This is a genomic window from Aeromonas sp. FDAARGOS 1415 (assembly GCF_019048365.1).
GTDB lineage: Bacteria > Pseudomonadota > Gammaproteobacteria > Enterobacterales > Aeromonadaceae > Aeromonas > Aeromonas taiwanensis.
This window is the reverse complement of sequence record NZ_CP077363.1, coordinates 1,727,501-1,782,760: the sequence shown is the minus strand read 5'-3', so window position 1 is coordinate 1,782,760 and position 55,260 is coordinate 1,727,501. Positions and strand designations below refer to the sequence as shown.

Annotated in this window: 61 protein-coding genes, 2 rRNA genes, 1 other RNA gene and 1 riboswitch (2 of these 65 only partly in view); of the genes, 26 read left to right on the top strand and 38 right to left on the bottom strand. The window is 59.4% G+C overall.

Going from position 1 to position 55,260, the window contains the following annotated elements; all coding sequences use genetic code 11:
• The 11 genes from fliFL to I6L45_RS08450 form a co-directional block, all read right to left on the bottom strand.
• Positions 1-255, bottom strand: the start of a protein-coding gene (gene fliFL, locus I6L45_RS08500; RefSeq protein WP_216983948.1) for a lateral flagellar M-ring protein FliFL. Its footprint begins 1,491 nt before the window's first position; only the first 255 of its 1,746 coding nucleotides appear in the window; it begins with the start codon at positions 253-255; its stop codon lies off the left edge, out of view.
• An 8-nt stretch (positions 256-263) separates the two neighbouring features.
• Positions 264-590: a lateral flagellar hook-basal body complex protein LfiE gene (gene lfiE / locus I6L45_RS08495; RefSeq protein WP_081843845.1), complete on the bottom strand. Its 327-nt coding sequence runs from the start codon at positions 588-590 to the stop codon at positions 264-266.
• Between the two features lie 11 nt (positions 591-601).
• Positions 602-1,978 carry a sigma-54 dependent transcriptional regulator gene (locus I6L45_RS08490; protein ID WP_216983947.1) on the bottom strand — a complete coding sequence of 459 codons (1,377 nt, stop codon included), beginning with the start codon at positions 1,976-1,978 and terminating at the stop codon, positions 602-604.
• A gap of 138 nt (positions 1,979-2,116) precedes the next feature.
• Positions 2,117-2,204, bottom strand: a riboswitch (cyclic di-GMP riboswitch).
• Positions 2,205-2,398: 194 nt separating this feature from the next.
• Positions 2,399-4,474 carry a lateral flagellar biosynthesis protein LfhA gene (gene lfhA / locus I6L45_RS08485; RefSeq protein WP_216983946.1) on the bottom strand — a complete coding sequence of 692 codons (2,076 nt, stop codon included), beginning with the start codon at positions 4,472-4,474 and terminating at the stop codon, positions 2,399-2,401.
• A 3-nt stretch (positions 4,475-4,477) separates the two neighbouring features.
• Entirely contained in the window at positions 4,478-5,614 is a 1,137-nt protein-coding gene (gene flhB / locus I6L45_RS08480) for a flagellar biosynthesis protein FlhB (RefSeq protein WP_216983945.1), read from the bottom strand.
• Positions 5,611-6,393 (bottom strand): lateral flagellar biosynthetic protein LfiR, encoded by a 783-nt coding sequence (lfiR, locus tag I6L45_RS08475; protein WP_216983944.1) that lies wholly within the window; start codon positions 6,391-6,393, stop codon positions 5,611-5,613. The genes flhB and lfiR overlap by 4 nt, the downstream gene beginning before the upstream one ends.
• A complete protein-coding gene (fliQ, locus tag I6L45_RS08470) occupies positions 6,390-6,659 on the bottom strand; it encodes a flagellar biosynthesis protein FliQ (RefSeq protein WP_041211832.1) in 270 nt (89 codons plus the stop codon). The genes lfiR and fliQ overlap by 4 nt, the downstream gene beginning before the upstream one ends.
• A gap of 1 nt (position 6,660) precedes the next feature.
• Positions 6,661-7,395 (bottom strand): flagellar type III secretion system pore protein FliP, encoded by a 735-nt coding sequence (gene fliP / locus I6L45_RS08465; RefSeq protein WP_043809097.1) that lies wholly within the window; start codon positions 7,393-7,395, stop codon positions 6,661-6,663.
• Complete coding sequence (gene lfiN / locus I6L45_RS08460; RefSeq protein ID WP_043762679.1) at positions 7,395-7,772, bottom strand: lateral flagellar motor switch protein LfiN; 378 nt, start codon at positions 7,770-7,772, stop codon at positions 7,395-7,397. Before lfiN ends, fliP begins: the two co-directional genes overlap by 1 nt.
• 7 nt (positions 7,773-7,779) lie before the next feature.
• On the bottom strand, positions 7,780-8,652 hold the full coding sequence (gene lfiM / locus I6L45_RS08455; RefSeq protein ID WP_216983943.1) for a lateral flagellar motor switch protein LfiM: 873 nt from the start codon (positions 8,650-8,652) through the stop codon (positions 7,780-7,782).
• Between the two features lie 387 nt (positions 8,653-9,039).
• Positions 9,040-9,249, bottom strand: coding sequence for a hypothetical protein (locus tag I6L45_RS08450; RefSeq protein ID WP_210555972.1), 210 nt, complete (start codon positions 9,247-9,249; stop codon positions 9,040-9,042).
• 259 nt (positions 9,250-9,508) lie between these two features.
• Here I6L45_RS08450 and I6L45_RS08445 point away from each other — a divergent pair, with 259 nt between their 5' ends.
• Both I6L45_RS08445 and I6L45_RS08440 read left to right on the top strand, forming a co-directional pair.
• Positions 9,509-10,138: a recombinase family protein gene (locus tag I6L45_RS08445; protein WP_216983942.1), complete on the top strand. Its 630-nt coding sequence runs from the start codon at positions 9,509-9,511 to the stop codon at positions 10,136-10,138.
• Positions 10,078-11,010 carry a hypothetical protein gene (locus tag I6L45_RS08440; protein WP_216983941.1) on the top strand — a complete coding sequence of 311 codons (933 nt, stop codon included), beginning with the start codon at positions 10,078-10,080 and terminating at the stop codon, positions 11,008-11,010. The genes I6L45_RS08445 and I6L45_RS08440 overlap by 61 nt, the downstream gene beginning before the upstream one ends.
• Positions 11,011-11,135: 125 nt before the next feature.
• Here I6L45_RS08440 and I6L45_RS08435 read toward each other — a convergent pair whose 3' ends face one another.
• From I6L45_RS08435 to rsmI, 4 genes are all read right to left on the bottom strand, one after another.
• Positions 11,136-11,708 carry an inovirus-type Gp2 protein gene (locus tag I6L45_RS08435; protein ID WP_216983940.1) on the bottom strand — a complete coding sequence of 191 codons (573 nt, stop codon included), beginning with the start codon at positions 11,706-11,708 and terminating at the stop codon, positions 11,136-11,138.
• 343 nt (positions 11,709-12,051) lie between these two features.
• Complete coding sequence (locus I6L45_RS08430; protein ID WP_216983939.1) at positions 12,052-13,761, bottom strand: tyrosine-type recombinase/integrase; 1,710 nt, start codon at positions 13,759-13,761, stop codon at positions 12,052-12,054.
• Positions 13,762-13,807: 46 nt separating this feature from the next.
• Positions 13,808-14,193, bottom strand: an RNA gene (gene rnpB / locus I6L45_RS08425) — RNase P RNA component class A.
• Between the two features lie 243 nt (positions 14,194-14,436).
• Positions 14,437-15,270, bottom strand: a complete 834-nt coding sequence (gene rsmI, locus I6L45_RS08420; RefSeq protein ID WP_043762678.1) for a 16S rRNA (cytidine(1402)-2'-O)-methyltransferase — start codon at positions 15,268-15,270, stop codon at positions 14,437-14,439.
• Positions 15,271-15,349: 79 nt separating this feature from the next.
• On the opposite strand from rsmI, the gene I6L45_RS08415 reads away from it, so the two are divergent.
• The 4 genes from I6L45_RS08415 to dolP are packed head-to-tail and all read left to right on the top strand — an operon-like array spanning position 15,350 to position 18,756.
• Positions 15,350-17,260: a penicillin-binding protein activator gene (locus I6L45_RS08415; RefSeq protein ID WP_216983938.1), complete on the top strand. Its 1,911-nt coding sequence runs from the start codon at positions 15,350-15,352 to the stop codon at positions 17,258-17,260.
• Positions 17,178-17,573, top strand: a complete 396-nt coding sequence (locus I6L45_RS08410) for a YraN family protein (RefSeq protein ID WP_134694732.1) — start codon at positions 17,178-17,180, stop codon at positions 17,571-17,573. Before I6L45_RS08415 ends, I6L45_RS08410 begins: the two co-directional genes overlap by 83 nt.
• A gap of 9 nt (positions 17,574-17,582) precedes the next feature.
• On the top strand, positions 17,583-18,173 hold the full coding sequence (locus I6L45_RS08405; RefSeq protein WP_010675848.1) for an SIS domain-containing protein: 591 nt from the start codon (positions 17,583-17,585) through the stop codon (positions 18,171-18,173).
• A 4-nt stretch (positions 18,174-18,177) separates the two neighbouring features.
• Positions 18,178-18,756 carry a division/outer membrane stress-associated lipid-binding lipoprotein gene (dolP, locus tag I6L45_RS08400; RefSeq protein ID WP_043762671.1) on the top strand — a complete coding sequence of 193 codons (579 nt, stop codon included), beginning with the start codon at positions 18,178-18,180 and terminating at the stop codon, positions 18,754-18,756.
• Positions 18,757-18,799: 43 nt separating this feature from the next.
• Here dolP and I6L45_RS08395 read toward each other — a convergent pair whose 3' ends face one another.
• The 8 genes from I6L45_RS08395 to zapE form a co-directional block, all read right to left on the bottom strand.
• The gene (locus I6L45_RS08395; protein WP_167576546.1) at positions 18,800-19,231 is read right to left on the bottom strand and encodes a ClpXP protease specificity-enhancing factor; all 432 of its coding nucleotides are present in this window, start codon (positions 19,229-19,231) and stop codon (positions 18,800-18,802) included.
• Entirely contained in the window at positions 19,228-19,857 is a 630-nt protein-coding gene (gene sspA / locus I6L45_RS08390) for a stringent starvation protein SspA (RefSeq protein WP_039040485.1), read from the bottom strand. Before sspA ends, I6L45_RS08395 begins: the two co-directional genes overlap by 4 nt.
• A gap of 87 nt (positions 19,858-19,944) precedes the next feature.
• Complete coding sequence (locus I6L45_RS08385) at positions 19,945-20,679, bottom strand: cytochrome c1 (RefSeq protein ID WP_210547755.1); 735 nt, start codon at positions 20,677-20,679, stop codon at positions 19,945-19,947.
• The gene (locus I6L45_RS08380) at positions 20,676-21,893 is read right to left on the bottom strand and encodes a cytochrome bc complex cytochrome b subunit (protein ID WP_043762664.1); all 1,218 of its coding nucleotides are present in this window, start codon (positions 21,891-21,893) and stop codon (positions 20,676-20,678) included. Before I6L45_RS08380 ends, I6L45_RS08385 begins: the two co-directional genes overlap by 4 nt.
• 2 nt (positions 21,894-21,895) lie before the next feature.
• Positions 21,896-22,486, bottom strand: a complete 591-nt coding sequence (gene petA, locus I6L45_RS08375; protein WP_010675854.1) for a ubiquinol-cytochrome c reductase iron-sulfur subunit — start codon at positions 22,484-22,486, stop codon at positions 21,896-21,898.
• Between the two features lie 298 nt (positions 22,487-22,784).
• Positions 22,785-23,177, bottom strand: coding sequence for a 30S ribosomal protein S9 (gene rpsI, locus I6L45_RS08370; RefSeq protein WP_005336286.1), 393 nt, complete (start codon positions 23,175-23,177; stop codon positions 22,785-22,787).
• 14 nt (positions 23,178-23,191) lie between these two features.
• Positions 23,192-23,620: a 50S ribosomal protein L13 gene (rplM, locus tag I6L45_RS08365; protein WP_005336289.1), complete on the bottom strand. Its 429-nt coding sequence runs from the start codon at positions 23,618-23,620 to the stop codon at positions 23,192-23,194.
• A 266-nt stretch (positions 23,621-23,886) separates the two neighbouring features.
• Entirely contained in the window at positions 23,887-24,981 is a 1,095-nt protein-coding gene (gene zapE, locus I6L45_RS08360; RefSeq protein WP_216983937.1) for a cell division protein ZapE, read from the bottom strand.
• A 139-nt stretch (positions 24,982-25,120) separates the two neighbouring features.
• Between zapE and I6L45_RS08355 the strand changes: the two genes are divergently transcribed.
• From I6L45_RS08355 to I6L45_RS08300, 12 genes are all read left to right on the top strand, one after another.
• On the top strand, positions 25,121-25,501 hold the full coding sequence (locus tag I6L45_RS08355) for a YhcB family protein (RefSeq protein WP_216983936.1): 381 nt from the start codon (positions 25,121-25,123) through the stop codon (positions 25,499-25,501).
• Positions 25,502-25,582: 81 nt separating this feature from the next.
• Positions 25,583-26,941 (top strand): Do family serine endopeptidase, encoded by a 1,359-nt coding sequence (locus I6L45_RS08350; RefSeq protein ID WP_043762658.1) that lies wholly within the window; start codon positions 25,583-25,585, stop codon positions 26,939-26,941.
• Between the two features lie 89 nt (positions 26,942-27,030).
• Positions 27,031-28,158 (top strand): outer membrane-stress sensor serine endopeptidase DegS, encoded by a 1,128-nt coding sequence (gene degS, locus I6L45_RS08345; protein WP_134694725.1) that lies wholly within the window; start codon positions 27,031-27,033, stop codon positions 28,156-28,158.
• A gap of 312 nt (positions 28,159-28,470) precedes the next feature.
• Entirely contained in the window at positions 28,471-28,833 is a 363-nt protein-coding gene (locus I6L45_RS08340) for a PRD domain-containing protein (RefSeq protein ID WP_043762655.1), read from the top strand.
• A complete protein-coding gene (locus I6L45_RS08335; RefSeq protein ID WP_216983935.1) occupies positions 28,834-29,199 on the top strand; it encodes a glycine-rich SFCGS family protein in 366 nt (121 codons plus the stop codon).
• Complete coding sequence (locus I6L45_RS08330; RefSeq protein WP_043809095.1) at positions 29,199-29,495, top strand: DUF4312 family protein; 297 nt, start codon at positions 29,199-29,201, stop codon at positions 29,493-29,495. Before I6L45_RS08335 ends, I6L45_RS08330 begins: the two co-directional genes overlap by 1 nt.
• Before the next feature lie 25 nt (positions 29,496-29,520).
• On the top strand, positions 29,521-30,297 hold the full coding sequence (locus I6L45_RS08325) for a DUF4311 domain-containing protein (protein WP_134694721.1): 777 nt from the start codon (positions 29,521-29,523) through the stop codon (positions 30,295-30,297).
• A gap of 11 nt (positions 30,298-30,308) precedes the next feature.
• Positions 30,309-30,959, top strand: coding sequence for a DUF4310 family protein (locus I6L45_RS08320; protein ID WP_134694720.1), 651 nt, complete (start codon positions 30,309-30,311; stop codon positions 30,957-30,959).
• Between the two features lie 51 nt (positions 30,960-31,010).
• The gene (locus I6L45_RS08315; RefSeq protein WP_216983934.1) at positions 31,011-32,150 is read left to right on the top strand and encodes an amidohydrolase/deacetylase family metallohydrolase; all 1,140 of its coding nucleotides are present in this window, start codon (positions 31,011-31,013) and stop codon (positions 32,148-32,150) included.
• Positions 32,134-33,249, top strand: a complete 1,116-nt coding sequence (locus tag I6L45_RS08310; RefSeq protein WP_216983933.1) for a DgaE family pyridoxal phosphate-dependent ammonia lyase — start codon at positions 32,134-32,136, stop codon at positions 33,247-33,249. Before I6L45_RS08315 ends, I6L45_RS08310 begins: the two co-directional genes overlap by 17 nt.
• 108 nt (positions 33,250-33,357) lie before the next feature.
• On the top strand, positions 33,358-34,098 hold the full coding sequence (locus I6L45_RS08305) for a KDGP aldolase family protein (RefSeq protein ID WP_216983932.1): 741 nt from the start codon (positions 33,358-33,360) through the stop codon (positions 34,096-34,098).
• 102 nt (positions 34,099-34,200) lie between these two features.
• Positions 34,201-36,105: a transcription antiterminator gene (locus I6L45_RS08300; protein WP_216983931.1), complete on the top strand. Its 1,905-nt coding sequence runs from the start codon at positions 34,201-34,203 to the stop codon at positions 36,103-36,105.
• A 16-nt stretch (positions 36,106-36,121) separates the two neighbouring features.
• Here I6L45_RS08300 and npr read toward each other — a convergent pair whose 3' ends face one another.
• The 10 genes from npr to I6L45_RS08250 all read right to left on the bottom strand — a co-directional run bounded on the left by npr (position 36,122) and on the right by I6L45_RS08250 (position 42,932).
• The gene (gene npr, locus I6L45_RS08295) at positions 36,122-36,394 is read right to left on the bottom strand and encodes a PTS phosphocarrier protein NPr (protein ID WP_010675868.1); all 273 of its coding nucleotides are present in this window, start codon (positions 36,392-36,394) and stop codon (positions 36,122-36,124) included.
• 19 nt (positions 36,395-36,413) lie between these two features.
• Positions 36,414-37,280 (bottom strand): RNase adapter RapZ, encoded by an 867-nt coding sequence (rapZ, locus tag I6L45_RS08290; RefSeq protein WP_216983930.1) that lies wholly within the window; start codon positions 37,278-37,280, stop codon positions 36,414-36,416.
• A 40-nt stretch (positions 37,281-37,320) separates the two neighbouring features.
• Entirely contained in the window at positions 37,321-37,767 is a 447-nt protein-coding gene (gene ptsN, locus I6L45_RS08285) for a PTS IIA-like nitrogen regulatory protein PtsN (RefSeq protein ID WP_010675870.1), read from the bottom strand.
• A 2-nt stretch (positions 37,768-37,769) separates the two neighbouring features.
• A complete protein-coding gene (hpf, locus tag I6L45_RS08280; RefSeq protein WP_005305957.1) occupies positions 37,770-38,057 on the bottom strand; it encodes a ribosome hibernation promoting factor in 288 nt (95 codons plus the stop codon).
• Between the two features lie 20 nt (positions 38,058-38,077).
• The gene (locus tag I6L45_RS08275) at positions 38,078-39,517 is read right to left on the bottom strand and encodes an RNA polymerase factor sigma-54 (RefSeq protein WP_216983929.1); all 1,440 of its coding nucleotides are present in this window, start codon (positions 39,515-39,517) and stop codon (positions 38,078-38,080) included.
• A 65-nt stretch (positions 39,518-39,582) separates the two neighbouring features.
• Complete coding sequence (gene lptB, locus I6L45_RS08270; protein ID WP_010675872.1) at positions 39,583-40,308, bottom strand: LPS export ABC transporter ATP-binding protein; 726 nt, start codon at positions 40,306-40,308, stop codon at positions 39,583-39,585.
• Positions 40,309-40,320: 12 nt separating this feature from the next.
• On the bottom strand, positions 40,321-40,839 hold the full coding sequence (lptA, locus tag I6L45_RS08265; RefSeq protein ID WP_043762680.1) for a lipopolysaccharide transport periplasmic protein LptA: 519 nt from the start codon (positions 40,837-40,839) through the stop codon (positions 40,321-40,323).
• On the bottom strand, positions 40,826-41,386 hold the full coding sequence (gene lptC, locus I6L45_RS08260) for an LPS export ABC transporter periplasmic protein LptC (protein WP_216983928.1): 561 nt from the start codon (positions 41,384-41,386) through the stop codon (positions 40,826-40,828). The genes lptA and lptC overlap by 14 nt, the downstream gene beginning before the upstream one ends.
• Positions 41,383-41,937 (bottom strand): 3-deoxy-manno-octulosonate-8-phosphatase KdsC, encoded by a 555-nt coding sequence (gene kdsC / locus I6L45_RS08255; RefSeq protein WP_216983927.1) that lies wholly within the window; start codon positions 41,935-41,937, stop codon positions 41,383-41,385. Before kdsC ends, lptC begins: the two co-directional genes overlap by 4 nt.
• Positions 41,937-42,932 (bottom strand): KpsF/GutQ family sugar-phosphate isomerase, encoded by a 996-nt coding sequence (locus I6L45_RS08250; protein WP_043762637.1) that lies wholly within the window; start codon positions 42,930-42,932, stop codon positions 41,937-41,939. Before I6L45_RS08250 ends, kdsC begins: the two co-directional genes overlap by 1 nt.
• 206 nt (positions 42,933-43,138) lie before the next feature.
• On the opposite strand from I6L45_RS08250, the gene mlaF reads away from it, so the two are divergent.
• Genes mlaF through murA form a run of 7 tightly spaced genes read left to right on the top strand, consistent with a single transcriptional unit; the run spans position 43,139 to position 47,662 of the window.
• Positions 43,139-43,939: a phospholipid ABC transporter ATP-binding protein MlaF gene (gene mlaF, locus I6L45_RS08245; RefSeq protein ID WP_043762636.1), complete on the top strand. Its 801-nt coding sequence runs from the start codon at positions 43,139-43,141 to the stop codon at positions 43,937-43,939.
• Positions 43,939-44,718, top strand: coding sequence for a lipid asymmetry maintenance ABC transporter permease subunit MlaE (mlaE, locus tag I6L45_RS08240; protein ID WP_043762635.1), 780 nt, complete (start codon positions 43,939-43,941; stop codon positions 44,716-44,718). The genes mlaF and mlaE overlap by 1 nt, the downstream gene beginning before the upstream one ends.
• A 7-nt stretch (positions 44,719-44,725) precedes the next feature.
• Positions 44,726-45,226: an outer membrane lipid asymmetry maintenance protein MlaD gene (mlaD, locus tag I6L45_RS08235; protein ID WP_043762634.1), complete on the top strand. Its 501-nt coding sequence runs from the start codon at positions 44,726-44,728 to the stop codon at positions 45,224-45,226.
• A gap of 2 nt (positions 45,227-45,228) precedes the next feature.
• Positions 45,229-45,861 (top strand): phospholipid-binding protein MlaC, encoded by a 633-nt coding sequence (gene mlaC / locus I6L45_RS08230; RefSeq protein WP_216983926.1) that lies wholly within the window; start codon positions 45,229-45,231, stop codon positions 45,859-45,861.
• Entirely contained in the window at positions 45,858-46,130 is a 273-nt protein-coding gene (locus I6L45_RS08225; protein ID WP_043762632.1) for a lipid asymmetry maintenance protein MlaB, read from the top strand. Before mlaC ends, I6L45_RS08225 begins: the two co-directional genes overlap by 4 nt.
• Positions 46,130-46,387: a BolA family iron metabolism protein IbaG gene (ibaG, locus tag I6L45_RS08220; protein WP_043762631.1), complete on the top strand. Its 258-nt coding sequence runs from the start codon at positions 46,130-46,132 to the stop codon at positions 46,385-46,387. The genes I6L45_RS08225 and ibaG overlap by 1 nt, the downstream gene beginning before the upstream one ends.
• A gap of 18 nt (positions 46,388-46,405) precedes the next feature.
• Positions 46,406-47,662: a UDP-N-acetylglucosamine 1-carboxyvinyltransferase gene (gene murA, locus I6L45_RS08215; protein ID WP_210547765.1), complete on the top strand. Its 1,257-nt coding sequence runs from the start codon at positions 46,406-46,408 to the stop codon at positions 47,660-47,662.
• 61 nt (positions 47,663-47,723) lie between these two features.
• On the opposite strand, the gene pmbA is transcribed toward murA, so the two are convergent.
• Positions 47,724-49,067, bottom strand: coding sequence for a metalloprotease PmbA (gene pmbA, locus I6L45_RS08210; protein WP_216983925.1), 1,344 nt, complete (start codon positions 49,065-49,067; stop codon positions 47,724-47,726).
• Positions 49,068-49,181: 114 nt separating this feature from the next.
• Here pmbA and yjgA point away from each other — a divergent pair, with 114 nt between their 5' ends.
• The gene (gene yjgA / locus I6L45_RS08205; RefSeq protein WP_042074394.1) at positions 49,182-49,706 is read left to right on the top strand and encodes a ribosome biogenesis factor YjgA; all 525 of its coding nucleotides are present in this window, start codon (positions 49,182-49,184) and stop codon (positions 49,704-49,706) included.
• 79 nt (positions 49,707-49,785) lie between these two features.
• On the opposite strand, the gene I6L45_RS08200 is transcribed toward yjgA, so the two are convergent.
• The 4 genes from I6L45_RS08200 to I6L45_RS08185 all read right to left on the bottom strand — a co-directional run.
• Positions 49,786-52,869: a transglycosylase domain-containing protein gene (locus tag I6L45_RS08200; RefSeq protein ID WP_216983924.1), complete on the bottom strand. Its 3,084-nt coding sequence runs from the start codon at positions 52,867-52,869 to the stop codon at positions 49,786-49,788.
• 214 nt (positions 52,870-53,083) lie between these two features.
• Positions 53,084-53,401 carry a PTS system regulator TmaR gene (gene tmaR, locus I6L45_RS08195; protein ID WP_010672687.1) on the bottom strand — a complete coding sequence of 106 codons (318 nt, stop codon included), beginning with the start codon at positions 53,399-53,401 and terminating at the stop codon, positions 53,084-53,086.
• A 372-nt stretch (positions 53,402-53,773) separates the two neighbouring features.
• Positions 53,774-53,888 (bottom strand): 5S ribosomal RNA (gene rrf, locus I6L45_RS08190).
• A gap of 78 nt (positions 53,889-53,966) precedes the next feature.
• Positions 53,967-55,260, bottom strand: a 23S ribosomal RNA gene (locus I6L45_RS08185) (it continues 1,595 nt past the right edge of the window).

Here is a 55,260-nt window from a genome sequence, read left to right as displayed (position 1 = left end):
CGGCACCTGCTCTTTCTCCAGCATCTCCATGATGTTGGCGGTGTCGTAGAGTTCCTGCTTGCCGTAGAGCGGCACGTAGTTCTTGCTGGAGGTCCAGAGGATCACCACTATGGTGGCGGCGACCACCGCAGCCAGCAGCGCTATGGTCAGAATGGATTTGTTGTCCCGGGAGAGGGTGCGCCAGTTGCGCATCCCTTCCTGTACGCGGGCGATCAGGGAGCCTGACGCTGGTGAAGAGGATACCAATTCAGTCATCACCAACCTCAGAGCGGCATGCGCATGATGTCATCGAAGCCGGTCATCAGTTTGTTGCGCACCTGCATCAGGGCGGAAAAACTGAGGCCTGCCTTCTGGCTGGCCACCATGGCCCCCACCAGATCGTCGCTCTGCCCCGCATCGACGGCGGTCATCAGGCTGGAGGCGATGTTCTGCTGTTCGTTGACCCGGCCGACGACGTCACGCATGGCGTCGCCGAACGAGACGGCAGACGCCTCGTTTGGCTCGATGGCAGGGGGTTGACTGGCGACTCGCTGCATTTCCTGCATCTGCTGCAGGAGTGTCACCTGTGATGACATGATCTCAATCTTCACTCGGTTATCCCTTAGTTTTGTATCTGCTGCTCGACATCGATGCCCTGCTCGCGCATGGCAGCCAGCTTGTATCTAAGTGCCCGGGTCGTCATCCCGAGGGCTTCTGCCGTGCGTGTCCGGTGGCCACGGAAACGGCGCAACGTCTCAAGAACGAATTGAAATTCGGCATGCCGCTTGGTCTCGTTGAGCCCCTCCGGGGCCGTGAGTGTCTGCGGTAGCGGAGTGTCGGCTTCCGCTGCGTAATGGGGCAGCATCAAATCGACGGCCTGAATATGCAATCCGCGAGCCATAATTAGCGCCCGCTGGATGACGTTATCCAGTTCGCGCACATTGCCTGGCCAGTCATAGGAGAGCAGCTGCTGGCGGGCACTCTCGCTGAGGCGATAACCCTGCTGTGCGGCATAACGCTCGATGAAGTACTCCGCCAGGGGCAGGATGTCGTCCTGCCGTTCTCTCAAGGCGGGCCAGCTCATGGGCAGCACGTCCAGCCGGTAGAAGAGGTCCTCGCGAAATTCGCCCCGCACCACCAGCTCCCGCAGATCCCGGTTGCTGGCAGCGATGATGCGCACGTCCAGCGCGATCACCTGATGGCTGCCCAGCCGTTCGACCTCCTTCTCCTGCAGCACCCGCAGCAGCTTGGCCTGCAATGCCAGCGGCAGCTCGGAGATCTCGTCGAGCAGCAGGGTGCCCCCCTGAGCCAGCTCGAACTTGCCCTGCTGGCTGGCCGTCGCGCCAGTGAAGGCGCCCTTGCTGTGACCGAAGAGGATGGACTCGAGCATGGCCTCCGGGATGGCCGCACAGTTGATGGCCACGAAGGGCTTGGCCGCCCGGCTGGACATTTCGTGGATGTAGCGGGCAAGCCGCTCCTTGCCCGTCCCCGACTCGCCACCGATGAGGATGGTGGCCGAGGTCTTGGCAGCCCGGCGGGCGAGCTGCAGCACCTGCAGGCTCTGGGGGGAGGTGGCGATCAGGTTGGGGATGGCCTGGCGCAGGCGCAGGGCGCCCCTGACGACGTCGAGGATCTGTCGCTGGCTGAAGGGTTTGATGATGTAGTCGATGGCGCCGGCCCGCATGGCCTCGGCCGCCAGATAGGCCTGATGTTCATTGACCAGGATGACGCAGTCGGTTCCCGCCAGCGTCTGCACCATGGCAGGGCCGGCTTCTGTCATGACGGCCATATCGAGCAGAATAAGATCGACGCAGTGGTTCGAAATAAAATGTTTGGCCTGCGTCACAGAATCCTGATGGGTAATTCGATAACCGGCATTCAATAATATTTGCCCAACATGGTTTCCATTTGGTGACAATGAGGAGACCAATAATAAATGAGCATGGGTTCCAATATCGACCGATACTGAATTTTCCTTGATAGAAATATCAGAAAACATATTATCCCGAACCTGTGATTGTACATGAATCAATCAACAGAACCGACAGCTGAAAAATTAAGACATACAAAGACAGAGCAGCGCTTCTAATTGAGCGCTTGCCCTATATCTTCATAAAAACAAGGCGAGAATCATGGCCTTGGCAACCCCGCTATCATTAGCATCAATGCTGTTAGACCGGAGGCTTTGCGTCCTGACTTTTCAGTTCAGTTTGCCTTTATCATGCGACGACCCGTATTTGGATGGCATGGCTTGGTGATCCTTCAAGCCATGAGACACACCTGATTGTTTGTATTTTGTTATTTAATCGTCAGTATGTGTCGCGTCAAAAACCGTCACATCATAACGGCTTTATATGACAATTCAAGCAGATATGCGGAATAGTCACTTCCTGCCGGCAGAGAATAAGGCAATTCAACTTCAGCCCAACGTGCCAATTACTTCGACCCGCAGCTCTTCCGGTATTTCATTATATGAGATCACTTTGAGACCCTTCGAGAAGGAGCGGGCATAGCGGGCGATCAGGGGCCTGAGCTGGGGCATCACCACCAGCACAGGGGGGTATCCCTGCTGCTGCAACTGCTCCTTCACCAGCGGCATGTTTTGCTGCAGCTGTGCCAGCAGCTGGGGATCCACCGGGAAGCTGTCCAGCTGGATCTTCCCCTGCTGCTGGGATTGGCTCATCGCCGTCAGCAGGGTCTGCTCCAGCCGATCATCCAGGGTGAAGGCCCCCAGTACGTCGCGGGAACCTATCGCCTGTCTGACGATCTGCCGTTTCAGTGCGCAGCGCACATCGGATGCCAGCAGGACGGGATCCTTGGTCAGCTCGCTCGCATCCAGCAAGGTGGTGGCGATGGTGCGGATGTCGGTGAGGCTGATCTGCTCCTTGAGCAGCTGGCGGAAGACCCGCAGCTGCTGCATCTGGGTCAGGGCCAGATTGAGCTCTTCCGCCAGACGGGGAGACTGGGTGGCCAGATGCTGGCCCAGCTTGCCCACCTCGTCATGACCGAACAGGTTGTCGAGCTGCTCCCTGAGCAGCTTGCTGGCATGGGTCGCGATGACGGTGGCGGAATCCACCACCGAATAGCCCAGGTTGAGGGCCTTGGCCTTGTTGTCCGGCGAAATCCAGACCGCGTTCATGCCGTAGGCGGGATCCTGGGTCAGCTCGCCGTCCAGGGCGCCGTAGGTCTCCCCGCTGCTGATGGCCATCAGCCGCTGGCAGTCCACGTTGCCCGAGGCCAGGGCGATGCCGGAGAGCTTGATGCGATACTGATCCGGCTGCAGTTGCAGGTTGTCGCGCACCCGGATCTCGGGTAGCAGGAAGCCGTACTGCTCGGAGAGCGTCTTGCGGATGCCGCGCACCCGGGCGAGCAACTCGGCCCCCTTGTCCGCCTCCGCTAGGGGGACCAGCCGATAGCCGAGCTCGATGGCAACAGTGTCCACCGGCGGCAAGTCCTGCCACTCCAGCCCCTGGGGCTCCGGCTGTACCATCTGGCGTGTCAGCGCCTCTGCCGCATCCAGCGCCGGATCCTGGGCACGGCGCTGGCTGACGCTCCAACCGGTCCAGGCCAGTACGGCCGCGAAGCTGAGGAAGGCCAGCATGGGCATGCCGGGAACCAGGCCCAGGATCAGCATGATGGTCGCCGCCGTGTAGATCACACGAGGGGAGGCGAGGATTTGCTGGCCGACCTGATCCGACATCTCCCCCTCGTCGCTCACCCGGGTGACGATGATGGCTGCGGCGGTGGACATCAGCAGGGAGGGGATCTGGGCGACCAGGCCGTCACCTATGGTGAGCAGGGCATAGATACGAAACGCATCGGAAACCGGCAGGGAGTGCTGGAAGATACCGATGGCCAGCCCCCCCACCAGGTTGATGATGAGCACCAGCAGTCCGGCGATGGCGTCGCCACGAACGAACTTGGATGCCCCGTCCATGGCGCCGTAGAAATCCGCCTCCCTGGCGATCTCCTCCCGCCTTGCCCGGGCCTGGTGCTGATCCAGGGTCCCCGCATTGAGGTCGGCGTCGATGGCCATCTGCTTGCCCGGCATGGCGTCCAGGGTGAAGCGAGCGGAGACTTCGGAGATACGCTCCCCCCCCTTGGTGATCACCACGAAGTTGATGATCATCAGGATCACGAAGACCACCAGACCCACCACGTAGTTGCCCCCGATGACCACCTCGCCGAAGGCCTGGATCACCTTGCCGGCGGCCTCGTTGCCCTCATGACCGTGCAGCAGCACGACCCGGGTGGAGGCAACGTTGAGGGACAGCCGCATCAGGGTGGCGACCAGGAGCACGGTCGGGAATACGGAGAAGTCCAGCGGACGGCGGGCCGAGACGGAAACCAGCAGCACCAGCACCGCCAGCACGATGTTGAAGGTAAACAGGGCGTCCAGCAGCCAGCCCGGCAGAGGCAATATCATCATTGCCAGGATGGCCAGCAGCATCATGGGGATTGCGGTATAGGATTGGGTCAATACACGCCAGTTCACAACTTACCTCTCAGGTTGACGTAACTCGGGCGGCACGTGCAAGGGGGCAAGGGGGTTGGGTCTCTTGCCCTTGCCAGCCTCATAGGCCCGTAGCTGCAATACATGATTCAATACATAGGCGACTGCGGTGTAGAGACCCGCCGGCACTTCCTGATCCACCCGGGTGGAGTAGTAGATGGCCCGGGTCAGCTCGGGCAGGCTCATCACCATCTTGCCGTGCTGCCCGGCCACCTCGCGGATCCGCTCCGCCATGCTGTCCACCCCCTTGGCAATCACATAGGGAGCGTTGGCACGCTCGGGATCGTACTTGATGGCCACCGCGTAATGGGTCGGGTTCACGATGATGACATCGGCCTGGGGCACCCGCTGCTCGATGCGGGCTCGTGCCAGCATGCCCTGCACCTGGCGGATCCTCGCCTTGATCTCCGGACGCCCCTCGCTGTTCTTGTGCTCGTCCTTGACCTCTTGCTTGGTCATCTTCAGTTGCTTGCTCAGGGACCAGCGCTGATAGGGCACATCCAGCACGGCGATCAGCATCTGCACACTGCCTAGCAAGATAAATGCCTGGGAGAGGATCCGCAGCGCCTGTTCCATGGCGGCCTGGGGCGGCATGCGGTTCATCATCATCAGGGTGGGCCACTGGTGCTCCAGCATCAGGGCCAGGGTGCCGCCGATCAGCAGCACCTTGAGGAGGGATTTCAGCAGCTCCATCAGGCTGTGGGTCGAGAACATCCGCTTGAGGCCCTTGAGCGGATTGAGCTTCTCCCCGCTCGGCATCAGCTTCTTCCAGACCAGCACCATGCCGCCGGGGACGGCGCCGAGGAGGACCAGCAGCAGGGCGAGCAGACCGAACAGCGGCAGCAGCACCCACAACATGCCGATCAGCGCATCCGCGGTCCAGTGGATCATCATCTGGGGATCCCGGGGCCCCTGCCAGTTGAAGCGCTGGGGCTGCTTCATCAGCTCGGCAAAGAAGAGGCCGAAGCTTGGCACCATCCACTGCATGGCGAGACCGCCGATCAGCAGCAGACCGGCGGAGCTCAGCTCCCTGGAGCGTGCTATCTGGCCCTCTTCCCGCGCCTTGCGCAGCTTCTGGGAAGAGGCCTCTTCGGTCTTGTCCTGGGCGCTGTGCTGGCTCATGTCGGCGTCAGGGCCCTGAGCTGGGCCAGCACGTGGGCGACCAGATCCAGATAGCGAGCCGGCACCCCGCTGATGGAGATGGCCATGGTGAGCAGCCCCAGCAACAGCGTCATGGGGAAGCCCAGGGAGAAGATGTTCAGGGAGGGGGCCGTGCGATTCAGCACCCCGAAGGTGAGGTTGACCATCAGCATGGCGACCACGGCGGGCAGGGTCAGGATGAGGGCAGCCCCTATGCTCCAGCCAAAGAGCCCGACGACGCCTTTCATGTCGAGGGCATAGAGCGAGGTGCCCGGCGGCCAGGTGTGCAGGCTCTGCACCAGCACGTCCAGGGTCACCAGATGGCCGTTGAGCCCAAGGAACAGCAGGGAGCAGAAGATCAGCATGATCTGGCTGACGATGGGGGCCGTGTCCCCGTTGGAGGGGTCATTCATCACCGCCATCCCCAACCCCATCTGCATGGAGAGGATCTGGCCCGCCATGGTCATCACCATGAACAGCATCTGGATGCAGAGCCCGAACAGCAGGCCGAACAGCAACTGCTCCAGGGTCAGCACCAGCATACCGACGCTGAAGGGATCCAGTACCGGCATGCCTTTCATCATGGGGGCGATCATGAGACTGATGACGAACGCCAGCAGGAGGCGGACCTGGGCCGGCACCCGCCCGTCGCCGAAGACCGGCATCACCCAGAAGGCCGCCGCGATGCGAGCGAAGGGCCACCACCACTGTCCCAGCCAGGCGGACAGCTCGGCCGCACTGAACGACAGCAGGGAGTTCATCCTATGAGCCCGGGAATCTTCTGGAACAGGTCGGCAAACAGGGTGGTGATCTGCGACAGCAGCCAGTTTCCCGTGAAGATGAGCGTCAGCAGGGTCACGATGAAACGGGGCAGGAAGCTCAGGGTCTGCTCCTGGATCTGGGTCGCCGCCTGAAAGATGCTGACCACCAGACCGACGATGAGGCCGGGCACGATCAGCACGGAGACCATGATGACCACCAGATTCACGGCGCCCCCCACCAGGGCCACACTCTGCTCGGGGGTCACGTCAGCCTCCCCCGCCGAAACTGGCAGCCAGGGTCCCGACCGTCATGGACCAGCCATCCACCAGCACGAAGACCATCAGCTTGAACGGCAGCGAGATGATGAGGGGCGAAAGCATCATCATCCCCATGGCCATCAGCACGCTCGCGACCACGAGATCGATGACCAGGAAGGGGATGAACAGCATGAAGCCAATCTGGAAGGCGGTGTTCAGCTCGCTCAGCACGAAGGCGGGCAGCAGCACGCCGAAGGGGACCTCGCTCTTGGCGAGGGTGGTCGGCTCGCCGGAGATGCGCAGCATCTGCTCCAGATCCGGCTCCCGGGTCTGTGCCAGCATGAACTGGCGCAGCGGTTTCTCGGCCCGGGCCACCCCCTCCGTCAGGGTGATCTCGTCCTGGTCATAGGGCACGAAGGCGTGCTGGTACATGTCGGTCCAGACCGGCCTCATGATCACCAAGGTCAGGATCAGGCTGATGCCGATAAGCACCCGGTTCGGCGGGCTCTGCTGCAACCCCAGAGCCTGGCGCAGTATGGCCAGCACTATGATGATCCGGGTGAAACTGGTCATCATCAGCAGCAGGGTCGGCAGCAGACCCAGCAGGGTCATGAAGAAGAGGATCTGCAGCTTGATGCTGTAATCCTCTCCCCCGGTCTCGCTGGGCGAGACCGAGAACAGCGTCATGTCCGCGCCCCAACCCGGCAGCGCGAACAGCAGCAGGACAACCGCCAGATAGCGCATCAGTCGTTCATGCCACCCAGCAGCTTGGTGTCGACCACGTCCACCAGACGCAGGCCGTATTTGCCGTTGACTACCACTACCTCGCCCCTCGCCAGCAGGCGGCCGTTGACGCGCACATCCAGCGGCTCGCCCGCCAGCTTGTCCAGCTCGATGACGGCGCCCTCTTCCACCTTCATCAGCTCGCCCAGAGCGACTTCGGTGCTGGCCACTTCCAGTGTCACCTTGACCGGGATCTGGTGGAAGAAGGAGAGATCCCGCTGCTTGGTGCTGCTGGTCGGTGCCATGTAGTCGGCCGCGCTCGGCATGCTGATATCGTCCCCAAACAGCTGATCCAGGCCATCCAGATCCAGCGGGTCATTCATGTTGTGCTCGTTCACGATTCGACTACTCCTCTACCACTGCTGCAACCTGATACACCAGGCTGCCTTTATGTTCAGCAATGCGTCCATTGAAACAGGGGCGGTGGCCGATCAGGGCCGGCACCACCTCGGGTAAATCCAGCGAGAGCACGTCTCCCACCTTGAGGCACTCCAGGTCGGCCAGGGTCATGGACATCTGCCCCATGACCACCCTCAGCCGTACCGGCACCTGAGTCAGTACCTGCTCCAGCTGCGCTGGCTGCACGCTCTGACCCCCGATGCTGAGGGTCTCCTCGGGGGGCGCCAGCCAGAACTGCCAATCATGCTGGCGGCCCCCCGCCAACATGCCGGCCTGCGCCACCCAGAGCCGGCTGGCCGGCAGCGCATCCCGGGTAGTCAGGGCCAGTTGCCAGGCGAGATCCCCCTGACCCTGGCAGGCGGACCAGATCTCCACCTGGTACTGGCAGAGTCGCAGCAGCAGGCGCTGCTCGGTATCGGTCAATCCCCTGCCATGGGCGGCCACGGTTCCCTCGTGTTGCAGGGAGCCGCCGAAGAACAGCACGGCGAGCCGATAGATGACGGCGGGATCGATGGCAAAGTAGGTGATTCGCTGGGCATCCAGGGGGGTGCGAGCCTCGACCCAGATCAGGTGATCGTCCTGCTCCTGCGGGAATGCGGAGGCAAAATCCTGGTAACCCAGATCGCAATCCGCCGCATTGAACAACTGGGCCATACAGCCCGAGGCCTGCTGGGAAAACGCGCTGAGTTGGGCATTGAGCTGTTTGAGACGTGCCTGATTGGCACGCTCGACGCCCAGCAGATCATATTGGGGAAGAGCTCTGCCCCGCTCGGCGCTGAGCAACCGGGAAGGTGTGGGCATTACGCCGTGTGATGACATTACAAAACCACCTTTGCCATTTTTATCTCGTCCTGCTGCCATATCGCGACTCTCATCAGGCCGGCCGCGTGACTGATACCACGTGACTGATACCAATAGTTCAGCCGATACAGAGCGACCGAAACGGGCGAGAACTTTATTACAAAACCCCAAAAGGCGCCACGCGGGGGTCTGACAAGCCGAAAATAAAAATCCCGGCACCAGAGGTGCCGGGATTTTAAGGTAATTGCTTACCTGAAGTAGGTCGGAGTCGGCCTGTAAGCCGTCCTCTACATCAACAGAGCAATAGCGGATTGTTGTTTAAAATCAGCAAGTTATAGATTTATGCTCTCTATCGTCTGCTGGCAAGAATCCACATTGTTGCACACCTTGAACCACAGTTCATCCCTACAAGCGGTCGGTGTTTATGTACTTGGCGCACCGCTTTGCCTTGGGTTTGGTAATCACATGAAGCTCACCGCGCTTGTTCTCATAGGTACAGACGCGCTGTTGCTTCACCACTTCATCGCGGATCAGGTTGTACTGACTGTATGCAGTTGAATGGCTCACCTGCGATACCGTAGCCATGACCAACATGATAATAATTCTCAATAACATCGCTTCCGCTCCCCCTCACTGAAATCTTGATGTCATCATAACTGTTCAGAAAGCGCTCAACACCAATTAACAAAACCAAACGAACCCCTTTATTAAATTTTTTTTAAATTTTGAAATATCGTACAGGTTTTCATCAGTTTCATTGGGTATACCTAAAGGAAACTGGTTTTTCATCTCGATTTTCTCTGTTTTCTCATTTACTAAACCATTCAAAACAAACTATAGTTACGAAACCATATAAAGGAAACCAGAGGGCATTATGAGCAACCGGATCTATGGATACCTGCGAGCCAGTACCGACGAACAAGACGCAAGCCGCGCAAAAGAACAGTTGATCGAGTTTGCCCAAAGCCAAGGGCAACAGATTGCCGGATGGTTTGTGGAAAATGAATCAGGGGCCAGTCTCAAACGTCCCGAGTTGTTCCGCCTACTCGATATCGCCCAGCAAGGAGATTGCCTGCTGGTGGAACAAGTAGACCGTATCAGCCGCCTTAACGGTGAAGACTGGGAAAGCCTGAAAGCCATTATCAAGGCTAAAGGTGTGCGGATCGTGGCACTGGATTTGCCCACCAGCCACCAGCTAATGACGACAGGGGACGAGTTCACCAGCCGGATGTTGGACGCATTGAACAGCATGATGCTTGATATGCTCGCCGCCATTGCTCGCAAAGACTACACCGACCGTCGCCGCCGTCAGGCTCAAGGCATCGCCAAAGCCAAAGCCGAAGGACGCTATAAAGGGCGCCCAATTGATGCGGCACTTCACGAAAAGATTCAATTGGCCTTGTCTGCTGGATGGTCTTATAGCAAGATTGAGGATATGTATAAATGCAGTCGAGCTACGATTGCAAAAATAGCCAAGCATTGCCGAACAAATATAAAGGATTAACTATTGTGCCAAACACTGTAAAAATTATACTTTTTCTTTTGTTTTCATTTGGCCTCTATAACTATATTTTAGAAAAAAAAGTAGACAATGATAATGTTGCGCCTGTTCCTGAGACCGCCCAAAATAACTCACAGAATTTACATGACAGTGACTACAATGCTCTTTGTGTAGGTGTTTATAGCGTGGAGGAAAAAACAGACAAAGATGACATTATATTCCATAGATTTCATACTCCATCGGTCAAGTCAGTGATCGTCTCTAACAATAAAAAATATTACGAATGTAGCTTTCACGAAGAGAGTATCTCATTTAGAGTGTCCAAAGATGGTGGCGTTACATACTCAGAATGGATGAGAAAAGGTAAAGATGGCAATGAATATAGCTTTAGAAAATCTCTATCGCCGCAGCTAGTAAACATGCTTATAGCAACACCATCAGGGAAGGATGAAATTATGAGCTTGGATAAGATTAAAAGTACCAACATGGCTATCAATGCCTCTCAAGTGTCAGAAAAAGAATTCAATAATATTTGCCAACATGCAATTGCGCTAGAATTTGGAAAAGAACCGCATACAATAAAAGTAAAAGAGCCCTACAAGGAGGGTTATAATAAAGTTATTGTTGGCTATATCAGACCAGCAGACAACACCACATGGAATTATGAGTGCCAAATCAATAAGTATGACAATAAGATCATATGGAGAGTATTGCCCGGTTCAGAAATAAATGAGGTGGGTCGCTGGCGCGATGGCTCCAATGGTTTTCAAAATGATGATGCTACGATTACTTATAAAGTTCAACCAGATACAATTGAAATACAACTAAAATATCCTGATGGTTCAACAAGTAAATCAAATTTCCGCAGAAAATAATTAATTTATAATAGGGGGGTAAGGTCGCTGTTAAACAATTGCACTTAAAACGCTCTAATTTCAATTTATCTCCCAACCCAATACCACCCTACAGGGGGGGGTTGTGAATGCGATTACAGGGCGTTTTAGGCGGCTATTTGACTGGTTTTTAGTGGCAGTTTAGGTAAACGAGAGAATCCGTATAACCTTTGCCCCTTTTCAAGACGCTTCTTGCCTCGTTTCTTGCAGAGATAAGAAAGGGCGTAAATGGTATCCGCTCTTTTTTGCTGATCGCCATGCAATAACATCCCTGTGCCAGTGCCCTTGGTGCGGTGTATCGTTCCACCGCTGACAACTCGCTGCCAACAGCCCTCAATCATATCCTGTGCGGCCCATTCACTGCGCCGCTGCTGACCATCAAAGAAGAACACCATATGATAATGCCCTTTCTTCTTCTTCTCTCGTTCCAATACCCAAAAGTAGCCGAATAAGTGATCTTTGTATTTTGTTTTTCTTATATTTTTCAGTAATTTATCTATCAATTTTGAATCATTTAACCACACATCATCCAGCACATGTAGATCAACCCTGACCACTAATAATTTGCTGTATTTATTCGATAAGGTCTCAACCTGCTGGATCATTTTAGCTTTGATTGTATTATCAAGATTGCCATCCTCTCCCATATCATTCAGTTTGTATTGAATTTTGTTATTCATATTCCTCCTGTATCTATATTGTCATTCCTTATATTTATTCAATTTCAATATTTAAATAGATAATACTAAAAACCTACGTTTAGAATGCAGCAAAGCCCACCTACGAAAAGGCCAATGAGCATATTTTAATGGGGGTGAATTGTTTTTGCTGATTCAGTTATAGAGCTTAACTAATAAAATTAAAAAATTCAAGATGTCGACAGAAGTTTTCCATACACCTAAAAAAGAAAATATACGCGCTAATTTTGATTTTGTTGTGGTTCTGTGTGGGTAGGTATTACCCTACCCCACAAAATGCAACACAGCTCATCCTGCGCGTTTTTACTACGATTTTGCCCGCCTATTAAACCCACCAAGCACCATCGGCGATATCACTATAATCGGTGATCATATGAGCGTGGGTATAGCGTGTGGTGATACTCCTTGTGCCTTCATGACCGATAAAGCGTTGTAAACGCGGAAAATCGACCTGTTGCGCTTGTTTAAAGGTGACAAAAGAGTGGCGGAAACTATGAAACACCAAGCGCCCTTTGCCATTTTCTTCTGTCTCACCAATCACAAGCAACTGGCGCACTTTGTTTGCTCTCTCGGTAATGTCGTTCAGCCTTTCCGCCGGATAGAGTACACCATCAAGTGACCGTAGATATTCGACAAACCCCAGTGCCTCAAGCTCTTTCGCTATCGTTACCGGACGGGTTGCTGCAGCGGTTTTCCCCTCTTGGATCCACAGGTAATAGCGGCCAGAATCCTGATCCTTTTTTAATGAGTCACGAGAAACATTGGCAATTTCGCTACGGCGCATTCCCGTAAATAGTACCAGCAGAAACACCCAGCGCATGGGGCTATCAGGTTGTGCCAGCCAATACTCGTATATCTGGCGCCCCTGAGCCTTGGTATAGGCCCCCCAGGTCACATCTTCCGATGGTGGCTTTTTCAATCCGGTTGTGGGGGATGTAGTGAACATATCCTTTTCATCTGTTAAGAAAGCACTAAAGAAACTTTGATAAAATTTGAGTAACTCTCCTGCGGTTTTAGCAGCTATCAAATGATCTTTTTCAATTTCTCCTGCTTTTGCCAAATCCACCTTGTCAGCCATGCTCATGGTGTTATAGGGCGAAAGATTACCTTTCGGCATCTGCTGATAGACCTCAAGACATTCACGCAATGCCTGCTTGGTGACGTTGTGGGTTTCAATATCCCCCAACATCGCCAGCGTAAAATCGAGATAACGGTCATAATCCTTAATCATTTTTCCCGTTAGATTTTTTTTGAATTTGATAAATTTCTTATACGATTCAGACAGTAACAGGGATGTTTCGGTCATGGCAGGAGCACGACTAACCCCACCTGCAATACTTTGTCTGGCGACAACAGCAAGCACCTTGTCTTGGGCTTCCTTGGCTGCTTCGCATTCACGATACGCCACCAGTTCAGGGGTGAGATACCGCTCCACCAGTTGGCTACGCATCAGGTCATAGAGGCCAGAATCCCCCTGTAACTTCGCCAGCCGCGCTTTGAGGTAAAGAAGTTCATCCCTGTAGGCTTCCCGCTCAGAAGCGGCGATATCAAGGCCAGAGAGCGGGGATTGCGCAAAGATCCGCTCGGCATCGTCCTCCGTCTCAATACTTTCCAAGAGAGTCAGCTTCTCTTGCAGATACGGCGCGATAAAGTCATCTATGGCATCTTGCTCGGCATACAGCCCTTCTTCTGGGAAATCCTCGAAAGGGGCATTCAGATCAGCCACCACCTTGACCACGCTCTGTTCATCTTGGGCGGTCAGCTCATTCAATCGCTGGATAGAAGGGACAAGATCCTCTAACTGCTCCTTTTCACTCTTCACCTGCGCCATTTCCTTGATGTGCTGAAAGATTGGCAACCACTTTGCCAGACGCAAACGAGCCAATCCAGCATCACGGGTATGGAGAGAGCGACGGATCACTTTTGGGCGCTGGCTAAGCGCTGTAGGGAGGCGAAAACAGGCGTAGAAAACGCCATTACGGCGGGTCAGATAGTGGGGGATATTCCCCGTTTTGTTCCCCAGTTTGTTGCACATATGACAAAGGCCTAGCGTTTTACCGCTAAGCCTTTGATTTGAAATAGGTCGGAGTCGGCCTGTAAGCCGGGTTCTGTTCCGGGTTGCCCCGGTAGCAATCATTCCTCTAGGCCAGCAATCGCTCGCTGGCTCAAGCAACCTACCCGCCCCCAACGCGGGCCGCGCCAATAGGGGCCTATTTGGTCTTGCTTCGGGTGGAGTTTACCGTGCCACGAACTGTTGCCAGTCGCGCGGTGCGCTCTTACCGCACCCTTTCACCCTTACCTGATCCCTTGCGGGCCATCGGCGGTCTGCTCTCTGTTGCACTGGTCGTAGGCTCGCGCCCCCCAGGCGTTACCTGGCACCCTGCCCTATGAAGCCCGGACTTTCCTCCCCTCCGCCCGTCTGTCCCGAGGGACACAACGACGAAGCAGCGATTGCCCAGCCAACTCCGAGGCGCGGATTATAGCCCCGTGATACCGGCGGGGTAAACCGGCAATTCCCGTTTGCAGCAATTTATCCTGTGCCAGAGCCAGCTTATGCCTCCTTGGTGGCCAGCAGCCCCCCGTCGAAAGCATCGGGGGCACCTCTGCTCGCCGTGATGGAAGCAGATTCTTCTCCTATCCCGCGAGCCCGGTATCGGGGCCGAGCAGGACAAGAGCCCCTGCGCACGCCCCCAGGGATCCACAGACTGTCTCAGTGGTGCTCCAGGCCGTATTTGTAGAGGGCGTTCTTCTTCACCCCGTGGATCTCGGCGGTCAGTGCCGCCGCCTTCTTGAGTGGCAGCTCGGCCACCAGCAGCCCCAGGGTGCGGATGGCCTCCGCCGGCAACTCCTCTTCCACCTTGCTCGCTCCCGCCACCACCAGCACGATCTCGCCACGGCAGCGATTCTCGTCCTCGCCGAGCCAGGTCAGCATCTCGGAGGCAGGCAAACCGTGGATGGACTCGAAGGTCTTGGTCAGCTCGCGGCAGACCACCACCTGGCGCTCACCCAGAATGCGGGCAATGGCCTCCACCGTCTCCTGCACCCGACGCGGCGACTCGTAAAAGACCAGGGAGCGGGTGTCCTCGATGACGGCCTGCAGGCGATCGTCGCGTCCCTTGGCCTTGGCAGGCAGGAAGCCTTCGAAGGCGAAACGGTCAGTGGGCAGGCCGGCAGCACTCAACGCCGTGATGGCGGCGCAGGGACCCGGCAGCGGCACGACCCTGACCCCGGCCTCGCGACAGCGGGTGACCAGATGATAACCGGGGTCGCTGATGAGCGGGGTGCCGGCATCCGAGACCAGAGCGACGCTCTTGCCCTCCTTGATCCGGCCGATCAGCACGTCCGCCTTCTGCTGCTCGTTGTGGTCATGCAGGGCAAAGGTCGGCACCGAGATCTGGTAGTGGCCGAGCAGGATGCCGGTGTGCCGGGTATCCTCGGCAGCCACCAGATCGACACGGCGTAAAATGTCCAATGCGCGCTGGGTGATATCCGCCAGATTGCCGATCGGGGTAGGGACTATATACAGGGTTGGGATGTCACTCATGGGATCTCCGAGTGCCCCGACAATTGTGTCGTCATATTGGCCCGTTTACACTATGAGGAATTTCAACACTGGTCGGGGAATGAACTTGAACCGGGTTACAAAGCAGCTAAGTGTATCACGACTCTTCGGCATCATACTCGCGGCAGTACTGCTCGCCGCCTGTGCGTCGGAGCCCAATCAACCTTCGGGTCAGCCCGGCATGCCGTCGGCCTTCTCGGATCTGACCAAGAATGCCCAGTGGTATCTGGAACAGGTCGACCCCGCCAAACCGACGGAAGCCTTCGTCTGGCAGGTGATGGCCGCCCGCAGCTACCTGGCGCTCGGTCAGGCCAAGCCTGCCGCCGCCCTGTACCAGCAGTTGCAGAAGCAGGCCCAGAGCCCGGAACAACAGGCGCAGCTGCAACTGTTGCAGGCGCACCTGCTGCTCGCCCAGGGCAATGCCAACCAGGCACTCATCCTGCTGGAAGGCAAGCCGGACGTGGCGCTGGATGCCGATACCCAGAAGGACTGGTACCGCCAGCGCGTGGTGCTGCAGCTCGACATCAACAACAAGTTCGGTGCCGCCAAGTCGCTGATCCTGCTGGAACCCTACCTGGCCAAGAATGAGCTTTCCACCAACCATCAGCAGATCTGGTCCCTGCTCAAGAGCATGACCCCCTCCACCCTGCAAGCCCTGGAAGAGGCGCCGGCCCCCGACGTCACCACCGGCTGGCTGCGGCTGGCTGCCCTGGTGAACGAGTTTGGCGCCCAGCCAAGCCAGCTCTCCCGCCAGCTCGCAGGGTGGAAGCAGAGCTTCCCCAACCACCCGGCACAGAGTGACATGCCGGCCGGCCTTGGCGATCTCGCCACCACGAGCAGCGGCACGCTGCAGCAGGTCGCCGTCTTCCTGCCGCTCTCCGGCAACCTGGAGGTGCAGGGAGCCGCCATCCGCAACGGCATGCTGATGTCCTACAAGGAGAATCAGGGGCAATTCACCCTGAACTTCTACGACACCCAGGGCAAGGCGATGGGGGACCTCTACAAGCAGGCGATCCAGGAAGGGGCCAACATGATCATCGGCCCGCTGCTCAAGGATCAGGTCGAAGATCTGCTCAAGTCCAACCCGACCGTGCCGGTACTGGCGCTGAACGAGCTGGACAAGCCGATCGTCAACGACAACACCTTCTACTTCTCTCTCTCTGCCGCCGCCGACGCGAGCCAGGCCGCGCAATATCTCTACGGCCAGGGTTATCGCAAACCCCTGTTGATCGCCGCACAGGGCCGTATTGGTTACAGCAGCATCAAGGCGTTCGAGCAGGCCTGGGCCGGCGTCAGCCAGGAGAAGCCGGTGGTCGCTACCTTCGGGGCACGCAACGAAGTGCAGGGCATGGTCAAGAATGCCCTGAGCGGTCGCTCCACCGCCCGCGCCGGGGAGATCGTCCAGCTTTCGGATGCCGCGCCGCGCAGCATCGACGCCGTCTACGTGGTGGCCAACAGCCTGGAGACACGGATGATCAAGCCCTACGTGGATATCTCGGTCAACCCCATGGGCAGCCTGCCCATCTACAGCAGCTCTCGCGGCTATGACAGCGGAGCGACCGAGGTCGCCTCCGAACTCAACGGCATGCACATCTCCGACATGCCGCTGATCCTGGGCAGCTACGAGAAGGAGCGTGAACAGATTGCACTTCTCTGGCCGCAAACCCAGGGGGATCTGCTGCGTCTGTTCGCCCTCGGCTACGATGCGGTCAGCCTGGCTGACAACCTGCCGCAGATGCGCCAGGTCAACGCCATGCAACAGCCGGGCATGAGCGGCCAGCTGAGCGTGGATCCTCAGGGCAACATCGTGCGCGTGCTGGAGTGGGCCACCTATCAGAATGGCAAGCTGGTCAGCGACACCGCCTTGCCCCAGCTGGAGGACGCGACCCATGAAGAGGCTACTGACACAGCTGCACCAGCAGTGGTTGAACCTGTTGCCATCGGCAGCGACGAGCAAGGGACAGCACTTTGAGCAGGTAGCGGAACGCTGGTTGCAGGCCCGCGGCCTGCAACCCGTGACCCGCAACTACCGCTGCCGCGGTGGTGAAATCGATCTTGTCATGCGCCAGGGGGATACCCTGGTGTTTGTCGAGGTCAGATATCGTGCTCACGCCAGCCATGGCGGGGCCGCCAGCTCGGTCACCCGGCGCAAGCAGCACAAGATCGTGCTGGCCGCCCGCCACTATTTCAAGCAACATGCCATCAATGAGGCCAGCCAGGCCTGTCGATTCGATGTGATCGCGTTCGAGGGCGACCAGCCGGACTGGATCCAGAACGCGTTTTAAGAGGACCCCATGACAGATCCCATCAAAGAGAATTACACCGAGAGCATCCAGACCAAGATAGCCGCCGCAGAGGCACTGCCGGACGCCATTCACACGGCGGCCCAGATGCTGACCATCTGTCTGCTCAATGGCCACAAGGTGATGGCCTGCGGCAATGGCCCCTCCTCGGCGCTGGCACAGCTGTTCATCTCCGAGCTGGTCAACTGCTATGAGACGCCCCGCCCCTCCCTGCCTGGCCTGGCCCTGACACCGGACATGGCCACCATCAGCGCCATCGCCACGGATCACGGTTTCGAAGAGGTATATGCCAAGCAGATCCGGGCCCTGGGTCAGCCCGGCGACATCCTGGTAGTCATCACCACCACGGGCAACAGTCGCAGCCTGATCAAGGCGGCCGAGGCGGCCCTCTCCCGCGACATGACCATCATAGTGCTGGGTGGCGGAGACGGAGGAGAGATCGCCGGCCTGCTCGGCCCCAATGACGTGGAGATCCGCGTCCCCTCCGCCCGTCGCCCCCGCATTCTGGAAGTGAATCTGTTGACCCTGCACTGCCTCTGTGATCTCATCGACCAGACTCTTTTCCCGCAACAGGAAGATTGAAACCATGAACAAGAAGATACTGGTGCTTGGCCTGCTGACCGCCTCTCTGCTGCTGCAGGGCTGTGCTGCCGTCGTGGTGGGGGGCGCCGCCGGGACCGCCAAGGCGTCCGGTGATCGCCGCACCCTGGGTGCCCAATGGGACGATCAGGCCATCGAGCTGAAGGCGGCCAACCTGCTGGCCGACAACAAGCCCCTTAGCGCCGCCAGCAAGATCAGCGTCTACAGCAACAATGGCCGCGTCCTGCTGGTCGGCCAGACCCCCTCCGACACCTACAAGCAGGAAGCGGGCAAGATAGTGGCTCGTATCGAAGGGGTGCGCCACGTCTACAACGAGCTGCGTCTCGGCAAGCCGGTGAGCATCGGGGTACGCAGCAACGACACCTGGATCACCTCCAAGGTGCGGGCCGACATGCTGGCCGCCAAGAACTTCGACAGCGCCAAGGTCAAGGTCGTGACCGAGAACAGCGAGGTGTTCCTGATTGGCCTGGTGACGCGTCAGGAAGGGGATCAGGCCGTGGAGATAGCCCGCCACGTCAGTGGCGTGAGGCAGGTGATCAAGGCCTTCGAGTTCGCCCAGAACTGATCATGCAGGGGATGTAAAAAACGCAGCCATGAGGCTGCGTTTTTTATTTGATGACTTTCAGCGTTGGACGGCCCGACGGGCGCGGTGGCTCCGGTTCGGGCTCGGGCTGCGCCGTGGCCTCGGCCTGCTCCAGCCAGAGATCGTAGCCCGGCTCCGGCGGGAACAGTGTGCCTACGCCGTTCTCCCGGGCATGGATGGCAAGAATGGCCGCCATCGGGATATAAACCTGCTGCGACACGCCACCGAAGCGGGCGTTGAAGCTGACGGCATCATTGTCCATGTGGAACTGGCCGACGGCTCGGGGAGCGATGTTAAGGACGATCTGACCATCCTGCACAAACTGCATCGGCACCATCACATGGGGAATGTTCGCATTGACCACCAGATGGGGGGTCAGATCGTTATCCAGCAACCAGTCAAAAAACGCCCGCAGCAGATACGGGCGACTGGGTGTCATTGTCGGCTCCATGCTCATACGCCGGCACGGATCTCGCGCTCGGCTTCGGTCAGGGAGGCCTGGAAAGACTCACGTTCGAACAGACGCACCATGTAGGCCTTCAGCTCCTTGGCGCCACGACCGGTGAAGTCGATGCCCAGGCTTGGCAGACGCCACAGCAGCGGGGCCATGTAGCAGTCGACCAGACCGAACTCTTCACTCATGAAGTAAGGCATCTCGCCGAAGATGGGGGCGATGGCCAGCAAATTGTCACGCAGCTCGGCGCGGGCGGCTTCGGTATCGGTGCCTGCCATGATCTTGTCGGCCAGGGAGTACCAGTCCAGCTCGATACGGTGCATCATCAGACGGCTGTTGCCGCGCGCCACCGGATAGACCGGCATCAGGGGCGGATGCGGGAAACGCTCGTCCAGATACTCCATGATGATGCGCGAGGTGTACAACGCCAGCTCGCGATCCACCAGGGTCGGCACAGTGTTGTACGGGTTCAGCTCGGCCAGCTCGTCCGGCAGGTTGGCAGGATCAACCTGGCAGATATCCACGCTAACACCCTTCTCCGCCAGGACAATGCGCACCTGATGGCTGAACATATCGTTGGCACCGGAAAACAGCGTCATTACCGAACGCTTATTGGCAGCTACAGCCATTGAACCCTCCCGTCATTAAAAAGCAGAAACGGCAATGAAGCATGTCTGTCTTCATTGCCGTGCGTCATATTACTCCGATCTGGTCGCTTAGTGAACGTCGCGCCAGAACTCCTTCTTCAACAGCACAGTGAAGATGAAGAAGATAGCGATGAAACCGAGTACCCAGAAGCCCATGCGTTCGCGCTCCTGCTGCACCGGCTCAGCCGAGTAGACCAAGAAGTTTACCAGATCCAGCACCGTCTGATCATATTCTTCGTTGTTCATTTCACCGTTGCCGTCAGATTTGATGCTGGCAACCTGCTGGACATCGACGCCATCGACCTTGTGGGTCGCGAATTCTGCACGGGGCGTCCCCTGCAGCGGCTCCAGCACATGTGGCATGCCCACCGATGGGAAGACAGCGTTGTTTACCCCGAACGGCCGGGTCTCATCCACATAGAAAGAGCGCAGATAGGTATACACCCAGTCGGCCCCCCGTACCCTGGCCACCAGGGTCAGGTCGGGCGGCGGCGCACCGAACCAGCGTGCCGCGTCCTTCTCGGACATGGCGCTCTTCATCAGATCGCCGATCTTGGCGCCTGTGAAAATCAGGTTCTCCTTCATCAACTCTTCCGGAATGCCGATGTCGGCTGCCACCCGGTTGTAACGTTGATACTGGGTGGAGTGGCAACCGGCGCAGTAGTTCATGAAGGTGGTAGCGCCCCTTTGCAGGGATGCCTTGTCACTCAGGTCATATTCCGCCTTGTCGAGCGGGAAGCCACTGCCTGCGGCCAACACCAGGCCGGGCAGAAGGGCCAGCACTGCAAAAATTATTCTTTTCATTTGAATGTCACCCTCTCCGGCAGCGGCTTGGTGCTCTCATTCTTGCTGTAGAAGAACAACAGGACGAAGAACCCGAAATAGCCCAGTGAACAGACCTGTGCGATCAGGGTCAGTGTCGGAGTCGATGGCAGCACGCCCAGCACCCCCAGGATGATGAAGCAGACCACGAACTGGGCGATATTCAACTTGTGCAGGGTGCTGCGATAGCGCACCGAACGCACCTTGCAGCGATCCAGCCAGGGCAGCAGGAACAGCACCACGATGGAGAGGCCCATCATGATGACCCCGAGCAGCTTGTCCGGAACCGCGCGCAGGATGGCGTAGAAGGGAGTGAAGTACCAGACCGGGGCAATGTGCTCCGGAGTCTTCAGACCGTTCGCCACCTCAAAGTTCGGCTTCTCGAGGAAGTAGCCCCACATATCCGGCTTGAAGAAGATGATGGCGCAGAACAGGAACAGGAAACCTGCCACCCCGATCATGTCCTTGACCGTGAAGTAGGGGTGGAACGCCACCGCATCCAGCGGCCAGCCTTTTTCATCCTTGTGCTTCTTGATGTCGATGCCGTCCGGGTTGTTCGACCCCACCTCGTGCAGCGCCAGGATATGCATGGCCACCAGCATCACCAGTACCAGCGGCAGCGCAATGACGTGCAGCGCGAAGAAGCGGTTCAGGGTGGCACCGGAGATGACGTAGTCACCGCGGATCCACAAGGTCAGATCGTCACCGATGACCGGGATAGCGCCAAACAGCGAGATGATGACCTGAGCTCCCCAGAAGGACATCTGGCCCCATGGCAGCAGGTAACCCATGAAGGCTTCCGCCATCAGCACCAGGAAGATCAGCATGCCGAAGATCCACAGCAGCTCGCGCGGCTTCTGGTAAGAGCCGTAGATCATGCCGCGGAACATGTGCAGATAGACCACCACAAAGAAGGCGGAGGCGCCGGTGGAGTGCATGTAACGCAGCAGCCAGCCGTAATCCACATCCCGCATGATGTACTCGACGGAGGCAAAGGCGCCTTCCGCAGAGGGGTTGTAGTTCATGGTGAGCCAGATGCCGGTGATGATCTGGTTGACCAGCACCAGCATGGCGAGGGAACCGAAGAAGTACCAGAAATTCAGGTTCTTGGGAGCCGGATACTTGGCCATGTGATCGTTGTACATGGCCGTGAGCGGGAAACGATCGTCAATCCAGCCCATGAGTTTGGCAAACATGGTCAGGCCTCCTTGCCATCGGCACCCACCAGAATGGTGGTGTCGCTAAGAAATTGGTATGGCGGGATGACCAGGTTCAGCGGCGCAGGCACGCCCTGGAACACCCGACCGGCCATGTCGAACTTGGAGCCATGGCATGGGCAGAAGAAGCCGGAGGTCACCCCTTGCACCTGCTCGCCGAAGCTGTCAGGCAGGTAGGAGGGGGAGCAACCCAGGTGAGTACAAATACCGACCGCCACGAAGATTTCCGGCTTGATGGATCTGTAGCCATTGTGGGCGTAGTCCGGTTGTTGTGGTTCGTCGGAGGCAGGATCCCGCAACTTGTCGTCGTGTGCGGCCAGGGCATCCAGGGTCTGCTTGGTGCGCTTCACCACCCAGACAGGCTTGCCACGCCACTCGACCCGGATCAGCTGACCCGGCTCCAACTTGCTGATATCCACCTCTACCGGTGCCCCCGCCGCCTTGGCTTTGGCACTCGGATTCCATGACTTTATAAACGGCACTGCGGTAAAAGCAGCTCCTACACCGCCAACGGCAACCGTTGACCAGGTAAGAAATCTGCGGCGACCGGTATCAACTGGCGCATTGCTCATCCAAAAACTCTCCCATGTGGACTCCGCTCATTCTTATAGTGTCCCCGTTTCCTATCTCCTCTCCCTGACAACTGCGGTGGAAGCGGAGTGGCAATTGACACAGAAAGACCATGGAAATTTTAAAGAAAAGATAACAATTTGACAAGAAAGGGAAGCGATGGGCAAAAACAATAAATACACAAATTTTTGTCTTTTGTGACGTGTGCTTAGCATTAGTGCATGGAAGATTACCAATAAAAAAAGCCTGGCACATGGCCAGGCTTTTTTGACACTCGTGAGAGTGCGTACCAAAAGCGAATTAACGCTTGGAGTACTGCGGACGCTTACGCGCTTTGTGCAGACCGACTTTCTTACGCTCAACCTTACGGGCATCGCGAGTAACAAAGCCAGCTTTACGCAGTTCGGAACGCAGGGTCTCGTCGTACTGCATCAGAGCACGAGTGATACCGTGGCGGATCGCACCAGCTTGACCGGAGATGCCACCACCGTTAACGGTGATGTACAGATCCAGTTTCTCGGTCATCTCTACCAGCTCCAGCGGCTGACGAACTACCATGCGGGCAGTCGGACGGCCGAAGTATTGCTCCAGGGAGCGCTGGTTGATTACGATTTTACCGCTACCCGCTTTGATGAAGACGCGAGCAGTGGAGCTTTTGCGACGGCCGGTACCGTAGTATTGATTTTCTGCCATGTTGCCAGTTCCCGTTAGATATCCAGTACTTGAGGTTGCTGAGCAGCATGAGCGTGCTCTGCGCCTGCGTAAACTTTCAGCTTACGGAACATGGCACGGCCCAGCGGGCCCTTCGGCAGCATGCCCTTGACGGCAGCTTCGATTACCATTTCCGGCTTACGCTGAATCAGCTTGTCAAAGCTGATGGACTTGATACCACCCGGGAAACCGGAGTGAGCGTGGTACATTTTGTCGGTAAATTTCTTACCGGTTACGTGTACCTTCTCGGCGTTTACAACGATGATGTAGTCACCGGTGTCAACGTGCGGAGTGTACTCGGCTTTGTGCTTACCACGCAGACGAGCAGCGATCTCGGTTGCGATACGACCCAGAGTTTTACCTTCTGCGTCCACAATGTACCAGTCACGTTTTACGGTTTCTGGCTTGGCAACGAAAGTTTTCATTAAGTTAAACCCAATTACCTGTTACAGACCCAATTGCTTATGGGGGCTCTCCCACAAACAACAAACGATGGCCTACCTGTACCCCTTCGAATACAAGTAAAGCTTAAAGTGTTGCTGTCTTATCGACAGCTGTAACGTGGGCCGGGCGATTATAAGTGAAGTTGCCTTAAATATCACCTGCTAATTTCACTGCCATGAAGCTAGCAAATGTCGCCCGGCCCTACCTGCCGCAGATGCCCATCCGACTGGCAGGCGCGGTATTGTGACTAAGGAAGGTGCACTCTTGCAAGGTATTCGTGCGATTGCATCTCCTGGAGCCGTGAAAGACAGCGCTTGAATTCGAAATTCAGCAGGCCATCCCCGTATAGCTCGGCCATGGGCACCGATGCCGACAGGATGAGCTTGACGTGCCGCTCGTAGAACTCGTCCACCATGGCGATGAAGCGGCGGGCGGCATCGTCCGTGCCTGTGCCCATGGGCTGCACGTTGGCTAGCAGGACGGAGTGAAACTCCCGGGCCAGTTCGATGTAATCCCCTTGGGAGCGCGGGGTGCAACAGAGCTGTTCGAACTCCATGTAAAGCACCCCCTCCCCCATACCCAATACGCTCAGCTGGCGGTGGTTGACCTCCAGCACGGCGGTTGTCGCCTGCGCCATACCGGTCAGTTGTCCGAAATAGCGGTCCAGGTTGGTCCTGGCCTGCTGATCCAGCGGGAAATGGTAGATCTCAGCCTGCTCCAGCGTGCGCAAGCGATAGTCGGTACCACCATCCACGTTCAGTATTTCGCAATGGCGCTCGATGAGGGCGATGGCAGGCAGGAAGCGCGCCCGCTGCAGGCCGTTGCGATAGAGATCCTTGGGCGGGATGTTGGAAGTGGCCACCAGCACCACGCCATGGCCGAACAGCGCCTGGAACAGGGTACCCAGCAGCATGGCATCCGTAATGTCGGAGACGAAGAACTCGTCGAAGCAGATGACATCGACCTCACTGGCCAGCTTGCTGGCGATGAGCTTGAGAGGGTCTGCCTGGCCGGTCAGTCCCTTGAGCTCGTCATGCACCCGGTGCATGAACCGGTGGAAGTGGACACGCAGCTTGCGCTCTCCGGGCAGGCTGTCAAAGAAAGTATCCATCAGCCAGGTCTTGCCTCTGCCCACGCCGCCCCACATATATAACCCCTGGATGGGGTCGCGGCTCTTCGGCTTTTGAAGCCAGCCCAGCAGACTGCGGGATCTGGTCGGAGTCGGGCTGGCGCACAGATCCTGATAGAGTCGTTCCAGGCGGGTCACGGCCATTGCCTGGGCCGGGTCGGCCACAAAGCCGGGACGCTGCAAATCCTGCTGATATTTTTGCTGCGGGGTCATCCTGTAAACCGCCTCCAAGTCCCTGAATGAGGGACAAAATGGTATCACGCTCTCGGGGGGCACGGTATAGTGCCAGCGAGGCGTTGCGGTCAATCCGACCGTTTCAAATTCATCGATTTAGCTGTAACAAGGAGCTTCTATGACTCTGTTTAACGGGATCCTGCTGGCGATTGCCGCCCTGATCATCGGCGTAGTGATCGGCCGTTTCTCTGTCCGCAGCCGGGATGCCGGACGCCTGGAACAAGAACTGAAGAAGGCTCACAAGGAGCTGGAAAGCTATCAGGGCCAGATCACCACCCACTTCGCCGACAGCGCCGCCCTGATGGAGCAGCTGGCCGAGCAGTACCAGACCCTCTATCGCCACATGGCAGAGCAGAGCAAGTTCCTGGCCAAGGTACAGGAGCCGCTGTTCCGCGAGCCCGAAATGGAGGATGCAAACGAAACCACTTCCAGCGAGGAACCGGGTCAGCCTCCCCGCGACTACGCGGGTGCCTCCGGTCTGCTCAAGCAACCAGGCTAGTCTCTGCTGGAACTAATTACGCCTTATCGTGGTCAGACCTTGACGATTGCACTGCAACTTTTTCTGGGAGCTGTTTCTCATATGCGTAAATCTCTTTCTGTATTCAGTGTCTTAGCCCTCAGTGTCGGTATCGCCATGTCCGCAGCACCGGCGCAAGCCGCCCTGCCCCTGCTGGCGAACAACCAGGAGATGCCGAGCCTGGCCCCCGTACTCGAGCAGGTGACCCCTGCCGTGGTCAACATCTCCGTCTCTGGCAAGAAGATCACCCGCCAGCGCCTGCCGGAACAATTCCGCTTCTTCTTCGGTCCCAACATGCCTGACGAGCAGGTGAGCGAGCAGCCCTTCCAGGCGCTCGGTTCCGGCGTCATCATCGATGCCAAGAAGGGCTATGTGATCACCAACGCTCACGTGGTCCACGAGGCGGACGAGATCAAGGTCAACTTGAAGGATGGTCGTGAATATGCGGCCAAGAAGATCGGGGAAGACAAGCAGTCGGACATCGCTCTGCTGCAAATCAAGGCCGAGGATCTGGTGCAGATCAAGTTCGCCGACTCCGACGAGCTCCGCGTCGGTGACTACGCGCTGGCCATCGGCAACCCGTTCGGCCTGGGCCAGACAGTGACCTCCGGCATCGTCAGTGCGCTCGGTCGCAGCGGCCTGAACATCGAAAATCTGGAAAACTTCATCCAGACCGATGCGGCCATCAACTCCGGCAACTCCGGCGGCGCCCTGCTCAACCTGCGCGGGGAGCTGATCGGCATCAACACCGCCATCCTGGGTCCGAATGGCGGCAACATCGGCATCGGCTTTGCCATCCCGTCCAACATGGTACGCGACCTGTCAGAGCAGATCGTGAAGTACGGTGAAGTGCGCCGCGGCCAGCTGGGGATCACCGGCACCGAGCTCACCTCCGAGATTGCCAAGACCTTCGGCTACAACAAGAAGGACGGTGCCTTCGTCAATCAGGTCATGCCTGATTCCGCAGCCGCCAAGGCGGGCATCAAGGCGGGCGACATCATCATCAGCATCGATGGCAAGCCTATCCGCTCCTTCGGTGAGCTGCGTGCCAAGATCGCCACCATGGGGGCCGACAAGCAGGTCTCTCTCGGCCTTATCCGCGACGGCAAGGAGCAGACCGTCAAGGTCACCCTGAAGAAGGCGGATGACAGCGAGATGCTTGCCAGCGCCCTGCACCCGGCTCTGGAAGGCGCCAAGCTCAGCACCATCACCGATCCCGTCACCGGCGTCGCCGTCTCCGACATCGATCCGCGCTCCCCTGCCGCCGCCTCCGGCCTGCAGAAGGGCGACATCATCATCGGGGTCAACCGCCTGCGTATCAACTCCATGGGCGAGCTGACCAAGGCACTGAAGAACAAGCCGGAAGTCCTGGCGCTGAACATCCAGCGCGGCGACTCCTCGCTCTATTTGGTGATCCGTTAAGTCCCTCACACCCGCGGCGACCGCCGCGGGTGATTTTTATCCATCGATAGTGTTATTCTCTGCGCGCAGCGTGTACGGACGAGAATGACATGAAAATCCCACCTTTGATCAGTTACTTGGGCAAGTCTGTCGGCTTTGGCCTCACCGTGGCTGCACTCCTGTTGTTGCTGTTTCCCAGTTTTCGCGGAGGCGCGCACCTGCCGGGCCTCATCACCAATGCCCGTGAACTGAGCTTCTCCTACGCCGCCCACCGGGCCGGCCCTGCCGTCGTCAACATCTACACCCGCAGTTTCGCCGGCAATCGCGGCGAGAAGGTCGAACTCAGGCCTCAGGGACTGGGCTCCGGCGTCATCATGAACCAGCGCGGTCACGTGCTGACCAACTATCACGTCATCGCCGATGCGGATCAGATCATCGTCGCCCTGCAGGATGGCCGGGTGTTCAGCGCCGAGCTGGTCGGCACCGACAAGTTGACTGATCTGGCGGTGCTCTACATCGAGTCGGACAACCTGCCGGTGATCCCGCAGGATCCGGATAGGCTGCCGGACGTGGGGGACGTGGTGCTCGCCATCGGCAACCCCTACAACGTCGGCCAGACCATCACCCAGGGCATCATCAGCGCCACCGGCCGCATCGGCCTCTCCAGCATGGGGCCGGACAGCAACGGCCGGCAGGATCTGCTGCAGACCGACGCCGCCATCAACGAGGGCAACTCCGGAGGAGCCCTGGTCAACGGCCGCGGCGATCTGGTGGGCATCAACACCGCCGCCTATCACCTCAACGGCAACCAGGAGAGCTACGGCATCAGCTTCGCCATTCCCTACAAGCTGGCCAAGCGCATCATGGATGAGCTGATCGCCAACGGCAGGGTCATTCGCGGCTACCTCGGCATCTCCAGCGTCGAGATCAACCCCATAGTGGCGCGCATGCTGAACCTGGGGGATCTGCAGGGCCTGGTGGTGGAGAGCCTGGATCCCAACGGCCCCGCCACCAAGGCCGGTCTCAAGCGTGGGGACGTGCTGCTCAAGATCAACGGCGAGGCTATCACGGGCGTGCGTCCCGTCATGGACAAGATCGTCGAGAGCCGCCCAGGCACCAAACTCACCATCTCGGTGATCCGCAACGGCAAACCGCTGGACGTCGACGTCGTCATCGAAGAGGACCTGCGCTACCAGAATCAGAACCTGCCGACCAGCGGCGCCGTCCCCGCCACCTGACGGCAAGCCGATCGGAGAAGGGCCCTGGGGGCCCTTTTTTTGAGCCTGCCAGCCATGGACCACTCTCCGTTCGTGAACCTTCTCACACTTCTTGCCTGAGGTTTTTCGGCGGCAGGCGCCACCAAAATGCGCTCCGGATCACAGCGTACCGGCGTTCTTGGCCCCACTTTCTCGCGCCCCGCCACAAAAACAGTCTCTTGTGACGCCATTCCACCCGAATTTCCGGTTCGAATCGGAAAAAGCCTGCCTCCTCCCTCCCGCGCCCCCGCCTTAAGGTACCTCCATCCTTTCTGCCAGCCTGGAGAGCAGACCTTGAATACCGACCCCCATGACAGCCCCCTGACCCCGGACAGCCCGGCGCTGCTGCGCAAGACCGATCTCACCCTGGCCCGCATCCATAACCTGCTGGCGGATCAGGGCATACGGCCCAACGAGGTACAGCTGCAGATGCTGGCTTCCCACGTCAAGGCCATGGTGTGGCGCTCCCATAGCGGGGAATCCCTGCCGGAGGTCGACCTCAGCCTGTTCGAGGAGATCTCCCCCCTCTCCCTGCGCCTCGCCGAACAGGTCGTCAGCTGGCTGGAGCGACTCGCCTACGAGGAGGCGCACCTCCTGTCCGTCCATTTCGAAGTTGCCAAAGAAAATGAACTCAGCTCAGTCAAAGGAGAAAGCTAAATGACAGCCATCAAACTCGTGATTGGAGATCGTCTCGGCAAGGGTCAGAAGGTGGGAGCGGGCGCAGAAGCCGCCGGTGCTGCCGTGACCGTGATCCCCGGCATGGCCGCCGACATGAAGCTCGGTGATGTGATGAACAGGGAGCAGGCCGATCTCGGCATCTCCTTCTGCGGCAGCGGTGGCGCCGGCGCCATCACCGCCCAGACCAAGTACGGCTACAAGTGCCGCTACGGCATGCGCTCCATCGAGGAGGGCATCACCGCCATCAACGAGGGGTGCGTGGTGCTGGGCTTCGGCTTCATGGACAAGGAAGAGCTAGGCCAGAAGCTCGTCGAGGCCTTCGCCAAGAAACACGGACGCGCCTGATGAAAGAACACTTCACCACCCAGGTGACCGTCAACGGCAAGGGGGCGACCCGCCAGCAGGCGTTCGCCGCCGCCCTCAGCCAGGTGCAACCCGGCCTGCTCAAGGAGAACCCCCGGGTGATGCTGCGCATCGAGCCGCTCGAGGTCGAGGTGCTTGAGGCCGAGGAGTCGGTAAGGGTGGAGAAGTTCCTGTTCTTCTTCCTGCCGCGCCAGCGCCGCGAGTTCCGGGTCCGGCTGGCGATCACCGTCAAGGTCACCAGCCTGGACGTCGACAAGGTGAACTTCACCCTGATCTGACCCCACAACCAAAAGGACAACTTGGATGTTTCTAATCATTTTGATGAAGTCACTCATCATCGGCGGCCTGGTCGGCGTCGGGGTGGGGGCAGGCGCGGCGCGGATGTTCCACGCCCCGACCGTACAAGGCATGGGGGCCTTCCGCACCCTGGGCGAGCTCAACTCCTGCGAGGGGGATCCCGCCTCCCATTTCTCGTTCGGTCTGGGCTTCTTCTTCAACGCCTGGGCCTCCACGGTCGCGGCCGGGGCCTTCACCCAGGACGTGGATCACCGCATTCTGCCGAACTGGGGCGCGGCAGCCCTCATGATCAAGAACCGGGATCTCGCCACCACCCTGCATGACCCGAAGAAGATGGCCATCGCCTGCGGCATCATAGGGGCCATCGTGGTCGCCTTCCTCAACAGCACCGCCGCCGCCGTGCCCGCCGCCCTGCAGGTCACCGCGGTCAAGGTACTGGTGCCGGCCGCCAACCTGCTGGTCAACACCGTCATGCCGGTGATCTTCTGGCTGGCCGCCATCGAGGCGGGCAAGAAGTCCGGTTTCTGGGCCACCATCTTCGGCGGTCTGGCGCAGCTCATCATGGGCAACGCCGTGCCGGGTCTGGTGCTCGGCATCCTGATCGGCAAGGGGGTGGAAGAGAGTGGCTGGAACCACGTCACCCGCGTCATGATGAGCGCCATCGTGCTGCTGTTCGTGCTGAGCGGCTTCTTCCGCGGCTTTGACATGAAACTGATCGAGTCCTTCCACCTGGGCATCCCCCTGTGGCTGGAAAACGTCCACAACCTGCTGAGCGGCAAATAAGGGGTCACACCATGGATGAGAAACTGAGAAATAACTTCTGGTATGCCGACTGGTCCTTCCCCATCTTCGTCGGCCTGCTCTCCTCCGGCGTCTTCGCCGGTACCCACATGTTCTACCTCTACGGGGTCGGCGCGTTCAACGAGGTCGCCTTCGTCGCCATGCTCAAGGCCGGGATGGACACGGGTGCCTACGGCGCGGTGGCCGCCTTTGGCGCCAGCTTCCTGTTTGCCCGCATCATCGAGGGCTCCCTGGTGGGGATACTGGACATCGGCGGCGCCATCCAGACCGGGGTGGGCCTTGGCGTGCCCGCCCTGCTGCTGGGGGCCGGGATCGTCTACCCGGTGGAGAACTTCACCGCCTCCCTGGTCACCGGCATGGCGATTGGCCTGGCCATCGGCTACGTGATCATCCTGGCGCGCAAGTTCACCATCAACCAGAGCAACTCCACCTACGGGGCGGACGTCATGATGGGGGCCGGCAACAGCTCCGGCCGCTTCCTCGGCCCCCTCATCATCCTCTCCGCCATGGGCGCCTCCATCCCCATCGGGATAGGCTCCCTGCTGGGCGCCCTGGTGTTCTACCTCTGGGAGAAACCCATCACGGGGGGCGCCATCCTGGGAGCCATGCTGTTCGGCACCTTCTTCCCCATCGCCCTGGCATAAGCCGGCGCCACACCCGCCGCCCTTAGGGGCGGCACTGTCGAGGTCACCAGCATGTACGACACGATCATCAGGGCGGGACGCCTGGGAAACGGGCAGCTCGTCGACATCGCCATCAAGAATGGCAAGATAGCGGCGCTGGGTTCGCTGCCAGAGAGCACGGAGACGAAGCAAACCCTCACTCTGGCCGGACAGGTCCATGTGAGCGCCGGCTGGATCGACGGCCACACCCACTGCTACCCCGCCTCCCCCATCTATTGCGATGAACCGGACAAAGTGGGGGTAGCGTCAGGTGTCACCACCGTCATCGACGCCGGCAGCACCGGGGCCGACGACGTGGACGACTTCCAGCGGATCGCCGCCGGCTGCAAGACCCGGGTCCACGCCCTGCTCAACATCTCCCGCATCGGCCTCTTGCGCCAGAACGAGCTGGCCAATCCCGCTGACATCGACCCCGCCCTCGCCCAGGCCGCCATCCGGCGCCACCCCTCCTTCATCGTCGGCATCAAGGCGCGTATGAGCGGCAGCGTGGTGGGCGAGAGCGGCCTGCAGCCCTTGCGCGTGGCCAAGCAGATCCAGCGGGACAATGGCAACCTGCCGCTGATGGTGCATGTGGGCAACACGCCGCCGGATCTCGACGAGATCGTCGCCCTGCTGGGGGATGGCGACCTGCTGACCCACTGCTTCAATGGCAAGCCGAACCGCATCCTGACTCCGGCGGGTGAACTGCGCCAGGCGGTGCGCGAGGCGATGCAGCGAGGACTGTTGCTCGACATCGGCCACGGCGGCGCCAGCTTCAGCTTCGAGGTGGCGGAGCTGGCCATCCGCCAGGGGATCCTGCCCCACACCATCAGCTCCGACATCTACTGCAAGAACCGCATCAAGGGGCCCGTCTACAGCCTGGCCCACGTGATGTCGAAATTCCTCGCCATCGGCATGACCCTGGAACAGGTGCTCGCCTGCGTCACCCACCAGGCCGCCGATGCCCTGCGCCTGCCCGGCAAGGGGCGCCTCGAGGTGGGCGCCGATGCCGACCTGACCCTGTTCCAGGTCGCAAGCGACCCGATTCTCTTTGCCGATACCGAGGCCGCTACCCGCCACGGCGACCGGCAACTGCTCCCCCTCGCCGCCCTGGTCGGCGGCGAACTGGTTCTGACTCACAACGGGAAATCACACCATGCCTTCTGTGTATGAGAAATATCAGCTCAAACCGGTGATCAACGCCTCCGGGCGCATGACCCTGCTCGGCGTCTCCACCCCCGAGCAGGAGGTGGTCGACGCGGTCAACTTCGGCCTGGGTCACTACTTCGAGGTCAAAGACTTGATCGACAAGACCGGCGCCTACATCGCCGGCCTGCTGGGGGCCGAGGATGCGGTGGTGGTATCCTGCGCCAGCGCCGGCATCGCCCAGTCGGTGGCCGCCATGATAGTGCGCGGCGACCCCTACCGCCTCGAGCAGTTACACGCCCATGACCACGGGGTACCAAGCGAGATCGTGCTGCCCAAGGGGCACAATGTGAACTTTGGCGCCCCCGTCGGCACCATGGTCAGCCTGGGGGGTGGCAAGGTGGTGGAGGCAGGCTATGCCAACGAGTGCTCTGCCGCCCAGCTGGCCGCCGCCATCAATGCCAATACCGCCGCCATCCTCTATATCAAGTCCCACCACTGCGTGCAGAAGAGCATTCTGTCGGTGACCGAGGCGGCCGAGGTAGCCAGGGTCCACGGGCTCCCGCTCATCGTCGATGCGGCGGCGGAGGAGGATCTGCACCTCTACTACAACCAGGGAGCGGATCTCGTCATCTATAGCGGGGCCAAGGCCATCGAGGGGCCCACCAGCGGGCTGGTGCTCGGCAAACGCCAGTATGTGGCGTGGGTCAAGCAGCAGGGCAACGGCATCGGGCGCGCCATGAAGGTAGGCAAGGAGGGGATCCTCGGCCTGACTCACGCCATCGAGCGCTACCTGGCCAAAGAGAAGGAGAGCGGCGCCGACATGGTCGCCAAGATGACCCCCTTCATCGAAGGCCTCAACCAGTTGCCCGGCGTCACCGCCAGGGTGGTATGGGACAGCGCTGGGCGTGACATCGCCCGCACCGACATCGCCTTCGACCACCAGCAGATCGGCATGACCACGATGCAGGTCGTTGCCCGCCTGCAGCAGGGCACGCCGGCCATCTACTGTCGCGGCTACAAGGCCAACGAGGGCCACATCGAGATCGACGTGCGCAGCGTTACCGTCCCCCAGCTAGATCAGATCCATGCCGCCATTGCCCACCTCGTTCAGGAGAACAACTGATGTCACTGACTCCCAATTACTACCGCGATCAGATTTGCCTCAACGCGTTACCGGGTTTCACACAGCATGCCGTCGTCGACAGCCACCTCTAATCCAGGAGAACTCCTTATGTCTCTTACGCCCAATTACTACCGCGATCGGGTCTGCCTCAACGTGCTGGCTGGCTCCAGAGAGAATGCCGTCGAGATTTATGAAGCCGCCGAGGGCCACGTGCTGGTCGGCGTGCTCTCCAAGAACTACCCGGATGTCCCTGTCGCCGTCGCCGACATGAAGGAGTATGCGGCGCTCATCGACAACGCCCTCTCCATCGGGTTGGGAGCAGGTGATCCGCGCCAGTCCGCCATGGTGGCCGAGCTGGCCCGCCAGCTGCAGCCCCAACACGTCAACCAGGTGTTCACCGGCGTCGGTGCCAGCCGGGCGCTGCTCGGTCAGTCTGCCACCCTGGTGAACGGCTTGATCTCCCCCACCGGCACGCCGGGCATGGTGAAGATCTCCACCGGTCCCCTGAGCAGCCAGCAGCCGGACGGCATAGTGCCCATCGACACCGCCATCGCCCTGCTCAAGGACATGGGCGGCAACTCGGTCAAGTTCTTCCCCATGGGCGGGCTGGCCTGCCGCGCCGAGTATCAGACTGTGGCCGAGGCCTGCGCCCGCCACGGCTTCTGGCTGGAGCCCACTGGCGGCATCGATCTGGACAACTTCGAGGAGATAGTGCGGATCGCGCTGGATGCCGGGGTCGAGAAGGTGATCCCCCACGTCTACAGCTCCATCATCGATAGCGCAAGCGGTCAGACCCGGCCCGAGGACGTGCGCACCCTGCTCACCATGGTGAAGGGGCTGCTGGCCTGATAGCCAGGGGCACCGGTCCGATCACTGACCGGTGCCTGGCTTGTCATTGACCCCCTTGTTAACATCGACCCACAGTGCGCGACAGGAGTCCCCTTTTCCCCCATGATCAAGCTGCCCCACCCCAGGCTCCACCAACTGCTGGTCCTGCTCCACGCCGAGCCCTTGCCTCAGGAGGAGCTGGCCCGCCGCCTCAATGTCTCCACCCGCACCGTGCGCACCGACGTGGCGACCCTGAACGAGCTCATCACCACCCAGGGCGCCCATCTGATCCACCAGCGTGGCAGCGGCTACCAGCTCAAGATCTACAATCAGGGGCTGTTCGACGCCTTGCTGGCGGCACAGGGGCAGGAGAGCGCCCTGCCCCGCACCAGCCGCGAGCGGGTGCTGCACCTGCAGATCCTGCTGCTGACGGCGGAACAGGGGATCAAGCTCGACGAGTTGGCGGACACCTGGTACCTGAGCAGGGCGGCACTGCAGGGAGACATGGCTGAGGTGCGGGAGCGGCTCGCTCACTTCGGGCTCGCCATCGACAGCAAGCCGAGGCTCGGGATGCGCATTCAGGGAAACGAGACGGCGATCCGCGCCTGCCTCACCCAGCTGCTCTGTCAGGAACTGTTGCAACAGCATCCGCTCCAGAGCCTGCTGCCTACCCTCTGCCCCAGCAAGACGCTGGAGGTAGTGGGCAATCACATTCACGAACAGCTCAGCCGACATCAGCTGCGCCTCGCCGACGAGAGCCTGCAGCAAGTCACCGTCTACTGCGCCGTCGCCCTGCTTCGGCAAGCTTCCGGCCATGAACTGATCCAGTTTGCCAGCGACGACATCACCCCGCCTCTGGCGGCAGTGGCCCGCGATATCTATGCCGCCCTGCCCACCCTGACGCCACCGGGGGAGGAGGAGATCGCCTGCCTCGCCATCCAGATCCAGGCCCGTCTCACGGCCGACACCCCCCAGCTCGGACCGTCCATGGCCGCCGAGAGCAAGCAGCTGACGGAGCACCTGCTGGCCTACATCCACCAGCACTACCCCTATGACCTTCGCGGCGATCCTCAGCTGCGGGCCGATCTGCAGACCCATATCAGCGCCATGCTGCTGCGGGTCAAGTACCAGATCGGCAGCCACAACCCGCTGGCGGACCACATCAAGCAGTACTACCCCCTTGCCTACGACATCACCCTGGCCGCCATCTCGGAGTGGATCAGGCAGACCCCGTACCGGCTGACCCACCATGAAATCGGCTACCTGGTGATCCACATCGGGGTCGGGCTTGAGCGCCACTACGACATCGGTTACGCCCGGCGCCCCCAGGCGCTGCTGCTGTGCGACGCGGGCAATGCCACCTTCCGGGTACTGGAGGCGCGCATCCGGCGGGAGTACCCCCAACTTCAGCTGATGACACTGGAGTCGGTACGGGATTATGAAGGGCTGGCGCGGGTCGAGCAGGACTTTGTCATCAGCACCGTCAAGGTGAGCGAGAAGAACGTCCCCGTGGTGCAGGTAGCCCCCTTCCCGACCCAGTATCAGCTGGAGCAGCTCGGCAAGCTGGTGCTCATCGATCGCACCCGCCCCTATCTGCTCGACAAGTATTTCGATGCCGAGCACTTCATGGTGGTCAGGGAGCCGATCACTCAGGACGAGCTGTTTGCCCGCATCTGCTCCCAGCTGGAGCGCGAGGACCTGGTGGAGAGCGGCTTTCGGGGATCCCTGCTCGAGCGGGAGCGCATCGTCTCCACCATGCTGGGGGAAGGCATCGCCCTGCCTCACTCCCTCGGTCTGCTGGCGCACCGTACCCTGGTCTATACCGTACTGGCACCCCAGGGGATCGACTGGAGCAATGGCGAGACCGCTACCCTCATCTTCGTGCTGGCCATCGCCAAGGCCGACTATGAGGAGGCGATGGGGCTCTACGACCTGTTTCTGGCGCTGATGAACGAAAAAGCCAGCAGGAACCTGCTGGCTTGTCGGGACTTTGCCACCTTCAAGGCGCTGGCGCGTTGCGCCTCCTGAGGCGAGGCGGGGCCGCTTACTCCTCGTTGAAACCCGAGGTAAACAGCGCCACCACGGCGGCCAGGGCCTCCACCTCTTCGGGGCCCTCCACCTGCACCTCCACCTGCTTGCCTTGGGCGGAGTCCAGCATCAGCAGGCCGATCACGCTGTCCGCGTCGGCCTCGACCCCTTCCTCGTTGCGCAGCAGCACGTGGGCATCGAACCCCTGCACCAGCTCGAACAGCATCATGGCCGGTCTGGCGTGGATGCCTAGCTTGTTTTTGACTTCTACCGAGGCGGAAACTGTCATCTGAGCATCCTGTGGTCTGTCAGGCCTGAGTGGACCGCTTGTCCAGCGTGCGGTGGCGGATCTGCACGTTCTTGCCAAGCAGCCGGAATGCGCTGGCCAGCCGCTCTGCGATGAACACCGATCTGTGCTGGCCACCGGTACAACCGATCCCGACCGTCACATAGCTGCGGTTGTTGCGCTCCAGGTGGGGCAGCCAGGTCGCCAGCATGTTCTCGATCTGCTGGATGAACAGCATGACATCCGGCTGGCTCGAGAGGTAGTTGGCCACAGGCTCGTCCTGGCCGGTGAAGGGCTTGAGCTCCGGGATCCAGTGGGGATTGGGCAGGAAGCGGGCATCAAACACGAAGTCCGCATCCTTGGGGATGCCGTACTTGAAGCCGAACGACTCGAACACCAGCACCAGCTCGTTTTCCTTCTTGCCGAGCACCCGGGTCTTGATGAGCTCGCTGAGGTCGTGAATGCTGAGGTTGGTGGTGTCGATGCGCAGGTCGGCGGTCGAGGAGAGGGGCGCCAGCAGGTGGGTCTCTTCCCGGATCGCCTCGTCCAGGGACAGCTTGTTCCGTGACAGGGGATGCAGACGGCGGCTCTCGCCGTAGCGCTTGAGCAGGGTCGTGTTGTCCGCATCGAAGAAGAAACTCGAAAACTCCACCCGCCCCTCGTTGCGGACCTGGCTCAGCAGGCTCTCCAGCCTGTCAGGCTGGGCGGGCAGGTTGCGCACGTCGATGCTGACCGCCAGCTTGTCATACTGGCTCTCCACCGACACGATAAGCTGGGGCAGCAGGTTGACCGGCAGGTTGTCTACGCAGTAATACCCCAGATCCTCCAGCACCCTCAGGGCTACCGTCTTACCGGAGCCCGAACGGCCGCTTACCACTATTAACTGCATCTTGTCCCCTCACGCCAACGTGGCTGTGTCAGACCCGGCCTCAGGCCGACGTCATGATCTGATAGAGTTCTTCGTCGCTGGTCGCCTGGCGCAATTGGCGGCAGACGGCCTTGTCACCCAGCTTGGATGCCATCAGGGAAAGAGTCTTGAGATGCTGCTTGCACTCGCTTTCCGGCACCAGCAATGCAAAGAGCAGGTCAACCGGTTGATTGTCGATCGAATCGAAAGGAATGGGTTCGGAGAAGGTCATCAACACGGCGGTCGGCGCAAATGCGTCGTCGATCCGGCCGTGGGGAATGGCAATACCGGCACCGATACCGGTACTGCCCATCTTTTCCCGCGCCAGCAGGCTTTCAAACAGGACCTGGCGGGAGGCGCCGAGGCGCTCTGCGGCCAGTTCACTGATGATCTCGAGCGCGCGTTTCTTGCTGGTACAAGGGACCGCACTCTTGGTGCAGTCCCGACTCAGTATGTGTTCAAGTTGCATAGTTATTTTTGATTTAACTTATCTTTGTGCTTGATGATCTGCCGATCCAGTTTATCCAGCAGGGTATCAATCGCCGCATACATGTCGGCATGCTGCGAATTGGCGAACACCTCACCCCCGCTGACGTGCAGCTTGGCTTCGGCGATCTGGTTCAGTTTTTCGACGCTCAACACCACATGCACGTTGTTGATATGGTCAAAGTGACGCTCGAGTTTGGCAAATTTGTTGTTCACATAATCACGCAGAGCTTCGGTAATCTCGACATGGTGTCCGGTCAGGTTAATTTGCATAACGTCTTCCTTTTGTTTGCCTAAACCAGGCGTTTGCGCTGATTGGATGGCGGGATCAACAAGGATTCACGGTACTTTGCGATCGTGCGTCTCGCCACCATAATACCCTGTTCGGCCAGCAAATCCGCGATCTTGCTATCACTAAGCGGCTTGGCGGGGTTCTCCGCCGTCACCAGCTTCTTGATCAGGGCGCGAATAGCGGTCGATGAGCACTCTCCTCCTCCCTCCGTATTGACGTGACTGGAGAAAAAAAACTTCAGTTCAAAAATGCCGCGAGGCGTGTGCATGTACTTCTGGGTCGTGACCCGCGAGATGGTCGACTCATGCATCTCCACCGCCTCGGCGATGTCGTTGAGCACCATGGGTTTCATCGCCTCTTCACCATACTCGAAGAAGCCCTGCTGCTGCTCGACGATGCAGCTGGCCACCTTGAGCAGGGTGTCGTTGCGACTCTCCAGACTCTTGATGAACCATTTGGCTTCCTGCAGGTGGGAGCGGATGAACTGGGTATCCGTGCTGCTGCGGGCATTGCGTGCCATGGCCGCATAGGCCTCATTGACACGAATGCGCGGCGCCGAATCCGGGTTGAGCTCCACCACCCACTTGCTGCCCTTCTTGACCACGGACACATCCGGAATCACGTATTGGGATTCGCTCTGGATGATGCCGTTGCCGGGCCTGGGCTCCAGCTGCTGGATGAGATCCAGCACCTCCTTGAGGTCGATCTCCTTGAGCCGGGTCTTACGTGCCAGAGTGCGATAGTCGCGATTGCCAAGCAAGTCCATGTGCTCGCGGATCACCTCCCTGGCCTCGTTGAGCCAGGGCAACTCGGGCGAATACTGGCCGAGCTGGATAAGCAGGCACTCCTGCACCGAGCGGGCGGCGATGCCGACCGGATCGAAATGCTGCACCCGCTTGAGTACCGCTTCGATCTCATCCAGTTCAACTTCTACCTCTTCGCTGCTGACTGCAGCCTGAATGTCCTCGAGAGAAGCGGTCAGATAGCCGGATTCATCGATGGCATCGATGATGGCAAGCGCGATGGCGGCGTCCACATCGCTGAAGGGGGTGAGACGCATCTGCCACAGCAGGTAGTCCTGCAGGTTCTCGGTGGTTTCACCCTGATAGAGGCTCTCCTCCCCGTCGTGGATCGGGCCTGCACTCTGGGCCGTACCGGCCGAATAGACCTCGTCCCAGGTGGTGTCGACAGGGAGCTCGTCCGGCATCTTGTCCTGTGCCATGGCATCGCTGGAGTCGAGCTGACTAGCATCGTGTGGCTCCGCCTCACTGGTTTCCTGCGCATCGTTCTCCTCTTGCTCCAGCAAGGGGTTGTTGTCGAGCGCTTGCTGAATTTCCTGCTGGAGTTCCAGGGTGGAGAGCTGGAGCAGACGAATCGCTTGTTGTAATTGTGGCGTCATGGTCAGTGACTGACCGAGGCGCAACTGTAATGTCGGCTTCATCTACGTCGGGATATCCTTATGTTCAGCGAGGCGGTCACCTAACAAAAATGAGGGGTGCCCCCTTACTATAGACTGAATTGATCGCCCAAATAGACGCGCTTGACCTGTTCATCGGCAAGGATGTCGGCCGGGGCGCCCTCGGCAATCATCTTGCCGTGGCTGACGATGTAGGCCTTCTCGCACACGTCCAGCGTCTCTCTGACGTTGTGGTCGGTGATCAGCACACCCAGCCCGCGTTCTTTCAGGTGCTGGATGATCTTCTTGATATCAATGACGGAAATAGGATCCACACCTGCGAAGGGCTCATCCAGCAGGATGAACCGCGGCTCAGCAGCCAGCGCACGGGCAATCTCCACCCGGCGCCGCTCCCCGCCCGAGAGGCTCTGCCCCAGGCTATCGCGGATGTGGGTAATGTTGAACTCTTCCAGCAACTGTTCGACCTTATCCTCCCGCTCTTCCCGGCTCAACCCCTTGCGGGTCTGCATGACCCCCATCAGGTTGTCGAACACCGAGAGGCGCCGGAAGATGGAGGCCTCCTGTGGCAGGTAGCCGATGCCATTGCGCGCCCGGATGTGCATGGGCTGCAGGCTGATGTCCTGCTCGTCGATGGTGATGAGACCGGCATCCCGCTGCACCAGACCCACGATCATGTAGAAGGAGGTGGTCTTGCCCGCCCCGTTAGGACCGAGCAGGCCCACGATCTGGCCCGTTCCCACCTCCAGGCTCACATCGCTGACCACCATGCGGCGCTTGTAGCTCTTCTGCAACCCCGTTGCTTTTAACACTGCCATGGCTTCTGTTTCCTACTTCTTCTGGTCGGCGGGCTTGTCGAAGTTCTCTACCTGATCCGGCAGGAACACCGTCTTGACCCGCTGGGTGGGTCCCTTGCTCTCGGCGATCATCTTCTGTTTCACGATGTCATAGCGGATCAGATCGCCAGTGACCTGGCTGTCTTCCTGTTTCAGCTGGCCGTTGCCGGTGATGGTCACCAGCCGATTCTTGAGCTCGTAGCGAATGCTGTTGCCGTGGGCATTGACCGGTTTGCCGTTGTCCAGTACCTGGAAGAAGGTGGCCGGGTTGCCATAGGCCGTCATGACCTCAGCCCCCTTCTCACCTGAGCGGATCACCACCACCTTGTCGGCCTTAATCTTGATGGTGCCCTGGGTGATGATCACATCCTCGCTGAAGGTGATGCGGTTGTCCTGCATCTCGGCCACCTGCCTGACGGCATCCACATAGACCTTCTCGGCGAAGTCGGACTCTTTGGCGTTCAGGGTGCCGCACAGCAGCAGGGCAGTGAGCGCCAGATTAACGTTTTTCATTGAAATAAGTGGCATGGCCTTTATCCAGTAACTCGAAATATTTACGTTCCAGGTGACCCTTCAGGCCAACGCCCTCGGTCTGGAATTCCTGGCCCACGATGCTGATGTGCTGGTTGCTTCTCAGCTCCTGCGTCACTAGGTCCATCTCCAGATAAGGGGTATCCAGCGTGGAGATGAAAGAAGCCGGCAACAGGCCGTCCAGATGCACTTTGTCACGCAGGATCACATTGTCGTCTGTGTTGAGCACCCCGGTCTCGGCCGTCACCTTCCACTCGGCCTCGCCCTTGTCATCGAACATGTAAACCACAGGCTTGTCGAAGGTGGACTGCTCGAGGACCTGATAATACTCCGCATAATCCGACTCCAGCCGCTCGGTCCGCTTGCCCTGTTCGTTGAAGCGGGTGGTCACCAGATGTTTGGCGGTGAAGTCCGGCTGGAAGTTCTCTACCTTGGTAGTCGGCTCGGGCGCCAGCTCAATCTCCCCCAGCTGCCAGGCGGCAAGCGCCACCAGGAACAGCAGGCCGAACAAAACCGTCTGCTTGTTCATCGCGACACCTCGGGTGGATAGTCCCCCAATCCCTGGGCCTGCAGGATGAGATCGCACACTTCGCGCACCGCACCGACACCGCCTCCCAGCCGTGTCACCATGTCAGCCCGCGCCCGCACCAGAGGATGGGCATCCGCCACGGCGATACCCAGGCCACAAGCCTGCATCACCGGCAGATCGATGGTGTCATCCCCCATATAGGCGGCTTGCGATGCATCCAGTCCCAGCGTGGTCAGCAACGCCTCGAAATGGGGGAGCTTCTCATCCGCCCCCTGCACCAGGTGCTGCACCCCGAGGCTCTTCATGCGATCGCTGACGATGCGGGAGCTGCGCCCGGTGATGATGGCGATCTCGATGCCCGCATTGAGCAGGGCCCGCATCCCCGCGCCGTCGCGGGTGCAGAAGGTCTTCAGCTCTTCGCCGTTGTTGCCCATATAGATGAAGCCATTGGAGAGCACCCCATCCACATCGCACACCAGCAGACGGATCTGCGCCGCCTGATCAAACTGGCTGCGCGTCACCGGACCATAGAGGGTCGGTACGTCTTGCATCAAATTACTCCGGCTTTCAGCAGGTCGTGCATGTTGAAGGCGCCCAGCGGACGTTTCTCCCCATCCACGACCAGCAACCCGTTGATTTTTTTGGTTTCCATCAGTTTGACGGCTTCGGCCGCCATCATTTCAGGCCCTACGGTAACACAGTTGGCCGTCATGACGCGGCTGATGGGAGTGTGGTGAATATCCACCTGCAGATCCAGGATCCGCCGCAGGTCGCCATCGGTGAACAGGCCGGCCAGCAGTCCCTGTTCATCGACCACCGCCGTCATCCCCAGCCCCTTGCGGCTCACTTCCAGCAGCGCCTGGCTGATGGTGGCATCTATCCCCACCTTGGGCAACAGATCACCAGCGTGCATCAGGTCGCCGACCCGCAGCAACAGCCGTTTGCCCAGAGAGCCGCCGGGATGGGAGAGCGCGAAGTCGTCGGCGGTGAAGCCGCGGGCTTCCAGCAGAGCCACCGCCAGCGCATCCCCCATCACCAGGGTTGCCGTGGTGCTGGAGGTCGGAGCCAACCCCAGCGGGCAGGCCTCTTTTTCCACCTTGATGCACAGGTGCACGTTGGCCTCTTTCGCCATGGTGGAGGCAGGGTTGCCCGTCATGCAGATGAGCGGGATGCCGCGGCGCTTGAGCACCGGCAGCAGGGCAAGGATCTCGTCGCTCTCGCCAGAGTTGGAGATGGCGATGATGAGATCCCCCGCGGAGATCATGCCGAGATCCCCGTGGCTGGCTTCGCCCGGGTGCAAGAAGAAGGCGGGCGTCCCCGTGCTGGCCAGGGTCGCGGCAATCTTGTTGCCGATATGACCCGACTTGCCCATGCCGGTGACCACTATCTTGCCACCGCAGCGCAGCACCATCTCGCAGGCCCGTTCGAAGGCCTCGTCAAGGTACTGGTAGAGCCCATCGATGGCTTGTTTTTCTATGTCCAGCACCGCTCGGGCACTGCGACGAAAATCGAACAATTCAGACACTTTTTCAGGCTTTACAGACATAAAGGCACAGCTCCGGGCCGAAATTTGCTGCGGGATTATAAAAAAGTCTGTCGAGATAAGCGAATCGGATGCGGAATGGCCGGTCAGCGATGCAAATTGTTACATAAAACTGTCGCGCCTTTGGGGGGGAAACCCGCTCAATAGTTGTTCCTTGCTGTTGCTTAGACCTAGACTAGCCCATAAAATTCGCTCTTCATTTATACCGGATGGACAATTGTTTGAACGATGACCTGATCACCATCTCCGACCTGACGTTCAGTCACGGAGATCGGTTGCTGTACGACAGGATCAACCTGACCATTCCCCGTGGCAAGGTCACCGCCGTCATGGGGCCGAGCGGGATCGGCAAGACCACCTTGCTGCGCCTGATCGGTGGCCAACTGAAACCGGAATCGGGTCACATCCTGTTCGACGGGGAAGACATTCCTACTCTCTCCCGTTCACGCCTCTACGAGGTGCGCAAACGGATGAGCATGCTGTTTCAAAGCGGCGCCCTGTTCACCGGCATGACCGTCTTCGACAACGTAGCCTTCCCCCTGCGGGAGCACTCCGGCCTGCCGGAGGAGCTGATCCACGCCATCGTCATGATGAAGCTGCAGGCGGTGGGTCTGCGCGGCGCGGCAAAACTGATGCCGTCCGAGCTCTCCGGCGGCATGGCCAGGCGCGCCGCCCTGGCGAGATCCATCGCGCTGGATCCGGATCTCATCATGTATGACGAGCCCTTCGTCGGCCAGGATCCCATCACCATGGCGGTGCTGGTCAAGCTGATAAAGGAGCTTAATGACGCCCTTGGCATCACCTCCGTCATCGTCACCCACGACGTGAAGGAGGTGCTGAGCATCGCCGACTACGCCTACATCATCGCCAACCGCAAGGTGGTCGCGCACGGCACGCCGGAGCAGCTGCGCGAGGAGCACAATCCCGAAGTCGAGCAATTCCTGAAGGGATTGCCTGACGGTCCTGTTCCGTTTCATTTTCCGGCAGGCGACCTGCTACAGGATCTGTGATGCTGACAACTCAGATAAGCAAGCTGGGGCGCAGCGGGGTGCGCTTCATCAGCGCCATCGGCCGCGCCACCATCATGTTGTTTCATGCGCTGGCGGGACGCCCCCAGCCGCGTAAACACTTCCCGCTGCTGGTGCAGCAGCTCTACGTGGTGGGGGTACAGTCCGTCGCCATCATACTGGTGTCGGGCCTGTTCATCGGCATGGTGCTCTCCTTGCAGGGCTACAACGTACTGAAGGATTTCGGCGCAGAGCAGAGCCTGGGCCCCCTGGTCTCCCTCTCCCTGCTCCGTGAGCTGGGCCCCGTGGTGACCGCCCTGCTGTTCGCCGGTCGTGCGGGTTCCGCCCTCACCGCCGAGATCGGCCTGATGAAGGCCACCGAGCAGCTCTCGAGCCTCGAGATGATGGCCGTCGATCCCCTGCGCCGGGTCGTGGCGCCTCGCTTCTGGGCCGGGGTCATCAGCATGCCGCTGCTGGCCTTCATGTTCAGCCTGATCGGCATCTTCGGCGGCAAGCTGGTCGGTGTCGATTGGCTGGGAGTGGATGAGGGCGGCTTCTGGTCCGCCATGCAGGCCTCCGTCGACTGGCAGGACGACATCATGCAAGGGGCAGTGAAGAGCCTGATCTTCGCCCTGGTGGTCACCTGGATAGCGCTCTTCAACGGCTATGATGCCAAACCGACCTCGGCCGGGATCAGTCAGGCGACGACCCGCACCGTGGTCCACTCATCCCTGGCCGTGCTCGGTCTGGATTTTATACTCACCGCAGTCATGTTTGGATAAGGGAAAGATGAAGTTCAGCAAAGTAGAATTTCTGGTTGGCGCCTTCATGCTGGCTGGCATCGCGGCCATTCTGGCATTGGCACTGCAAGTGGCGGGATTGAGTTTCAAACCAGAAGGAGAAACCTATACCCTGCGCGCCCATTTCGATAATATCGGCGGCCTGAAAGTTCGTTCGCCGGTCAAGGTCGGCGGTGTCGTCGTCGGCCGGGTCAGCGACATCAGTCTGGAGCCCAAGAGCCAGGTCCCCGTCGTCACCCTGCAGATGCAGAAGAGTGCCGGCGAGTTCTCCGAAACCAGCACCCTATCCATCCTGACTTCGGGTCTGCTCGGCGAGCAGTACATCGGTCTGGCACCCGGCTTCAGCGATGAAGAGATGGGCACCAGCATGCTCAAGGATGGCGACATGATCGAAGACACCAAGTCCGCCATCGTGCTGGAAGACCTGATTGGCAAGTTCCTCTATAGCCAGTCCTCTCCGGCCGCCAGTACACCCGCAACCAAGGAGTAACCATGTTCAAGAAGATCGCCCTGCTGCTGGGTCTGATGACCAGCATGCTGTTCTCCCTCGTCGCCCAGGCGGAGATCAACAGCTCGGATCCCTATGCCCTGGTGGATCAGGCCGCCCAGCAGACCTTTGCGCGCCTGAAATCCGACCAGGCCCAGGTCAAGAGCAATCCCGACCATCTGCGCGTCATCATCCGCGAAGAGCTGCTGCCCTATGTGGACAACCGCTTCGCTGCCTACAAGGTGCTCGGCAACCAGATCAAGCAGACCACCCCGGCCCAGCGTGAAGCCTTCGTCGAGGTCTTCACCGAATACATGGTGAGCTCCTACGCCGATGCCCTGGCCCACTTCGACAAGCAGACCGTCCAGGTGCAACCCGGCAAGGTGGCCGACAGCAACATCACCGCCGTCAACGTCAGCGTGAAAGAGGCCGGCAAACCGGACATCTTCCTCGAGTTCAAGCTGCGCAAGAACAACAAGACAGGCGAGTGGAAAGCCTTCGACATGGTTGCCGAAGGGATCAGCCTGCTCTCTGCCAAGCAGAACGAGCTGGGTGGCCTCATCCGTCAGAACGGCATCGATGCGGTGATCGCCCAGCTGCGCGAGCACAATGCCAAGCCGCTGGTCATCAAGTCATGAGACTGAGTGGCGAATTGCAGGCGGCTCAGGTCATCGAGCTGTGGCAACGCCGTGCCGACTGGTGGCAGGAAGACCAGCTCGAGCTCGGCGAGGTCACGACCCTGGATTCCGCCGGCCTGGCTCTGCTGGTCAAGTGGGCCAAGGCAACCCTGGCGCGAGGCGCCACACCGACGCTGGTGGGTGCCTCCAACGATTTCCATACGCTGGCCAACCTTTACGGGGTGGCCGGTTTGTTTCAATCAACCCCGCTCACAACTGAGGACGCATAATGCAAGTCTCTGAAATTGAAGCGATACTCCTCGAGGCTTTGCCATTGTCCGAAGTCCATGTCAAAGGGGATGGCAGTCACTACCAAGTGATCGCCGTCGGCGACATGTTTGACGGCATGAGCCGGGTCAAGAAGCAACAGGCCATCTATGCCCCTCTGATGGACAAGATTGCCACCAACGAGATCCACGCTCTCTCCATCAAGGCCTATACCGAGGCCGAGTGGAAACGCGAGCGTAAATTCCAGCTGCCCTCCTGATTTGGTAAAGAAGTAACCATGGACAAATTCAAGATCACCGGCCCCTGCACCCTCTCCGGTGAAGTGACCATCTCCGGCGCCAAGAACGCCGCCCTGCCGATCCTGTTCGCCACCCTGCTGTGCGACGAAGAGGTGCAGCTCTCCAACGTGCCGCGCCTCAAGGACGTCGGCACAACCCTCAAGCTGCTGGAGATGCTGGGCGCCTCCACCAAGGTCAACGGCAATGTGACCGTGCTGACCGGGGCCGTGAACAACCACGTCGCCCCCTACGAGCTGGTGAAGACCATGCGCGCCTCCATCCTGGCACTGGGTCCGCTGGCAGCCCGCTTCGGGGCGGCCGACGTATCCCTGCCCGGCGGTTGCGCCATCGGTGCCCGTCCGGTCAACCTGCACGTCCATGGCCTGGAGCTGATGGGCGCCAAGATCACCATCGAGGACGGCTACATCAAGGCCCGTGTCGACGGTCGCCTGAAGGGTGCCCACATCCTGATGGACATGGTCTCCGTCACCGGCACCGAGAACCTGATGATGGCCGCCGCCCTGGCCGACGGTCGCACCGTGATCGAAAACGCCGCACGGGAGCCGGAAGTGGTGGATCTGGCCCACTTCCTCAATACCCTGGGTGCCAAGATCCAGGGCGCGGGCACCGACACCCTGACCATCGACGGCGTCGAACGTCTGCACGGTGGCAGCTACAGCGTGCAACCTGATCGCATCGAAACCGGAACCTTCCTGGTGGGTGCAGCGGTCACCGGTGGCAAGATCACCTGCCGCAATACCGACCCCAGCCTGCTGGAAGCCGTCCTGGTCAAGCTGGAAGAGGCCGGCGCCCTGATTGAGAAGGGTGATGACTGGATCACCCTCGACATGACAGGTCGCACCCTGAAGCCTGTCACCATCAAGACCGCCCCCTACCCGGCCTTCCCGACCGACATGCAGGCCCAGTTCACCGTCCTGAACGCGGTGGCCAAGGGTACCGGCATGGTCACCGAGACCATCTTCGAGAACCGCTTCATGCACGTGCCCGAGCTGGTGCGGATGGGCGCCGACATCGAGCTCCAGGGCAACGTGGCCATCTGCCGCGACACCACCCAGCTCAAGGGTGCCCAGGTGATGGCGACCGACCTGCGCGCCTCCGCCAGCCTGGTGCTGGCCGGCTTCGTGGCCGAAGGGGCCACCATAGTCGATCGCATCTATCACATCGACCGTGGCTACGAAGACATCGAACACAAGCTGCAAGGCTTGGGCGGCTGCATCGAGCGCATCAAGGAGTAATCCTCGCGCCCATAAAAAAAACGGCACCCTTGGGGTGCCGTTTTTGTTTGTCCGCCTGGAGTCAGTGACCGGCCAGCTTCATCTGTTCTACCAGCACGGAGCCGGTCTTCAGGCTGGAGCGCTCATCCTCGTCGCTCCCCACCGCCACTATGTGGCTGAACATCTCGGCCAGGTTGCCGGCGATGGTGATCTCCTCTACCGGATAGAGGATCTCGCCGTTCTCGACCCAGAAACCGGCGGCGCCGCGGGAATAGTCGCCGTTGACGATATTGACCCCCTGCCCCATCAGCTCGGTCACCAGCAACCCGGTGCCCATCTCCTTGAGCATGCCCTGGAAATCCTGCCCCGTATTGGACACCTGCCAGTTGTGAATGCCGCCGGCGTGTCCCGTGGTGGTCAGCCCCAGCTTGCGGGCGGAGTAGGAGGTGAGCAACCAGCTCATCAGCTCGCCGTTGCGCACTATGTCCATGTCGCGGGTACGCACCCCTTCGCCGTCGAACGGGGTACTGGCCAGCCCGCCCAGCAGGTGGGGAAATTCCTGGATGGTGAGCCATTCGGGCAGGATCTGCTTGCCCAATTTGTCGAGCAGGAAACTCGACTTGCGGTAGAGGTTGCCGCCGCTGATGGCCATGACCAGGTGCCCCCAGAGCCCGGCAGCCGTATCGGGATGGAACAGCACGGGCGCGTGGCGGGTGCTGATCTTGCGGGCACCGAGACGGGAGACAGTGCGCTCCACCGCCTCGTCGGCGATGCGCTGCGGGCTCCACAGCCCGGAGAGAGAGCGGCTGGAGGAGTAGCCGTAGTCCCGTTGCATGTCGCCATCCTGCTCGCCGATGAGCACGCAGCTAAGAGAGTTGCGCGACGCCGCATAGCCTTTGACGAAGCCGTGGCTGTTGCCGTAGACCTTGACCCCCAGATGGCTGGAGAAACTGGCGCCGTCGGAGTGCTTGATGCGGGTATCCCGCCCCAGGGCCAGCCGCTCGCACTCGATGGCCAGCTCGATGCCGCGCTCGGGGTCGAGCTCGATGGCGTGACAGAGCTGCAGATCCGGCGCATCCCAGGCCAGCAGCTCGGCATCCGCGAGGCCGGCACAGTCGTCCGGGGAGGTATGGCGGGCGATCTCCATGGCCGCTTCCACGGCAGCGCGAATGGCTGGCTTGGTCAGATCCGTGGTGGAGGAAGAGCCCTTGCAGCCATCGCGATAGACGGCGATACCGAGCGCTCCGTCCTTGTTGAATTCGATGCTTTCCAGCTCACAGCCACGGGTGTTCACCGAGAGGCCGGTCTGTTTGCTGATGGAGACTTCGGCAAGCCCGGCACCCAGCCCTTTCGCTATCGCCAGGGCTTCTGCGACCACGGCCTCGAGATGGGCTTGATCCTGGCGGATTTGATCTTGCTGGTCCATAACTCACATCTGTATGAAGGAAGGAAAGGGGCTAAGCATATCAGACCCCTGCGTCCAGCGGGAGAAGCTGGTAACATATCCGCCAAAACGTGAATGACAGGAATCAAGAGACCGATGAGTCAATATCAAGACGACAACGAGTGGGAAGACTGGGGCCCCAGCAAGAGCCAGCTCAAGCGTGACGCCGAAGCCTTGCAGAAGATGGGGGAGGAGATCGTCTCCCTGAGCCACAGCGAGCTGGAGAAGATCCCGCTGGACGAAGAGCTGGCTGAAGCAGTCGAGCTGGGTCGCAAGCTCAAACCGAAGAAGGACGAGTCCTTCCGTCGCCACCTGCAGTTCATCGGCCGTCTGATGCGCAGCCGCGATGTCGGCCCCATCGAGGAGGCCCTCTCCATCATCAAGATGCGCCACTCCACTGTGAACGCCCGCCTGCACCGTCTCGAACAGTGGCGCGAACGCCTGATCACCGAGGGTGACAGTGCCCTCAACGAGCTGATGTCCCAGTTCCACGAACTGGACCGTCAGAAGCTGCGCCAGCTGATCCGCACCGCCAACAAGGAGCGGGAGCTGAACAAGCCGCCGGTCGCCTATCGCGAGATGTACCAGTACCTGCGCGGCGAGATCGAAGATCAGCTGTAAACCACGGCGCTTTCTTGGGTGAGTCGCGGGATAGCAAGAACGAAAACGGGGCCAGTCAGGCCCCGTTTTTTATGCGTTATCAGCTTCCCGCCACACACTGGGTATGGGTTCCGGGCTGCAGGTAGGGCACCAGCAGGGGAGCCATTCCCTTGAGCACCTGTACCGGCAGGGCCGAGGTGAAGCGGAACTTGTCCGACTGACTGCCCGGCACATAGGCCGTCAGTGTCCCGAAGTGGTCATCCCCGATATAGAAGACAAAGGTCGCGGTCCGGTTGCGGGCCAGCGAGCTGGTCACATTGCCGTAGCGGCCCACCGTCTCGATCCGGTTGTCCCCCGTCCCCGTCTTGCCCCCCAGGCCCAGGACAGTGCCGTCCGGCAGGGCAAAGGCACCGGCAATTCGCCGTGCCGTCCCCCCTTCCACCACCTTGGACAATGCATTGCGCAAGGCGCTGGCCACCTCGACCGACATCACCCGGGTACCCTGGGTATTGGCCGGCTCAAAGACGGTGGCAAAGGGGGTCCCCTTGGCGAAGGAGAGATGCTCGATGCGCAGGGTCGGTGCCCGCATCCCGCCATTCTGGATGATCCCCATCAGCTCGGCCAGGGCCGCCGGTCTGTCCCCCGAACTGCCAAGGGCGGTCGCCAGCGACGGCACCAGATGGTCGAACGGATAGCCCAGGCGCGCCCAGCGCTGATGGATGTCGAGGAACGCCTCGACCTCCAGCATGGTACGGATCCGGCTGTCACGGGCGCTGCGATGACGAGTCTTGAACAGCCAGCTGTAGACCTCCTGACGCTCGTCCCGGCTAGCCTCGACGGCGTCGGAGAAGGTCGCCTTGTCAAACGCCTTGAGATAGGAGAGCAGCCACAGCTCCAGCGGGTGCACACGGGCGATATAGCCTTGATCCGGCAGTGAATACTTACCTGGACCATAGCTGACATAGAGCTGTTCTATCCGTTTGTCGCTCAGCTTCTCCCGAGGCAGGCGCTTGGCCAGGAAGGCGGCAAACTCCGCCTGGGACGCTTCCGGCATCAGGTAGCGGTGTACGGCTGCGAGGCGCACTGCGCTGGGCTTGAGGCCGTCGAGGAAGGTGTCGAGCTGCTCTTCCGATGTCTTGCCGCGATATTTGCGCCAGAAGCGCAGCAGGTAGGTCTGTCCCTCCTTGTCCGCAAACTTGGCAAGGTACTCGGTGCGGCGTGGATCCTTGTCGTCCTTCAGCAACTGGGCCCGGTTGCCCTCCTTGTAGAGGCTGTAGCGCACTATGTCACGCATCAGCCTCACGAATGGCAGGTTGATGGATTCGCGCAGTGCATCGCGGATGGGTGGAATGCGGCCGTTGTCTTCCTTGCGGAAGTTGTTGAAGGTGTGCATGCCGCCACCGGTGAAGAAGCCTTCATAGGGGCTCGCGGAATACTTGCGATCGAGCGCCGCCTCCAGCATCACGGGGAGACTCCGATCCTTGGCACTGATCAGGTAGGCGATGGCCCAGCGGCTGATGTTGTCCTGGTCGGCGACCTCTATCTTGCGCAAGCTCTCGACCGGCATGTTCCCGTAGCTGTCATGCAGTTCGGTGACGATCTCGAGGTAGGTGGTCAGTACCCGCAACTTGGCAGTAGAGCCCAGCTCCAATTTGCTGCCCTCGTTGATGTCGAACGGCTGATCCGTGTTGTCGGTCTGCACCCGCACCTTGACCCCTTCCGGGGTCTTCTCGAACAGGGTGAAGCTGTATTTCACGTCCCCCGTCTTCTCCGGCGAGAGCAGGCGCTCACCAAACAAACCTACCTGGGCGGCGAAGGCGGGATCCGCCAACTGCTGCAGATAGCGGGAAACCTCGTTTTGCAGCGGCATATTGAGGGTGGCATTGGCCGTCAGATCCATGCGGTCCAGATCATACAGCTGCACCCCGAGCTGGCGGCTCAGACGGGTGCGCGCCACCTGCAGACCCTTGTTGTTGTTGACCCGGGTAATGGCAGGCGCCTGAAGGAAGTCGCGGAAGACCAGCTTGGCCTTCAGAGCCGACTCCATCAAGGGTGGCGTGATCATGCCCTCCTGCACGAACAGTCGCAGGTAGCTATCGGTCAGAGTAGAGAGCGCCTCTCGCCCCTGGGCCAGGTAGTAGGAGGGACGACGGTGGGCAATCATCAGGGAAACCACCTGACGCAGGGCCAGGCCTTGCTCGGCCAGCGTGGCATTCTGGTTGCGGGCGGGATCCAGCAGACGGTTCACCTCGTCGACATTGGCGCCGAACCAGACCCAGAGGCCATCCCCCAGACCATGGACCTCGCCATATCCCGGGGCGGCGGAAAGCGGCACCGAGTTGAGGTAGGCCCAGGCAACCAGCTTGCGCGCCTCCAGCGTCTCGGGCCCCAGACGATAGGCGCGCACGCTGGCCGAGACCATCTGGCGGATCTTCTCGGTCGGCGAAACGGTCAGACCGTCGGGAGAGTGGCGATACTTCTCCACCTGGGTCGCCAGCGTACTGCCGCCGGCAGATTGGTCCTGCATATCCAGCGCCTTACCCACCTGAGACATGGCCGCCTTGGCAAAGCGTGGCCAGTCCACTGCCGGATTGGCGAGGGGTTCCTTGTTGCTCAGCAGATCCCGGTTCTCGATGAACAGCAGAGACTGTATTACCAGCGGCGGTATGGCGTTGAAATCCGGGTAGTAATGAGTCGGGTACTTGTACTGATAGAAGGGTTCGGCACGACAGTCATGGAGCGTCAGCCCAGCCTGTACCTTCTCGGTGTAGGGAACGAAGAAACCGTGGCTGGCATAGTTGTACAGCGCATCGGAGAAATGCACTTGTTCACTCACCTGATAGCCACGCTGGACAAGGCGTTCCTGGATCATGGGCATCAGCACATAGCCCAACCGCTTGTCGAAAGGACCGTCATCCGGGAAGGCGATCTGCTTGCTGGGGCCGGGCTCGACCTGATAAGTCAGCTCGGCCGCATAACGGGAGATCTCCTGTGACTGCAGCCGGGATGTCTTCATCTCATAACCGACCAGGGCGATCACGGCAGCCAGGCAGAGCAAGAAGATAAAACAGAACAGCCAGCGCCACCAGGGGCGACGCTTGCGCTGAGGTTGCCCGTCCGCATGCGGTACGGATGAATCCTGAGTTGCCACTTTAATCGAATCCGTCTGTTTTGATGCGCCCATATCAGCCCCACCATGGTTGCGCAATTTATTGTCTTTCAATCAAGCTTAGTCGTTTCAAGTCAAAGGCTTGAAAACTATTGACTGCTTTGCAGCGATGTTAACAGGGCGATTGTGAAAAGGGGAGCCGATTGTTGCGGCTCGACAAGAGATCCGAGCTGCGGGATAGAAAGCAAAACACCGGCCAGAGGCCGGTGTTCAGGGTAATGGAGTCGCGTTACTTGCTGGTGCTCATGCTCTTCAGCTTGGTGCTGAGCTCCTTGCGCTCCTTGGACAGCTCGGCGTTTTTGATGATGTGGTCATCGACACGCTCCTCATAGTCCGTACGCATGTTGGCGATAATGGCCTGAACCTCATCGATGCTCATGCCGGGCTTGATGTAGTCGCTCAGGTTGTCGAGCAGCAGAACCCGCTTCTGGTTGTCACGGATCTTTTTCTCGTTATCCGCGATTTCACGCTTGAGCTTGTTCTGGCGACGGGACATACGCACATATTCCAGCACATCGTTGAAAGTAGACTTGTTTACTTGTTCCATATCGATACCACAGACTGAAGGTGAATGAAAACAGGTGGATATTCCCAGACCAGATAGAGAAAAAAGGCATGGCACGGGAAAACCCAGAATGCCCTTACTCTACCGAGTTATGGTGCAGATACAACCCTAATCGCGGGCCTAGTGTCGTATTTGGACGAAGGGGTCTCGGCTGGATAATCCCGATGGAAACGGGTAAATAACATACACCATCGTCTCTGCACATTACGTTATAACAGTGAAGAGGGGCCCCACAGCCCGCGAGGACAAGGGACAAAGAGAGGTAAAAGGCAAAAACAAGAAAGGATTCAGACAGAGAAAGGAAATCTTCAGACAAAAAAGCCCGCTCGAATGAGCGGGCTTCTTCAATTGGGTGCCTGGCAGTGTCCTACTCTCGCATGGCGAATGCCACACTACCATCGGCGCTACAGCGTTTCACTTCTGAGTTCGGCATGGGGTCAGGTGGTTCCACTGCGCTATTGCCGCCAGGCAAATTCTTCAATCTGAGAAAGCTGATGTAAGTAGTTTCGTATTCGTTACAAGGCTCGAAACACTTCTTGGGTGTTGTATGGTTAAGCCTCACGGGTAATTAGTATGGGTTAGCTCAACACGTCGCCGCGCTTACACACCCCACCTATCAACGTTGTGGTCTCCAACGGCCCTTTAGGACCCTCAAGGGGTCAGGGATGACTCATCTCAGGGCTCGCTTCCCGCTTAGATGCTTTCAGCGGTTATCGATTCCGAACTTAGCTACCGGGCAGTGCCACTGGCGTGACAACCCGAACACCAGAGGTTCGTTCACTCCGGTCCTCTCGTACTAGGAGCAACTCCCTTCAATCATCCAACGCCCACGGCAGATAGGGACCGAACTGTCTCACGACGTTCTGAACCCAGCTCGCGTACCACTTTAAATGGCGAACAGCCATACCCTTGGGACCGACTTCAGCCCCAGGATGTGATGAGCCGACATCGAGGTGCCAAACACCGCCGTCGATATGAACTCTTGGGCGGTATCAGCCTGTTATCCCCGGAGTACCTTTTATCCGTTGAGCGATGGCCCTTCCATTCAGAACCACCGGATCACTATGACCTACTTTCGTACCTGCTCGACCTGTCCGTCTCGCAGTTAAGCTGGCTTATGCCATTGCACTAACCTCCTGATGTCCGACCAGGATTAGCCAACCTTCGTGCTCCTCCGTTACTCTTTGGGAGGAGACCGCCCCAGTCAAACTACCCACCAGGCACTGTCCGCGGCCCAGATTCATGGGCCTGCGTTAGAACATCAAACATACAAGGGTGGTATTTCAAGGACGGCTCCAGCGCAACTGGCGTCACGCCTTCAAAGCCTCCCACCTATCCTACACATGTAGGTTCAATGTTCAGTGCCAAGCTGTAGTAAAGGTTCACGGGGTCTTTCCGTCTAGCCGCGGGTACACCGCATCTTCACGGCGAATTCGATTTCACTGAGTCTCGGGTGGAGACAGCATGGCCATGGTTACACCATTCGTGCAGGTCGGAACTTACCCGACAAGGAATTTCGCTACCTTAGGACCGTTATAGTTACGGCCGCCGTTTACCGGGGCTTCGATCAAGAGCTTCGCTTGCGCTAACCCCATCAATTAACCTTCCGGCACCGGGCAGGTGTCACACCCTATACGTCCACTTTCGTGTTTGCAGAGTGCTGTGTTTTTGATAAACAGTCCCAGCCATCTGGTCACTGCGACTCCCGTCAGCTCCATCCGCAAGGGACTTCACCAACAAGAGCGTACCTTCTCCCGAAGTTACGGTACTATTTTGCCTAGTTCCTTCACCCGAGTTCTCTCAAGCGCCTTGGTATTCTCTACCCGACCACCTGTGTCGGT

Coding starts and splice junctions, on each gene's coding strand:
- dolP (WP_043762671.1), top strand. CDS start 18,178: ATGAACAAGAAGATACTGGTGCTTGGCCTGCTGACCGCCTCTCTGCTG.
- I6L45_RS08385 (WP_210547755.1), bottom strand. CDS start 20,679: ATGAAAAGAATAATTTTTGCAGTGCTGGCCCTTCTGCCCGGCCTGGTG.
- ptsN (WP_010675870.1), bottom strand. CDS start 37,767: ATGCAACTTGAACACATACTGAGTCGGGACTGCACCAAGAGTGCGGTC.
- ibaG (WP_043762631.1), top strand. CDS start 46,130: ATGCAAGTCTCTGAAATTGAAGCGATACTCCTCGAGGCTTTGCCATTG.
- lfiM (WP_216983943.1), bottom strand. CDS start 8,652: ATGTCATCACACGGCGTAATGCCCACACCTTCCCGGTTGCTCAGCGCC.
- I6L45_RS08300 (WP_216983931.1), top strand. CDS start 34,201: ATGATCAAGCTGCCCCACCCCAGGCTCCACCAACTGCTGGTCCTGCTC.
- mlaD (WP_043762634.1), top strand. CDS start 44,726: ATGAAGTTCAGCAAAGTAGAATTTCTGGTTGGCGCCTTCATGCTGGCT.
- flhB (WP_216983945.1), bottom strand. CDS start 5,614: ATGAGCCAGCACAGCGCCCAGGACAAGACCGAAGAGGCCTCTTCCCAG.
- I6L45_RS08225 (WP_043762632.1), top strand. CDS start 45,858: ATGAGACTGAGTGGCGAATTGCAGGCGGCTCAGGTCATCGAGCTGTGG.
- yjgA (WP_042074394.1), top strand. CDS start 49,182: ATGAGTCAATATCAAGACGACAACGAGTGGGAAGACTGGGGCCCCAGC.
- lptA (WP_043762680.1), bottom strand. CDS start 40,839: ATGAAAAACGTTAATCTGGCGCTCACTGCCCTGCTGCTGTGCGGCACC.
- I6L45_RS08435 (WP_216983940.1), bottom strand. CDS start 11,708: ATGAATAACAAAATTCAATACAAACTGAATGATATGGGAGAGGATGGC.
- murA (WP_210547765.1), top strand. CDS start 46,406: ATGGACAAATTCAAGATCACCGGCCCCTGCACCCTCTCCGGTGAAGTG.
- degS (WP_134694725.1), top strand. CDS start 27,031: ATGAAAATCCCACCTTTGATCAGTTACTTGGGCAAGTCTGTCGGCTTT.
- I6L45_RS08320 (WP_134694720.1), top strand. CDS start 30,309: ATGGATGAGAAACTGAGAAATAACTTCTGGTATGCCGACTGGTCCTTC.
- I6L45_RS08380 (WP_043762664.1), bottom strand. CDS start 21,893: ATGTTTGCCAAACTCATGGGCTGGATTGACGATCGTTTCCCGCTCACG.
- rapZ (WP_216983930.1), bottom strand. CDS start 37,280: ATGCAGTTAATAGTGGTAAGCGGCCGTTCGGGCTCCGGTAAGACGGTA.
- I6L45_RS08350 (WP_043762658.1), top strand. CDS start 25,583: ATGCGTAAATCTCTTTCTGTATTCAGTGTCTTAGCCCTCAGTGTCGGT.
- I6L45_RS08325 (WP_134694721.1), top strand. CDS start 29,521: ATGTTTCTAATCATTTTGATGAAGTCACTCATCATCGGCGGCCTGGTC.
- I6L45_RS08450 (WP_210555972.1), bottom strand. CDS start 9,249: ATGTTATTGAGAATTATTATCATGTTGGTCATGGCTACGGTATCGCAG.
- I6L45_RS08445 (WP_216983942.1), top strand. CDS start 9,509: ATGAGCAACCGGATCTATGGATACCTGCGAGCCAGTACCGACGAACAA.
- I6L45_RS08330 (WP_043809095.1), top strand. CDS start 29,199: ATGAAAGAACACTTCACCACCCAGGTGACCGTCAACGGCAAGGGGGCG.
- I6L45_RS08410 (WP_134694732.1), top strand. CDS start 17,178: ATGAAGAGGCTACTGACACAGCTGCACCAGCAGTGGTTGAACCTGTTG.
- npr (WP_010675868.1), bottom strand. CDS start 36,394: ATGACAGTTTCCGCCTCGGTAGAAGTCAAAAACAAGCTAGGCATCCAC.
- I6L45_RS08305 (WP_216983932.1), top strand. CDS start 33,358: ATGTCTCTTACGCCCAATTACTACCGCGATCGGGTCTGCCTCAACGTG.
- I6L45_RS08440 (WP_216983941.1), top strand. CDS start 10,078: ATGCAGTCGAGCTACGATTGCAAAAATAGCCAAGCATTGCCGAACAAA.
- rpsI (WP_005336286.1), bottom strand. CDS start 23,177: ATGGCAGAAAATCAATACTACGGTACCGGCCGTCGCAAAAGCTCCACT.
- I6L45_RS08275 (WP_216983929.1), bottom strand. CDS start 39,517: ATGAAGCCGACATTACAGTTGCGCCTCGGTCAGTCACTGACCATGACG.
- I6L45_RS08355 (WP_216983936.1), top strand. CDS start 25,121: ATGACTCTGTTTAACGGGATCCTGCTGGCGATTGCCGCCCTGATCATC.
- fliP (WP_043809097.1), bottom strand. CDS start 7,395: ATGCGCTATCTGGCGGTTGTCCTGCTGCTGTTCGCGCTGCCGGGTTGG.
- I6L45_RS08405 (WP_010675848.1), top strand. CDS start 17,583: ATGACAGATCCCATCAAAGAGAATTACACCGAGAGCATCCAGACCAAG.
- petA (WP_010675854.1), bottom strand. CDS start 22,486: ATGAGCAATGCGCCAGTTGATACCGGTCGCCGCAGATTTCTTACCTGG.
- I6L45_RS08335 (WP_216983935.1), top strand. CDS start 28,834: ATGACAGCCATCAAACTCGTGATTGGAGATCGTCTCGGCAAGGGTCAG.
- kdsC (WP_216983927.1), bottom strand. CDS start 41,937: ATGCAAGACGTACCGACCCTCTATGGTCCGGTGACGCGCAGCCAGTTT.
- rplM (WP_005336289.1), bottom strand. CDS start 23,620: ATGAAAACTTTCGTTGCCAAGCCAGAAACCGTAAAACGTGACTGGTAC.
- I6L45_RS08395 (WP_167576546.1), bottom strand. CDS start 19,231: ATGAGCATGGAGCCGACAATGACACCCAGTCGCCCGTATCTGCTGCGG.
- mlaC (WP_216983926.1), top strand. CDS start 45,229: ATGTTCAAGAAGATCGCCCTGCTGCTGGGTCTGATGACCAGCATGCTG.
- mlaF (WP_043762636.1), top strand. CDS start 43,139: ATGGACAATTGTTTGAACGATGACCTGATCACCATCTCCGACCTGACG.
- tmaR (WP_010672687.1), bottom strand. CDS start 53,401: ATGGAACAAGTAAACAAGTCTACTTTCAACGATGTGCTGGAATATGTG.
- I6L45_RS08200 (WP_216983924.1), bottom strand. CDS start 52,869: ATGGGCGCATCAAAACAGACGGATTCGATTAAAGTGGCAACTCAGGAT.
- lptC (WP_216983928.1), bottom strand. CDS start 41,386: ATGAACAAGCAGACGGTTTTGTTCGGCCTGCTGTTCCTGGTGGCGCTT.
- hpf (WP_005305957.1), bottom strand. CDS start 38,057: ATGCAAATTAACCTGACCGGACACCATGTCGAGATTACCGAAGCTCTG.
- I6L45_RS08310 (WP_216983933.1), top strand. CDS start 32,134: ATGCCTTCTGTGTATGAGAAATATCAGCTCAAACCGGTGATCAACGCC.
- rsmI (WP_043762678.1), bottom strand. CDS start 15,270: ATGAGTGACATCCCAACCCTGTATATAGTCCCTACCCCGATCGGCAAT.
- I6L45_RS08430 (WP_216983939.1), bottom strand. CDS start 13,761: ATGTGCAACAAACTGGGGAACAAAACGGGGAATATCCCCCACTATCTG.
- mlaE (WP_043762635.1), top strand. CDS start 43,939: ATGCTGACAACTCAGATAAGCAAGCTGGGGCGCAGCGGGGTGCGCTTC.
- I6L45_RS08315 (WP_216983934.1), top strand. CDS start 31,011: ATGTACGACACGATCATCAGGGCGGGACGCCTGGGAAACGGGCAGCTC.
- lfiR (WP_216983944.1), bottom strand. CDS start 6,393: ATGAACTCCCTGCTGTCGTTCAGTGCGGCCGAGCTGTCCGCCTGGCTG.
- I6L45_RS08490 (WP_216983947.1), bottom strand. CDS start 1,978: ATGTTTTCTGATATTTCTATCAAGGAAAATTCAGTATCGGTCGATATT.
- zapE (WP_216983937.1), bottom strand. CDS start 24,981: ATGACCCCGCAGCAAAAATATCAGCAGGATTTGCAGCGTCCCGGCTTT.
- pmbA (WP_216983925.1), bottom strand. CDS start 49,067: ATGGACCAGCAAGATCAAATCCGCCAGGATCAAGCCCATCTCGAGGCC.
- sspA (WP_039040485.1), bottom strand. CDS start 19,857: ATGGCTGTAGCTGCCAATAAGCGTTCGGTAATGACGCTGTTTTCCGGT.
- I6L45_RS08250 (WP_043762637.1), bottom strand. CDS start 42,932: ATGTCTGTAAAGCCTGAAAAAGTGTCTGAATTGTTCGATTTTCGTCGC.
- I6L45_RS08415 (WP_216983938.1), top strand. CDS start 15,350: ATGAACTTGAACCGGGTTACAAAGCAGCTAAGTGTATCACGACTCTTC.
- lptB (WP_010675872.1), bottom strand. CDS start 40,308: ATGGCAGTGTTAAAAGCAACGGGGTTGCAGAAGAGCTACAAGCGCCGC.